46 protein-coding genes and 1 riboswitch (2 of these 47 running past the window's edge) are annotated in these 57,671 nt (G+C 38.6%); of the genes, 6 read left to right on the forward strand and 40 right to left on the reverse strand.

Going from position 1 to position 57,671, the window contains the following annotated elements; genetic code table 11:
- From CGC63_RS14810 to CGC63_RS14835, 6 genes are all read right to left on the reverse strand, one after another.
- On the reverse strand, positions 1-149 hold the 5' end (the start) of the coding sequence (locus tag CGC63_RS14810; protein WP_009246974.1) for a helix-turn-helix domain-containing protein. The gene continues 616 nt to the left of window position 1, outside the view; the window shows 149 of its 765 coding nt (coding positions 1-149); its start codon is at positions 147-149; the stop codon falls past the left edge of the window.
- Positions 97-978 carry a response regulator gene (locus CGC63_RS14815; protein WP_003022043.1) on the reverse strand — a complete coding sequence of 294 codons (882 nt, stop codon included), beginning with the start codon at positions 976-978 and terminating at the stop codon, positions 97-99. The genes CGC63_RS14810 and CGC63_RS14815 overlap by 53 nt, the downstream gene beginning before the upstream one ends.
- Positions 979-996: 18 nt before the next feature.
- Positions 997-3,000: an alginate lyase family protein gene (locus CGC63_RS14820; RefSeq protein WP_003022041.1), complete on the reverse strand. Its 2,004-nt coding sequence runs from the start codon at positions 2,998-3,000 to the stop codon at positions 997-999.
- A complete protein-coding gene (locus CGC63_RS14825) occupies positions 2,993-5,227 on the reverse strand; it encodes a glycoside hydrolase family 95 protein (RefSeq protein ID WP_003022038.1) in 2,235 nt (744 codons plus the stop codon). The genes CGC63_RS14820 and CGC63_RS14825 overlap by 8 nt, the downstream gene beginning before the upstream one ends.
- Positions 5,228-5,421: 194 nt before the next feature.
- Positions 5,422-10,812: a DUF4430 domain-containing protein gene (locus tag CGC63_RS14830; protein ID WP_003022035.1), complete on the reverse strand. Its 5,391-nt coding sequence runs from the start codon at positions 10,810-10,812 to the stop codon at positions 5,422-5,424.
- A 221-nt stretch (positions 10,813-11,033) separates the two neighbouring features.
- A riboswitch (cobalamin riboswitch) is annotated at positions 11,034-11,167 on the reverse strand.
- A gap of 35 nt (positions 11,168-11,202) precedes the next feature.
- Positions 11,203-14,763, reverse strand: a complete 3,561-nt coding sequence (locus CGC63_RS14835; RefSeq protein ID WP_040351229.1) for a polysaccharide lyase 8 family protein — start codon at positions 14,761-14,763, stop codon at positions 11,203-11,205.
- Positions 14,764-15,025: 262 nt separating this feature from the next.
- On the opposite strand from CGC63_RS14835, the gene CGC63_RS14840 reads away from it, so the two are divergent.
- The 4 genes from CGC63_RS14840 to CGC63_RS14855 all read left to right on the forward strand — a co-directional run bounded on the left by CGC63_RS14840 (position 15,026) and on the right by CGC63_RS14855 (position 17,331).
- Positions 15,026-15,589 carry a hypothetical protein gene (locus CGC63_RS14840; protein ID WP_003022030.1) on the forward strand — a complete coding sequence of 188 codons (564 nt, stop codon included), beginning with the start codon at positions 15,026-15,028 and terminating at the stop codon, positions 15,587-15,589.
- Positions 15,577-16,137, forward strand: a complete 561-nt coding sequence (locus tag CGC63_RS14845; protein ID WP_003022027.1) for a hypothetical protein — start codon at positions 15,577-15,579, stop codon at positions 16,135-16,137. Before CGC63_RS14840 ends, CGC63_RS14845 begins: the two co-directional genes overlap by 13 nt.
- 83 nt (positions 16,138-16,220) lie before the next feature.
- On the forward strand, positions 16,221-16,802 hold the full coding sequence (locus CGC63_RS14850; protein WP_003022024.1) for a hypothetical protein: 582 nt from the start codon (positions 16,221-16,223) through the stop codon (positions 16,800-16,802).
- The gene (locus CGC63_RS14855; RefSeq protein WP_003022022.1) at positions 16,783-17,331 is read left to right on the forward strand and encodes a hypothetical protein; all 549 of its coding nucleotides are present in this window, start codon (positions 16,783-16,785) and stop codon (positions 17,329-17,331) included. The genes CGC63_RS14850 and CGC63_RS14855 overlap by 20 nt, the downstream gene beginning before the upstream one ends.
- Before the next feature lie 82 nt (positions 17,332-17,413).
- Here the strand turns inward: CGC63_RS14855 and CGC63_RS14860 are convergent, their stop codons facing one another.
- The gene (locus CGC63_RS14860; protein WP_003022019.1) at positions 17,414-18,166 is read right to left on the reverse strand and encodes a hypothetical protein; all 753 of its coding nucleotides are present in this window, start codon (positions 18,164-18,166) and stop codon (positions 17,414-17,416) included.
- 185 nt (positions 18,167-18,351) lie between these two features.
- Here CGC63_RS14860 and CGC63_RS14865 point away from each other — a divergent pair, with 185 nt between their 5' ends.
- Positions 18,352-18,756, forward strand: coding sequence for a hypothetical protein (locus CGC63_RS14865; RefSeq protein WP_003022014.1), 405 nt, complete (start codon positions 18,352-18,354; stop codon positions 18,754-18,756).
- A gap of 98 nt (positions 18,757-18,854) precedes the next feature.
- Here the strand turns inward: CGC63_RS14865 and CGC63_RS14870 are convergent, their stop codons facing one another.
- Together CGC63_RS14870 and ileS are read right to left on the reverse strand one after the other, a co-directional pair.
- The gene (locus CGC63_RS14870; RefSeq protein WP_003022011.1) at positions 18,855-21,317 is read right to left on the reverse strand and encodes a glycogen/starch/alpha-glucan phosphorylase; all 2,463 of its coding nucleotides are present in this window, start codon (positions 21,315-21,317) and stop codon (positions 18,855-18,857) included.
- Between the two features lie 21 nt (positions 21,318-21,338).
- Complete coding sequence (gene ileS / locus CGC63_RS14875; RefSeq protein WP_003022006.1) at positions 21,339-24,482, reverse strand: isoleucine--tRNA ligase; 3,144 nt, start codon at positions 24,480-24,482, stop codon at positions 21,339-21,341.
- A 447-nt stretch (positions 24,483-24,929) separates the two neighbouring features.
- Between ileS and CGC63_RS14880 the strand changes: the two genes are divergently transcribed.
- Complete coding sequence (locus CGC63_RS14880; protein ID WP_003022003.1) at positions 24,930-26,366, forward strand: D-alanyl-D-alanine carboxypeptidase family protein; 1,437 nt, start codon at positions 24,930-24,932, stop codon at positions 26,364-26,366.
- Between the two features lie 64 nt (positions 26,367-26,430).
- Here the strand turns inward: CGC63_RS14880 and CGC63_RS14885 are convergent, their stop codons facing one another.
- The 31 genes from CGC63_RS14885 to CGC63_RS15035 form a co-directional block, all read right to left on the reverse strand.
- Positions 26,431-27,393, reverse strand: a complete 963-nt coding sequence (locus CGC63_RS14885) for a 3'-5' exonuclease (protein ID WP_003022000.1) — start codon at positions 27,391-27,393, stop codon at positions 26,431-26,433.
- A 152-nt stretch (positions 27,394-27,545) separates the two neighbouring features.
- Entirely contained in the window at positions 27,546-28,241 is a 696-nt protein-coding gene (gene rplA, locus CGC63_RS14890; protein ID WP_003021997.1) for a 50S ribosomal protein L1, read from the reverse strand.
- A gap of 56 nt (positions 28,242-28,297) precedes the next feature.
- Entirely contained in the window at positions 28,298-28,723 is a 426-nt protein-coding gene (gene rplK / locus CGC63_RS14895) for a 50S ribosomal protein L11 (RefSeq protein ID WP_003021994.1), read from the reverse strand.
- A gap of 97 nt (positions 28,724-28,820) precedes the next feature.
- On the reverse strand, positions 28,821-29,342 hold the full coding sequence (nusG, locus tag CGC63_RS14900; protein WP_003021992.1) for a transcription termination/antitermination protein NusG: 522 nt from the start codon (positions 29,340-29,342) through the stop codon (positions 28,821-28,823).
- A gap of 16 nt (positions 29,343-29,358) precedes the next feature.
- Complete coding sequence (gene secE, locus CGC63_RS14905) at positions 29,359-29,562, reverse strand: preprotein translocase subunit SecE (RefSeq protein ID WP_003021990.1); 204 nt, start codon at positions 29,560-29,562, stop codon at positions 29,359-29,361.
- A 20-nt stretch (positions 29,563-29,582) separates the two neighbouring features.
- Positions 29,583-29,732, reverse strand: coding sequence for a 50S ribosomal protein L33 (gene rpmG, locus CGC63_RS14910; RefSeq protein ID WP_003021987.1), 150 nt, complete (start codon positions 29,730-29,732; stop codon positions 29,583-29,585).
- A gap of 236 nt (positions 29,733-29,968) precedes the next feature.
- The gene (locus CGC63_RS14915; RefSeq protein WP_242648461.1) at positions 29,969-30,358 is read right to left on the reverse strand and encodes an ATP-binding cassette domain-containing protein; all 390 of its coding nucleotides are present in this window, start codon (positions 30,356-30,358) and stop codon (positions 29,969-29,971) included.
- A gap of 74 nt (positions 30,359-30,432) precedes the next feature.
- Positions 30,433-30,780 carry an ATP-binding cassette domain-containing protein gene (locus CGC63_RS14920; protein ID WP_009246988.1) on the reverse strand — a complete coding sequence of 116 codons (348 nt, stop codon included), beginning with the start codon at positions 30,778-30,780 and terminating at the stop codon, positions 30,433-30,435.
- Entirely contained in the window at positions 30,699-30,998 is a 300-nt protein-coding gene (locus CGC63_RS15935; RefSeq protein ID WP_081445602.1) for an ATP-binding cassette domain-containing protein, read from the reverse strand. The genes CGC63_RS14920 and CGC63_RS15935 overlap by 82 nt, the downstream gene beginning before the upstream one ends.
- 24 nt (positions 30,999-31,022) lie before the next feature.
- On the reverse strand, positions 31,023-31,880 hold the full coding sequence (locus CGC63_RS14930) for a 3-isopropylmalate dehydrogenase (protein ID WP_003021977.1): 858 nt from the start codon (positions 31,878-31,880) through the stop codon (positions 31,023-31,025).
- Positions 31,881-32,249: 369 nt separating this feature from the next.
- Complete coding sequence (locus CGC63_RS14940; protein ID WP_022239004.1) at positions 32,250-33,056, reverse strand: ATP-binding protein; 807 nt, start codon at positions 33,054-33,056, stop codon at positions 32,250-32,252.
- Positions 32,995-33,276: a hypothetical protein gene (locus tag CGC63_RS15770; protein ID WP_003021963.1), complete on the reverse strand. Its 282-nt coding sequence runs from the start codon at positions 33,274-33,276 to the stop codon at positions 32,995-32,997. The genes CGC63_RS14940 and CGC63_RS15770 overlap by 62 nt, the downstream gene beginning before the upstream one ends.
- 92 nt (positions 33,277-33,368) lie before the next feature.
- Positions 33,369-34,313, reverse strand: coding sequence for a type I phosphomannose isomerase catalytic subunit (locus CGC63_RS14945; RefSeq protein ID WP_003021957.1), 945 nt, complete (start codon positions 34,311-34,313; stop codon positions 33,369-33,371).
- Positions 34,314-34,317: 4 nt separating this feature from the next.
- Complete coding sequence (locus CGC63_RS14950; protein ID WP_003021954.1) at positions 34,318-36,048, reverse strand: phospho-sugar mutase; 1,731 nt, start codon at positions 36,046-36,048, stop codon at positions 34,318-34,320.
- 13 nt (positions 36,049-36,061) lie between these two features.
- Positions 36,062-38,308, reverse strand: coding sequence for a glycoside hydrolase family 3 N-terminal domain-containing protein (locus CGC63_RS14955; RefSeq protein ID WP_003021951.1), 2,247 nt, complete (start codon positions 38,306-38,308; stop codon positions 36,062-36,064).
- Complete coding sequence (locus CGC63_RS14960) at positions 38,308-41,397, reverse strand: alpha-mannosidase (RefSeq protein ID WP_003021948.1); 3,090 nt, start codon at positions 41,395-41,397, stop codon at positions 38,308-38,310. The genes CGC63_RS14955 and CGC63_RS14960 overlap by 1 nt, the downstream gene beginning before the upstream one ends.
- 196 nt (positions 41,398-41,593) lie before the next feature.
- Positions 41,594-42,580 carry a glycoside hydrolase family 130 protein gene (locus CGC63_RS14965; protein ID WP_003021946.1) on the reverse strand — a complete coding sequence of 329 codons (987 nt, stop codon included), beginning with the start codon at positions 42,578-42,580 and terminating at the stop codon, positions 41,594-41,596.
- 74 nt (positions 42,581-42,654) lie between these two features.
- Entirely contained in the window at positions 42,655-44,106 is a 1,452-nt protein-coding gene (locus CGC63_RS14970) for an ABC transporter substrate-binding protein (protein ID WP_003021944.1), read from the reverse strand.
- Between the two features lie 85 nt (positions 44,107-44,191).
- Entirely contained in the window at positions 44,192-45,124 is a 933-nt protein-coding gene (locus CGC63_RS14975; protein ID WP_003021941.1) for a carbohydrate ABC transporter permease, read from the reverse strand.
- Between the two features lie 11 nt (positions 45,125-45,135).
- Positions 45,136-46,095 (reverse strand): ABC transporter permease, encoded by a 960-nt coding sequence (locus tag CGC63_RS14980; RefSeq protein ID WP_003021939.1) that lies wholly within the window; start codon positions 46,093-46,095, stop codon positions 45,136-45,138.
- A gap of 18 nt (positions 46,096-46,113) precedes the next feature.
- Entirely contained in the window at positions 46,114-47,136 is a 1,023-nt protein-coding gene (locus CGC63_RS14985; RefSeq protein ID WP_003021935.1) for a LacI family DNA-binding transcriptional regulator, read from the reverse strand.
- 196 nt (positions 47,137-47,332) lie between these two features.
- Positions 47,333-48,607, reverse strand: a complete 1,275-nt coding sequence (locus tag CGC63_RS14990) for an MFS transporter (RefSeq protein ID WP_009246997.1) — start codon at positions 48,605-48,607, stop codon at positions 47,333-47,335.
- A gap of 97 nt (positions 48,608-48,704) precedes the next feature.
- Positions 48,705-49,601: an ROK family protein gene (locus CGC63_RS14995; protein ID WP_154965477.1), complete on the reverse strand. Its 897-nt coding sequence runs from the start codon at positions 49,599-49,601 to the stop codon at positions 48,705-48,707.
- Between the two features lie 241 nt (positions 49,602-49,842).
- The gene (locus tag CGC63_RS15000; protein ID WP_003021927.1) at positions 49,843-51,693 is read right to left on the reverse strand and encodes an alpha-amylase family protein; all 1,851 of its coding nucleotides are present in this window, start codon (positions 51,691-51,693) and stop codon (positions 49,843-49,845) included.
- An 11-nt stretch (positions 51,694-51,704) separates the two neighbouring features.
- Complete coding sequence (locus CGC63_RS15005; protein WP_003021924.1) at positions 51,705-52,664, reverse strand: carbohydrate kinase family protein; 960 nt, start codon at positions 52,662-52,664, stop codon at positions 51,705-51,707.
- Positions 52,665-52,691: 27 nt separating this feature from the next.
- Complete coding sequence (locus CGC63_RS15010; protein ID WP_003021921.1) at positions 52,692-54,005, reverse strand: glycoside hydrolase family 32 protein; 1,314 nt, start codon at positions 54,003-54,005, stop codon at positions 52,692-52,694.
- A gap of 12 nt (positions 54,006-54,017) precedes the next feature.
- The gene (locus tag CGC63_RS15015; protein ID WP_003021918.1) at positions 54,018-54,257 is read right to left on the reverse strand and encodes an HPr family phosphocarrier protein; all 240 of its coding nucleotides are present in this window, start codon (positions 54,255-54,257) and stop codon (positions 54,018-54,020) included.
- A gap of 11 nt (positions 54,258-54,268) precedes the next feature.
- The gene (locus tag CGC63_RS15020) at positions 54,269-55,363 is read right to left on the reverse strand and encodes an ABC transporter ATP-binding protein (RefSeq protein WP_003021916.1); all 1,095 of its coding nucleotides are present in this window, start codon (positions 55,361-55,363) and stop codon (positions 54,269-54,271) included.
- Between the two features lie 6 nt (positions 55,364-55,369).
- Positions 55,370-56,221: a carbohydrate ABC transporter permease gene (locus CGC63_RS15025; protein ID WP_003021914.1), complete on the reverse strand. Its 852-nt coding sequence runs from the start codon at positions 56,219-56,221 to the stop codon at positions 55,370-55,372.
- The gene (locus CGC63_RS15030; protein ID WP_003021911.1) at positions 56,193-57,089 is read right to left on the reverse strand and encodes a carbohydrate ABC transporter permease; all 897 of its coding nucleotides are present in this window, start codon (positions 57,087-57,089) and stop codon (positions 56,193-56,195) included. Before CGC63_RS15030 ends, CGC63_RS15025 begins: the two co-directional genes overlap by 29 nt.
- On the reverse strand, positions 57,089-57,671 hold the 3' end of the coding sequence (locus tag CGC63_RS15035; protein WP_003021909.1) for an ABC transporter substrate-binding protein. 740 nt of this gene lie beyond the right edge of the window; only the last 583 of its 1,323 coding nucleotides appear in the window; its start codon lies beyond the right edge, outside the window; the stop codon is at positions 57,089-57,091. The genes CGC63_RS15030 and CGC63_RS15035 overlap by 1 nt, the downstream gene beginning before the upstream one ends.

Below are 57,671 nucleotides of genomic sequence, written 5' to 3' on the forward strand. Positions count from 1 at the left end.
ATCAGTTTTTCCTTTTCCTGCTTTAAGATATATTCCATAATCTTTGCATCGTCAAAGGAAATGGTATAATAATCAAAATCTGCTTCTCGAATTTCATCATAATACATAATCAAATCTTTTTTTCTCTTTAAAAATTTTCTGACTGACACAGCACTTTGCCTGCTCATAGCACTGGGGCAGCATCTGATAATCCACACAAAAGCTGCTGATGCCCACGGACAAGCAAATCCCCGTACTTTCTTTTACATATTGCAGTAATTTCTCTGTTTTTTCCCGTAAGGTTTCCTCTTTTTCATCAGGCGGAAGCATTAAAATTCCTGTCAGCCTTTCCTCGTAGTTCAAAAAGAATTTTCCTGAAATGTCATCTAAATGTTGATATTCCCGCAAAGCCTTTAACACCTGCACCGTCAGATGATAATTGACATTCCTATCATTTTTCTGACTGTCTTCCAGATAAAAGAACATAACGCTGAAACGACATTCTCCTTCAAAAAGCTGCTCCATTTCATCTTCGTTGTAGCCGTATCCTTTGATTAAGGCATTACATCTTTTCTGCTCTCTTAACTGTCTGGCTTCTTCGTCAGAAAGTCGGCGCTCTACATCCTCATCCAGCTTCTTTTTCATTTTACGGAATACTTCCTCAAATTCATCAATACCCGTAGGTTTTAATAAGTATTCACTTACTCCGTTCTGAATTGCAGTCTGAAGATATTCAAAATCATTGTAACCGCTTAAAATTACAATTCTGATATGGGGATATTCTTTATTCAGCCGCTTCATTAGCTCAAGCCCGTCCATCTTCGGCATACGGATATCGGAAAGCACCAAGTCCGGACATTCCACAGCGATGGCTTCCAGAGCTTCTTCTCCGTTTGAACAAACTCTGCTTATCTGAAAGCCCCACTCTTCCCACGGCAGGCTGTTTGCAATACCCTGTGCGATTGCCTGCTCATCTTCTACTATCATTAGTCTGTACATATTTTCACCCTCTGTATATTATGCGAAACTAATGGTATCTCCTTTATCTGCACAGATTAACAGCCTTCCTATTCCCAGACACTCCTCCACCTGAAGTAAATCCTGCGGCCCTGTCAAATCACGGTATCGGAATATCAACTGATATTCGTGATTATCTGTGCGGATATACAAGCCCTGCGCCTGTTTCTCATCCAGCATACAATCCCGTACAGGATTATAAACCTGCTGCATACACACCTCTGCCTTCTGCTTCTGTCTGCCTGCCAGCACCGCAAGCATGGCTGTTGTTCCTTCTCCCTTTCTATCTGCCCAGATACTTTCGTTTTTCTCACACAGATTGTAATGGCGGGAAAGCTTGCTCTCAACCTTTTTAACGGATGTGTCTTTCTGAGGAAATACCAGTTCCATTTTTGCTTTCTCTCCATTATATACAATTCTGTTGTCTTCGTAAACAAGCTGTCCCTGATTATTGAAGTGGAAAATTCTGCTATATGTATGTGTTTCTCCTGTATACGCCATATCTGCAACCACATAAACCCCCGGTTCTAATACGACTATTTTTCTATTCAGAAGCACCTGCGCTCCCCCTTGCAGATATCCTGTATGTGCACCCTCCAATACCAGATATCCGTTCTTTTCCTTTGGTGCAAATCGAAGCTCAGGCACAGCGTTTTGGCTGCCCCATGCGTCTGTATATTCCATAAAGTCCTGTCCGTCTACTAAAATCGTGTTGTGTGCATAAGCGCTTTTCAGCCAAATCCTGTTTTCTTCGTGATAAGTATACTGATATCTTCCTGCATCCACCAGTACGTCCTCGCCTTCGCTGACCACATCAAGATGCAGCTTGTCATTATGTCCGTGTCCTCCGCCCAGGCAGCCGTTTCGGAAGTGAAGATATTCTCCGTCACGCTCCCAACTGCTTCGCACATAATAATTTCCACTTTCCTCCAGCATAAAATTCTTCTGCTTCGGCGTCTGTCCATTGATGTTGTCGTAAATATCTGCTCCTTTTTGACGTAAATCCCAGATACTCTCATAGTCCGGATATTCTCCTGCACAGCCCTTTAAAGCCTCTGCCTCCTGACAGCCTTCCTTTGCCAGAATAATAGCAGAAGCAGCCAGCATATCCTCCAGACAAGTTTCGTCACTGTCTCCGGTAAGAGGCTGACAGCCATCCGGTTTTTTCCATGCCACATTTGCCATTGCCATACGGCGGGTAACTTCTAAAAGCTTTTCGGGAATTTCCCTTTCCCATACCTGTAAAATATGAACGCTCTCTAAAAAGCAGTGCAGAACTTCATTGTGATACATACAGGACTGCTCCCAATGTACGCCGTCTGAAAATACCTGAATTTGCCCTTCCTGCTCCAGACGCTTTAAAGCCGTTTCCACATATTCCTCCTGATTAAGCGCCAGACCGATAAACAGCAAACCGTGGTTTTCAATAACACCCCAGTTGCTGGAAATCTGAAAGCCCCTTCTGGCATGAAGAAGATATTCTCCATGTTCCTCTAAGCTTTTTGTAAACATTTCCATAAAAGCGTCATCAATCAGCGGACTGTTTTCAAAATATAAGATGCTCTTTGTCCAGTTTTCCCCACGAATACCTGCCTCAATTTCTCTCCATGTAACCTTTTTACTCTCCTCTGTCAGAGGTACGCCTGTAATCCAGTCTGTTATCATATCTACAAAGGCTTTGGCATACTTTTCCTCTCCTGTCATGGCATAAGCCTGTCCCAGACAGATAAAATAACGATGACGGTTCATCTGATAAATAAACTCCGGATCATCTGTGGGCATATACGTCCAGTTAATGGGATATGTAAACGTCTCCTTTTCGTAGGTACGCTCCATGTCCCAGGGTAAGTCAAAAATAAACTCTAAGCGCACAGCCTCATCTGCAATACGCATAATCTGGTCGGTGTTTTCCGAGCGATATTCTCTCGCCGCCTTTGCACACCATTCCAACTCGCCCTTTTGATATCTGTTTTTCTGTCTTTCAAAATATTCTTTTTTATTCATAATTTTCCACTCCTTCTAGCTCTAATCTGCTGTTTTCTAAAAGAGTAACGCTCCTTCGTATCCCACAATAACGCAGCTCTATGGTTTGAGTTTTCCCCGAAGAAAGAGAAATTTTTGTAAGTTTTCCACATTTCCATGCGAAATCCACCTTCAGCCTTCCTTCCAGACACAGACCTGTCACCATCCCTGTCTCCATTCCCTCAGGAATAATCCGAAGAAGCTCTACCACATCACCCCTTCGGGATGCCAATGCTTCCAATACTGCCTTTGCCATTCCGAAATTTCCGTCAATCTGAAACGGGGGATGAATATCCCACAGGTTTTCATCCACACTGTTTGCAAGAAATTGTCTCATCTGCTCATCAAATTTTTTCTTGTCCTTTAAGCGGGCATAAAAGCACATAATCCACGCTTTACTCCAGCCCGTATGACCGCCTCCGTGCTCCAAACGATATTCCAGAGTTCTTTTCGCCGCCTCGAAAAGCGCAGGCGTATCCTCTGAAATTTCTCTTCCCGGATGCAGCCCATATAAATGAGAAATATGACGGTGTCCCTTTTCTACTTCCTCGTATTCCTCCTGCCATTCCAAAATCCTGCCAGACTTCCCAATCTTGGTAGGCGGCAAATGTTCTAATATCTCCTGCGCCATTTTTTCTGTCTCATATTCCGGCGAACCTGTATTATATCTTCTGCATCCTTCCAGATAATTCTCCGCAAGCTCACGAATAATCTGATGGTCCATGGCAACGCCCATAGCCACACTGGCTTCCTGACCATCTAAAAGGCGATAGGTATTTTCCGGTGATACCGTAGGGCCGCTTATCCACATTTTATCAGATTTCCGATAAAGATAGTCATAGAAAAATAAAATACATTCTTTCATAACAGGCAGCACACGCTCCCTGATTTCCTTCGGATTTTCCTCAAACTCACTGTGATGATAAAGCTGGTTTGCCATCCATGCGCCACCCATAGGCCAGAGAAATGCAGGAAGCCACAACCCTGTAATGTCCGTGTCTCCCCACAAATTTGTATTGTGATGCGCTACAAAACCTCTGCAAGCATACACTTTCTTGGCTGTTTTTCGTCCATTTGGAAGCATCTTTTCTATCAAGTTGAAGAACGACTCATAGCATACGCCCAGTCCTGCTCTATCTGCCATCCAGTAATTCATCTGGAGGTTAATATTGATGGTATATCCGCTTTCCCACGGAGGAGTAAAGCTGCCGTTCCATATCCCCTGAAGATTTGCAGGCAGCGCACAGCCATAGGAGCTACTGATAAGAAGATATCTTGCGTAGGAAAACATAAGCCAAATTAAATAGCCCTGAACCTTTGGTTCTTCACAGCGTTTTAAAAGCTCATCCGCCGGAATTTGAGCCAGCTCCTCTGCCCCTTCTATCTCCAGTCTCATATTATTATAGAGTCTTCCGTATTCCTCAATATGCGCCTTCTTAATCTCCTCAAATCCCACTTTTGCCGCAGCTTTTAAAAGTCTGCTGCACTTGTCCAAACATTCTTTGCTCTCGTAATCTGTACGCACACAAAAGAAAATTTCCACATAAGAGGCTCTTTCTACAAGAAGATATCCACCTTCTACACAGACTCTTCCATCTGTTTTCCCCACTCTGCACCTTACATCATAACACACTCCGTCTCCGCTGTGTCCGTTTAAAGAAATTTCTCTGTCCTCTACTTCGGCATTTTCTTCAAACGGTCTGCGGTTTAATCCCAAGGAAAAGCTCATGCCCTGTTCTTTGTCTGTTTCCATCCGCAGAGCAGTGACCTGATACTTAACAGAAGAAAAAATCTCTCTTACTGTCTTGCAGTTGTCAAAGCAGATTTTCACTCCTGCTTCTCCTTTTTCTAAGTCAATTCCTCTAAAATACTCCTTTACTTTTCCAAAAGGCTCAAAATTAAGAACTGCCTCTGCCGCCGGATGATAAGGATTGGTATATCTGGGATTTCCCACAAACCATCTGCTGCATAAGGTCTGTGCCTTGCTTGCTTCTCCTTTTTCTAAAAGTTCTCTCACCTTTTCCAGCTTTTCCTTGCCTGCTTCTACGGCTCGCTCTCTTTTTCCTCCGTACCACAGACTTTCTTCATTTAAAACAATCCGTTCCTGCTGTACACCGCCCAAAAGCACTGCTCCTTGTTGTCCGTTTCCCACAGGAAGCCCCTGTTCCCAGCTTTTTGCCTCGTGCGTTAAATAAAAACCTTTTCCCATTTCTGTCTCCTATTTTTTATAAAAGCTTATACTATCCCTTATTTTATAACTATTGTAACCCTGCCCTATTTTTAATGATATAGGTAATTTTCAACATTCATGGGTGATACTTGCCTGTGAAATAAAAACTGCCGTAGAAATATAGCTCAGATACAATGACCTGACTGTATTTTCTACGACAGTTTCTTATTCCTTTATTTTATATTTTTCTTTCTTCTGTACAAAGCTGTTATTGTTCCTAAGGATATAACACCAATGCACATCCAAAGCATGAGCTGTGCCTCATCCCCTGTTTTTACGCCACCGTTTGAGCCATTGCTCTGATTTCCGCTCTGATTATTTCCCTGTGAATTTGAAGGTGTATCTACCACTACTCCAAATCCTCCCAGACTTTTTACAGAAACAGATACCATATCGTCTGCACTCTTACCATTCAGTTTTTCTACTTTTCCGTCTATGTAATGCAATACAGTAAGCTGCTGTCCGTTATATTTTTCTCCTACCGGAATAGACAGCACTGCTTCCTTAGGAAGCTCTAAGTTCTTTCCATTCTGTCGGATAACAACATCATATAAACGGAATACAGATTTTGCAGAAGGAATTTCCTTTCTCATTGCTTTCACTGCTTCACTGTCTTTATCAAGAGGTGTTACCAAAAGCTCCATATCCTGCTCAAGACCTTTTCCTTTTAAAGAAACTCCATACTTTTTATTTACCAATGTAATTTCTTTCTGCTCATCCGGATTTGGATTTGGCTCAGGATTTGGTTCCGGTTGTGGCTCAGGCTGTGAAGTCTTTTTCTGCTCTATGGTAAGAAGATACGTTTTGATGTCTTCTCCTCTTACTGTTTTTTTAGAAACAATTTCAATTTTTGTTCCGTCTTCCACAGGAATAGCCTGTCCGCTTTCATAAACCTTATCTGCTGACTTTATTACTGTTTCCGCATAGCGATTATAAGATTTCGGATTTAATGTAATTTCTTTTACCTTTTCTCCCACTGAAAGCGTATATTCATAAGTATCTCTTGCATATTCCGGTGACAATTTACCGTCTGTAATTCCCAGTGTAGATAATTCGGCATTTTCTGTTACGTCTTTTCCCAGATTTTCCGTATATTCTACTGTAATTACGTCCTTATCTTTTAACTTGCCGTTTTCTACTGTAAAATCCGCAAAACCGGTTTTTGTAAATTCGTCATTTAAAGTACCTACCCAGCCGCTGCCCGGTCCACGGTCAAATTCGCCAAGTCCGTCAATTTCTTCAATATATTCTCCGTTTCGAATAGAAATACTAAAGCCATTTTCCTTGCAGGCACGTTCAATTACGCTCATCATAGAGTCCGTCTGATAAATCGTTGCCTGTGTCTGAAGCATCATACCCTTTATTTCGTTTTCTTCCAGAAGGGACAACATTTTTTCTTCCTTCTTTAAGCCGTCCATAATCGTTAAAGTAACTTTACCGACTTCTTCACCCAGCGTTTTTAATTCCTCAATGCGTTCAATAGCTTTCTGTAACTTCTCTGCATTATGTACAAGCTGCTGTTCATCTTCTGTAAGGCTTTCATACAACGCCTGAATGGAAAGCACAACTTCTGCATCTTCCACTGTTAAATCTTTCATTGCCGGAAGGTTTTCAATAAGCTGAATAACTTCTTCTACTTCTGTTTTTTGATTTTCTTCTGTTAAATCCCAATAAGTCTTTTCTCCTGCTTTTACCTGTGTATAAGCTGTAAATGCCTGAAATACCTGAACACTGGACATTTCATTTAACTTTTTATTACTTTTATCATGGCAGAAACCATTTCCTTTTTCTGTTTCACAATAATAGTTGTCCATAAGACAGGTAATCATATTACTATAAGGAGTTCCAAAATCGGAATTTAAAGAATCAATACCTAAACTCGTCAAAGTAAGCAGTACCTGCGCTGTACTTTCAGATGTTCCAAAGTCATAAGCGTCAGACATGGAATTCTTCAAATATTCTAATCCTGCTTCCACTGCCTGATGAACTTTTACATTTATATTTCTGTACGGAGCCAGCGCCTGCAAGCACATAGCTGTCATATCCACACTGACCGTCTGATTATCCACAAGTCCGAAACCGCCGTTTTCTTCATTCTGGAATTTCAAAAGTGCAGTTATGATACTCTCTCTGTTCCATTTTGCATCTGTGGGAATTTCCATTCCTTTTGCATCCGTTACCAGCAGCGCCCATGCCAGCTCATTTGCACCCATATCTAAGCTCGGATGATTATAAATCATTTCTACCAGATTTACACCGTCTACATCCGTAATGTCTTTGTTCATAATTAACAAGGACAATGCCACACGCTCCATATCTGTGGGTTTCTGCTTTTTACTCCATTTTTTCACTGTGTCTGCCACAGACTGATAATAAGCATCTAATTTTTCCTGTGAAATGGTTTCTCCTGCACGCAGACGTGCATACACAATCCAGTCGTTATTGTTATACTGATAATTTTCTTCCGGATATTTGGATGCAAAATGCTCTTTTGCCCCCTGTAATCCTTTGTTTACCAACGCATCAATATCTACCTGTGGTGTTTCCCCGCCTGACACAGTAACGGTGAATTTTATAGGCTCTACTTTATTTGTCTTATCTATCGGGGTTCCCGTTACCGTTACAGTACCTTCTTTTAAAGACTGCACATAATACTTGTCGCTGGTAATAAAAGAGCCTTTATCCGGCGCATTATCCCATTCCGGATTTCCTTTTTTCCAATATCCCTGTTCTTTACGGACAATCTTTACAATTCCAGCTTTATCATAAGACCATTCCAGCTGTGGATCGGTAACACTCCAGCCATCCTTGGAAAGCTCTCCCTCAAAGGTTAAGTTAAGGAGCTGTTCTGTGAAGTTTTCCATCTGGAGGTTGCTTTCATCTATGGTTATTTTTGTTAATGGATTTTTATACTTATAAGTAACCTCTGAAGTTCCGCTTACTACGCTTGTTTTCTTTGTCTCAGGATTTGTCTGTTCGATTTTTGCCGTATAAGTGACTGTACCCGCTTTATATGGCACATATCCCTTCACCATACTGTCTACATAGTCGGCAACAGACGGATTGCTGCTGGTTACTGTCCAGTTACCCGCATAGCTGGCATTTTCCGGTGATACAATCACACCGCTGTAATCCGGCAAAAACGCATAATTGTCAGGATCATTGGCATTTCTGGAATGAATTTCTTTTTCTCCCGAAATAGCCGGCTTCACACTTTCAACAGGTACATAGGAAGAAGTTGCTTCTACCTCTGCTTTTATTTCGGGGTTTGCCTTTGCGGTCACTGTCATAGATGCTGTTCCCGGCTTGTTGAACTTAAATTCGCTGGATGAGTTTAAGTTATAAATCAATTTTCCATCACTTGGCGCATAAGTAAAACGAGAACTATGTACCGGAATAAATTCTTCGCTTCCCTGATATTTTGCCTGTACCTGAATATTTTTCCATTCGGAACCTTCTACTTTTATTTTACCGTTAGTTACATCCTCTCCATCAATAAAAAGCTTAATTTGTTCAATTATCTGTGATTTTGCAATTACTTTTACCCAAGCAACTGTTTCTGTGGATGCATCTGCTTTTCTTTCTGTTGCTGATACAATGGCAGAACCCTCTGCATCTACTCGAAGTTCACCTCGATCTGCCCCTATTGATAAGGCCCTGTCCGGCTTTACATCTGTTATGTTCCATGACACTGTACTCGTAGTCGGTAATTCTTTTAAGTGAAATGTTCCTGCCAGATTAAAAGCACCTACCTCATCCGGTGATACATATAAAGTCTGATTTTCAATTGTCTCTGTTACACCATCTGCAAAAGCAAACTCTATTTCATATTTATTTTCCGGAAAATTTGGTTTGTTGGGATTATATTCCTGATTCTCCCCAAAATAAGGATATCCTGTACTATTTTGTCCCCATGCGATGCCAAACTCACCCTTATTCTTGTTTAAAAGCTCTACAAATTCCTTCGTCTTCATATCATCTTCTGACTTTGCAGAAGAATTTATTAATGCTTCTGCCGGAAATTGTACTGGATTTTTCCCACTGTCAGACCAATAGGAATTGATTAAGTTACCTCCTTTATATTCTTTAAATAAAACAGCTATTTTCCCTTCGCTAATAGAATAACTATTAATCAATCTGCCGCCTGTAAGACGTTTTGCAAATCCACAGGCTCCATCGCCTTTCACGTCTGTATAACAGTTAATAATTGCACCTTTTAAATCATATCCTGCCGGCCCGCTTTCTGCCCATGAAGCTAAAGTACCGGTAAAATGTGTATTTTGTAAAATCCCTTGTTCTCCAACACTCTGAAACAACCATGTAGTATCTTCAAAAGTAACCGTATGTCCATTTCCATCAAAGGTAGCGTTAAATTCAAAAAACGCCTTATATTTTTTGTCTAATGTAATATCATTATCAAGAACATAGTAAACGTCTGTCTTTTCAGCGTCTATTTTCTCCAAATCTGCCTGCTTTTTAATATGAACAACCTGGTTTTCATCTTTTGGCGGAGCAACCGGTTCTGTTACTTTTTTCTTTTCTAATTGTTCTTTTGCCGCATTTAAGGCTTTCAAAGCTTCCTCAATTTCTGTCTGCTTTACATCTGATTTCTGCAAAACTTGTTCTGCTACATCTAATGCTTCAGAAAATGCTTTCCAACTTTTTTCAGTATATCTGTCCTGCTCCAGTCGCTTTCCTTCATTTACAGCATTTTGGAGAGCTGTTTTATCTATCTGTTCAGGTTCTGGATTTCCTCCACTCTGTCTTAAAACAGGTAACCCTTGATTACTTCCATCTGATGGAGAAGTCCATGTAAATCCTGTGTCCGGAATATCTTTATTTAATAATTGCGCTGCAGACTTTAATTCCTCTAATGTTTTTTTGAAACTATTTCCGTCTTCAGGCTTTTTTCCCCAAGATACAGGTCCCGAAGCTGACGAAGCTTTATCTGTCGCATAATAACTGTTAGATAAAATACTTTCTTCCGTTTCTCGAATTCCAACAAGTCCGCCTGCCATCATAGCGTCAATACTTCCACCAAAGTACGTATTTTTAACTGCTCCTGAGCGGAAAGTTCCTACAAGACCTCCTACTTCTCCTGCCCACCCAGTTAATTTTATTTTAGCCGTAGAATAGCAGTTCTGAATGGTTCCGCTTAAAGTAATCGCCATACTTCCAAAAGTTTTGTCACTTACAATAACATTTTCACTGGTTACTCCAAGGTTCTGAATCGTTCCTGTCACTTCATTTGCCAGAGGCTTATCTGCAAGAGTAATGGTGTGACCATTTCCATCTAAAGTTCCTGCAATGCGTTCAAAAGTTTGACCTTCTGTAAACACAATATCCTCTGTCAACGTATAAGTTGTTCCCGCTTCAATAACTGTGGGAATTTCCGTTTCAGAAATTTCAGCTTCCTGCCCCGTCCCACTTAAAATTTCTCCTGCTTCTACAACCGGAGTCTCCATGTCGCCTGTGGCATGTACCGATACAGGCATTCCGGTAATAAGCAATGCCATTACCAGAAGCAGACTGAGAACACGGTTTGCATTTCTTCTTTTTTTCATTTTCTTTCTCCTTTACATATTTTTTCTTACAGAGCATTTTTTATGAGACAGTCGCATAAAAGAGGATTTCAAAATATTTATACATTTTTAGTTTTCCCTTAATGTAACAAACTCACAAAAAAAGGTCTCTTTACACACCGGTAAAGAAACCTTATCTATCTTCACTATGAAATTTTATCCTGCACATCTTTTTCTACACAAATAAAACTCCCTCAACCCGGAAATCTATTTCTCTGATGGCAGATTTTCTGACTTAGCCGAAAAGCATTACAGTAGAGGTGACTGTATCGGATTTGCACCGATTTCCCTTTTAACCTTGGAGCAAGCTCCAACGACCATCATGGATATGCAGTTTATACTCCTTTATAGTACACAATTCAAAAAAGAATATCAAGCCTTTTTCTTCCTTTTTAATACAACAAACAGCGTTCCTCCGACTACAAACATCACAGACAGCATTACAAGCGGTGTTTCATCTCCTGTTTTAACCTTATCCACACCTGAAGAAACTGCCTTATCCAATACCGTACCAAAGCTGTTTAAAGACTCTACTTCTACGGATACAAATCCGTCTTTTACCTTTCCTTTTAATTTTTTTACATTTTCATTGTCACAGGAAAGTACCACAACTTCTTTGCCGTTATATTTTTCCGATACAGGAAGCTGAAGCTCTGCCTTATGAGGAAGGGCAATTTCTTTTCCGTCTTTTAAAAGCTGAATTTCAATAGGATTGTCAAGCTGCTGTTTCTTGGAAATTTCCTTTTCCATAAGCTTCACATCTGCATGTTTTTTATCCAGCTTCTCCACAGATAACTGCATATCTGATGTCAGACCTTCTCCCGTTAATTTGACACCATGCTCTTTATTTACCAGCATATCAGTTTCCTGAATTTCCGGTGTACTTGGTTCTTCCGGATTTTCCGGCTTCTGAGGTGTCTCCGGTTCTTCCGGCTGCGGTGTTACAGGCGGCACAAGCTGAAGCTCTGCCATGGAAGCTGCTCCGTTTGTTCCTGCCATAGCAAAAGTCAAAACTGCTCCGTTTTCTGTTTTTTCACAAGTAACGTTTTCATCCAACTGAATACAGTCTGCTATTTCTTCTTCAAGTGTAAGCTGAACATTTCCTTTATTCTTCATTGTGGGGTCGGAAACAGAAACTTTCACTGTTCCCTGTTCTGTTTCCTGAAGCATAACAGACGCAGCCTTATCACTTGTTATTCCGTCTATACTTCCTCCCTGCTCCTGCCAGAAGTTTATGCCTGTGATTTTTAATGTCTCATGGCGCACTGCCTGAACCTCACTGCTGTTCTCCAGTATGGTTACCTTAGGCGCTTGTGCGTAATTTTCTGTTTCTTCTGCACTTGTTTCGGGAAGCAATACATAACTGTAAGATGCGTTTTCTGGGTTCTGTCCGTGGTCTACCCACATTTCCAGATAATTTTCTGTGCTTTCTCCCTCAAAAGTTCCTACGTCTTTCCAACTGCCTGTGGTCTGACCTCGACGAACCTGAATTTCTGTATTTTCTTCAGGGAAATAATATCCTGTTCCCACAGACTGATTGCCTTCTAAATGTGCCCAATTTACCTGCTCAAAGCTTGTGCCTGATATGTCTGCTGTACGTTCCACCAACTCTTTTACATTCGCTTCTTTCACAGGTATTTCTGTTTTTTCTCCATTGACAAGAAGCTGATTGCTTCCGTCTTTTCTTAACTTCTTATTCTCAATGGTAGTTTCCACCGGAAGTTCCATGTTTTTATTTGTAATTCCTGCTCCAAGGCAGACAATTTCGTCATCAAACATAAACCATGACTTCTTGCCTTTTAAATCCGGCGCATAAGAAACCGGTGCGTCTCCTGCAATTCCCTGCGTTTCTCCTGAAAATGACATACCGCTGACGCCATAATTTCCTATGGAAGTTCCTCCTACCCAGCTCTCCTTAGAGCAGAAGTCTCCGCCCTGTGCAAAACCTGAGCCATCCGGTTTCCCTGTCCCAATATTTACAGGAACTACCGTTGTTCCCGGCAGTCTTAACGGATTTACTGTATTCCAATAATTCTCCGTATACTGCTTGTCCTCATCATAAATATAAGTCATCCCATTATTCTGATGCCATCCAAAACGATTTTCATCATTCATAATTTCCGTGTTCTGAATACGTTCCGAATACATAGACAATGCAAAAAGATAGTCTTCTGTTCTGTGAACTGCACGGTCCATAAGGGGGTAAGATTTATGTATCGGTGCTACATTGCTTTGGATAGAAGTGTCTTCCAAAATTTCTTTGGCTTTCTTTTTAATTGCCATATTTTCCGCACCAACAAAACTGTCAATAAATCCTTCATCTTCTTCCAGCCAAGCTTTCAGAGCAGAAAGCGTTGTCTCTTTTGCCTCTTGGCTAAAGGAGTCTACAATTTGCAGAATAATCATCATTGCCTCACGTCCTGCTGCCTGATTGCTGCTTGCCGGTCTGGATACAGAACGCCCTTTCAGACAATCCAGCATCATTCCCTGATACATGCCGTTTCCAAAGCCTTCCACAATATAGCTTTCCAGATTGTCCTGAACCTGTTCCGGATATTTCCAAGGTGTTCCAGCAAGGAGAGACGGAATTTTAGCGCCGCCCTTCATAAACTCAATCCCATAAGCGCCTAAATACGGCACTTTTATATGGTCGAGATAAGAACCGTCCGGATAAAAACCGCTGTTGTATCCATTCGCTGCAATTTGAGCGCTGTCTTCTACATTTTGAATAACAAAGGTCTGGGAAGATGCCAGCATCCCCAAATACACCAGCTCATTATCTTCTCTCAATGCTCCCAGTCCCACTGCCGTTGTGGAACAGTCAATAATATTCGCTCCCTGCGCCTCACGATATCCCTGCCCATGGGTGCTTGCCGTATTGATAACGCCTTCATGGAACGGATCAGGCTGGAAAAAGTAAAGTGTTTCTGTGTACGCCATAACCTGTTCTTCTGTCAGTCCGTCATAAATCAATATTAAAGCAGGAATTAAATCCTTGGGAATACCAATTTCCCATGTCCACCAGTTATCCGTCTGGCTTTTTGCCGTATAACAAGAGCCGCACAGGAAATCTAAAATATTGGTAATATCCTTTAGCATATCCTGATTTTGATAGAGAGCTCCGCCTTCTGCTGCGTAAGCTTTACACATAGAAAGCACCTTTTTAAAAGAAACACGAAATTCCACTGCATCGTCTTCATAAGGAATATTCTTATTGCCTTTTGCTCCCTCATCCTCTGCCCAAGGAATACCGCCACATTCTTCCTGTCCCTTATAAACATAAGCGTTCCAAAGCGCTTCTGCCTCCTGATTGATTTCTTCTAAGACTTCCGCTCCGCCTTCTTCTGATACTAAATCTTTGCCAATTAAAGACTCTTTCCATGCCTGACGAATTTTTCCGTAATCTTCTGCCGTTGCAGAGGGCAGTTTTGAAGGAGACTGATATAAAATTTCTACCTTCCACTGTGCTGTTTTTCCTTGGTCATCCTGTGCCACCACTACGACATTGCCTTTATTCTCTCCTGTAATCACTGCGTTTCCGTTTTCATCCGCTTCAACCTTCAATAAATGTTCCGCACTTGCATCTCCTGCCTTACGTGTTCCGTCTGTTTCCCCCTCCTTTAACTCTCTCTTAATTTTAGAATATCCCGCATTTCGTAAGAAAGTCCCGTCTTTCTTTAAAAATTTTGCACTCCATGTAACATTCTCGGAGAAGCTTTCCGGTTTGTCCAACTGCAAGCTTTCACCTCTGACAATAGAAATCTCCTGATTTTCTGTTGGCACGGCTGTTTCCAAAACCTCACTACCCTGTTCTTTACTCACTGCAACAGTATTTACAGGCTCTGCCAAGACTCCCGTCACATTTCCCACACTCATAGCTGCAATTAACATTGCGCTTATGTACTTTTGATTTTTTCTTTTACCTGTCTTCATACTTCCTCCTTCTTTCAAAAGTTCTCCATTCTTATTCCTATAAGTTACCATTCCTCCTTTGCTTTATAAATACAATATTTGAATTTTTCTGTTACTATTTATAGATATTCTATTTTTTAGTATTATTTTTTCAATATTCTGTTATTTTCTTTTACTTTTTCATCCGATATAAATACCAAAATAATATTCATTTGCCATTTGAATTTCCAAATAATGTTTGTTATGATGTAATTATTGATAATATTATTAGACAGGTGAGACTATGAATACAGAAAATTTCCCTTTTGATACAAAACTTTTCCTTTCGGAACTCAAAAAGGAGGATTTCCTACTCCTTTTTAAGCATTATGTAAAAAAACATATTCCAGAGTTTAAAACAATAAAATACCGATGTTTTATTATCGGCAATATTCTCAACTTTATATTATCTACTGTACTCTATATCGCTTTTGATATTAACTGGATGAAATGGTTTCTTATCACTTTTATCATAGTCTGCGTTTATGCACTACTATGTGTTGTGATACATTCCACTTTATACTTCGATTTATATTGGGAAGACCAAAATACCTTAAGAAAAAAAGGCTACTATATCCATTCTTTACAGTTCACTGAAGAAAAAATCATTATAGAGCACTATAAAAATTTCGAACCGGTAATTTCTACATATAATTATCAGGATATAAACACACTGGATATAAGTCCTTATGGTATTATTATAAAAAATTCTGTAATTATATATGTATCATATTGTGCATTCCCAGATTATAAAGTTTTTAAAAATTTTTGTAATTGGTATAGGAGAAAATATTTATGCAAGAAATAAACGCGGAGATTTGTTTTGAATTTAAAAAATACCGCCGTCTGATTATATGGTGGTATAAGCGCCAAAAAAAGGTCTGGGATGCCCGTATCAAAGTATTCATAGGATTTATTTTTACCATAGGAACTTTTATAGCATATTGGTATATGGGTTCACGTGATGTTTTATTAGAAAACACTGCAGGCGTTCTTCTTATTCTCACACTTGCATTTCTCATCATAGTTGAGACATATTCCATACTAATCGGAATTCCATATAAACCTGCAAAAGTATACTGGAAAGTTTTAAGATGGAAAAAAGACATGGGCACGTATATAAAAAGTATTTCTTTTTTTCCAGATTGCATGAATATAGAATATAGTCTTCTAAATATTCCTTTTCAGGAAACTATTTTATATAATCAGCCGGTAGATATCAAAGTATCTCCTTTTGGCATCATTATTGAAATGGAAGGTGAACACAATTTAATCTTCTTACCTAAAGAACTTTTCTCAAATACAGAGCAATACACGAATTGTAAAAAATATATTGAGCAAAATTTTGACTGTTAAGCTGGAGCTTAATCTCTAAGCGTACATATCATATATAGATTTTTGTAGATTATACAACTAAATTTAACAAAAGGAAACGAAATATGGAAAAGCAATACGAATTTGAAGTTAAAGAAAACCTAAATGAATACCTAAAAATATTTTGGGAACATTATAAAAATCATCAAATATTTCTTCGGAAGAAGATAATATTTGCACTAATTTCCTTGGTTGCGTTTATTCTTTTTCTCTTTATAACCTATATAGATTTTGGAAAAATAATCTTTTCAGATAGTATATTCTTGTTAGAAATTGTCATTTTATTTTGTTGCATTGGATACGTTGTTCCATCCTTAGCTGTTTTTCTCGAAATAAAGCAAATATATCAGCAATATTGGACAGCCCGTAAAATTTTATATAAAACCGGTACATACACACAGAACATTTGCTTTTTACCAAATGGATTAAAAATATCAGGATATAGAAAAGAAAAACCAGTAGCTCAACATATAGATTATACAGACGTGGCACAAATACGCTTTTATAGAAATGGAATAATCATACAACCACAGAAATCTCAGGATTACATTTACATTACAAAAAAACAACTGAAAGAAAAAAGTGCTCTTAACGTAATTAAAAATTGGTACAAGGAGTATACAAAGAATGGTAAAAATCAACTATAACTATGATAAAAAAGAGTTTACCCAATTATTCAGAAAATGGTATAAACGAACCTTAAAAGGAAATTGTATAAGAATATATTTTTTATTGCTCTTTTTAATATTAGGATATATTACTTACAAAGCCGGAAATGAATTACTTTATACATCTCAGGGAAAAATACAAAAATCTATTTTGATAGTAATGAGCATTCCCTATTTAATTGTATTTCTACTGTTTTTATTATTTCTATTTTATAATTACATCGTCGCTTACAGATGCTGGAAAAGAACAAATTTTATGAAAGAAATTTTAGGTACTTACATAGAGTCAATATCCTTTTATGATACTTATGTTGTATTCGAAGAAACTGTTTTGCATGAAAAAATCCAAAAAAACTTCAATTATTCCGACATCCAAAAGATAACTATCTGTAAAAACGGTATAATTTTCTTCTTAGAAAAAGCTCCTCTTTTTATCTGCCAAAAGAGCTTTTCTGTTCAAGAAGAATATGACATTGTATGTAAATGGATAAAAGACAGAACAGCTTAATTATACTAATAAAGGCTATTGCTTTAAACATTATTCAAGAATATTTACTTAATGCAACAGCCTTTCTAAGTTATATATCTTTCTACAAATCATCAAAAATAAAAGAAAGTGCATAATATGTGTTTTCTTTTAAATAATATGTAACCGTTACCGTAGAATTCACACTTGCTTCCTCCGGTATTGAAGTCTCTGTTGTATCAAATACCAAGCTTTCTCCGCTATAATCACCTTCACGAACATGGATTTTCATGGTTTTGTCAGTAATTTCCTCTATTTCTCCAGAAGAAACATATACAATAATTTCCTTCTCATCGTTATCAGTAGAAATTTTTGTTACAATATTTTTTCCATTTTCCTCATAATAAGTAATCAAAACCGTTATTCCTGTTTTAATTCTGCATTCCCTGTCTTCTGAATAACCTGATGTCGGAATAACTTCTTTTTCTGCATTTGTAATATCAAATTTTACTCCATGGTCAAGACCTTCTTCCGAATAATTTCTTCCTTCAGGATTTTCTAAATCCACAGTAATTGTATTTCCTTCCACATCTAAGACATAGCCTTCTACTGTTTTCTCCTGTCTAACAGCATCTTCTTCCCCTTGGTTTTCCGCATGACTTTCTTCATCATTTTGTTCCATAGAATTGGCAGCAGGCTCGTTTTCTGTTTCATGTTCCACAGAATTCCCCTGTAACACTTCCTCGTTTAATTTTTCTTTTTCAATCGTATTCTTATTACTCTGAATTGTTTCTTCTGTTTTTGCAGGTGTACAGCCTCCCAGTAAAGAAGTCATCATCAGCAAATTTAATGCCAGCAGTAATGATTTTTTCACCATTTTATCCCCCTCATTTTTATAACAATTTTATCATAATTATAATACCACGTACGCTAAAAAGGAAGCACTTACAAAAATATTTGTTTTTCCATTCATAACTCTATTTACAACCTTGCACCTTTCTGTAAACATGAGATATAATTGCCTTAACTTTTAGCAAGCGCTATGCACAGAAAGAGGAAATTATGCGAAAAAATCTAAAGAAATTATTTACATTCATTGTTTATGCTTTTTTTATCATTGGTATTCACTACTATGTAGAAGTTGGAAGTATTTTACCAGCTATGACACTTTATTTTATTTATGTATTAGGTGGATGCAGTATAATCAATTTTTTTGCCGGAAGAATTTTTCAAAAACTGAATGGCATTAAAACATTCTTAGGAAGAATTTTTTATGCTCTTTTAGTCTGTTTTGTAGTGTTTTTTGCATGCTACCTTTTATATAATCATTTCGGTCACACATGGCACCTTAGTACAGCATTTCGTTCAGACACATATATCATAGTTTCATTATCAACATTGGGATTTTTCTTAGGTGAACTATATCAATACAAGAAAGAAAAGAAAAATACCTTAACAGCCTCTTAAATTTTGCAGAAAAAATTTCGGAGCTGTCGCTTTAAACATTCTTCCGAAATATCTATATGCTTAAAGCAACCGCTCCTCATATTCAAAATTCTTATTTATTATTTCCCAATTACAACCTTATCCAGATGCCAAATCTCATCTACATACTGCTGAATAGTTCTGTCAGATGTAAATTTACCTGCACAAGCAGTATTCAAGAGCGCCATCTTCGCCCATCTTTCTTCGTCTCTATAAGCTTCCTCTACTTTTTCCTGTGCTGCTGCATAAGATTTGAAATCAGCCAGAATAAAGTAAGTATCTGCCTTGTCACTGCTGTTTGTGTTCAACAGAGAGTCATAGATTTCTCTGAACATATTGAAATCTCCGTTAGAATATGTTCCGTTAATGAGCTGCATCAGCACGTTTCTGATATCAGGGTCATTATTGAAATACTGCATTGGGTCATAACCGCCGTTATTTTCGTAGTTAATAACTTCATCAGAAGATAAACCGAAGATAAAGGCATTTTCTGCTCCTACTTCTTCCACGATTTCCACGTTTGCACCGTCCATGGTGCCGATTGTAGGCGCACCGTTAAGCATGAATTTCATGTTTCCTGTTCCGGAAGCTTCTTTACTTGCAGTGGAAATCTGCTCAGATACATCTGCTGCCGCAAAAATCATTTCCGCATTGGATACACGATAGTTTTCAATAAATACAACTTTAATTTTACCATTGATGGATTTATCATTGTTAATCACATCTGCTACTGCGTTAATCAGCTTAATGGTCTGTTTTGCACGTCTGTAACCTGCTGCTGCCTTTGCTCCAAAGATGAAAGTTCTTGGATAGAACGGCATTTCCGGATGTTCTTTAATCTTGTTATACAGATACATAACGTGCAGAATATTCATTAACTGACGTTTGTATTCATGCAGACGTTTTACCTGAACATCGAAGATAGAATTTGGATTTACTTCAATTCCGTTATGCTCCAGAATATATTTTGCCAGACGTACCTTATTCTGGTATTTAATATTCATGAATTCCTGCTGTGCTTTTTTATCATCTGCATATACTTTCAGTTTGGAAAGCTGTGATAAATCAGTAATCCATCCAGCTCCGATATGCTCTGTCACCCAGGATGCCAGCAGTGGGTTTCCGTGTAACAGGAAACGTCTCTGAGTAATACCGTTTGTTTTGTTGTTAAATTTATCAGGATACATTTCATAGAAATCTTTTAATTCCTGTTTTTTCAGGATTTCCGTATGCAGTCTGGCAACACCGTTTACAGAATGACCTCCGGCAATAGCCAGGTGAGCCATTTTTACCTGTCCGTCATAAATAATTGCCATTTTGCGGATTTTTTCCTGATTTCCCGGATATTTCTGCTGGATTTCCAGTAAAAATCTGCGGTTAATTTCTTCGATAATCTGATAAATTCTCGGAAGCAGTCTGGAGAACAGCTCAATCGGCCATTTTTCCAATGCTTCTGACATAATGGTATGGTTTGTATAAGCACAAGTCTGTGTTGTAATATTCCATGCGTCTTCCCATTCTAAGTTTTCTTCATCCACTAAAATACGCATAAGCTCTGCTACTGTCATAGTCGGATGAGTATCGTTTAACTGGAAAGCCACTTTCTTTGGTAAATCATGCAAATCGCTGTGTGTCTTCTTAAACTTCTCGATTGCTTCCTGGATACTTGCAGAAATAAAGAAATACTGCTGTTTTAAACGCAGCTCTTTTCCCGCATAATGATTATCGTTTGGATAAAGAACTTCTACAATGTTCTTTGCAAGGTTTTCCTGCTCTACTGCTTTATGATATTCGCCTTTATCAAATAAATCCAGACGGAAGTCATTGATTGCTTCTGCATCCCAGATGCGCAGTGTGTTTACAACATTATTGTTATATCCTACGATTGGCATATCATAAGGTACTGCCAGTACAGACTGGTAACCTTCCTGAATAAAATGATTTCTGCCTGTTGCAGGGTCGTATTCCACTTTTACGTAACCACCGAATTTTACTTCTTTGGCATATTCCGGACGGCGAAGCTCAAACGGATATCCGTTTTTCAGCCAGTTATCAGGCACTTCTACCTGATATCCGTCTTCAATTTTCTGTTTAAACAATCCGTAATGATAACGAATACCACAGCCATAAGCACAGTATCCCAATGTTGTCAGAGAGTCTAAGAAGCAGGCAGCCAGTCTTCCCAAGCCACCGTTTCCAAGAGCCGGGTCCGGCTCCTGGTCTTCAATTACATTTAAGTCAAATCCAAGCTCGTCCAAAGCTTCTTTTACTTCATCATAAGCACATAAATTGATTAAGTTATTTCCAAGGGCTCTGCCCATGAGAAACTCCATGGACAGGTAATAAACAATCTTCGGGTCGTCCTTCTCATACTGTTTCTGTGTCAAGAGCCAGTTGTCAATAATTACGTCCTTTACAGCAAGAGAAACCGCCTGAAAAACTTGTTCCTGGGTTGCTTCTTCTATTGTTTTTCTGTAAAGCATTTTTACATTTTCTTTAACGCTTTTTTTGAATTCCTCTTTTTTAAAATGATTGTCTAACATTCCCTTTTTCCTCCCCAACTCTTATGAAAGCTTTTCTACACCTAATTTTACATTTTCGGAGTTAATCTTCCATTCTTTTGTATAACCACTCAGTTCATTATATACCACATTTTCTGCAAGAACCTCTGATTTGATTTCTTTTTCGTGCACACGGAAAATTCCTTCAATCACCTGATTGTCTGCAAGAGAAATCTGGATTTTGTCCATAACCTCAAATCCTGCTTCCTTACGCATAGTCTGGATTTTGCTGATAATTTCACGAACAAATCCCTCTTCAATAAGCTCCGGTGTAAGGTTTGTATCCAGTACAACAGTTACGTCATTATCTGCTTCGGAAACATATCCTTCCATCTGTGCCATATCAATTAAAAGGTCATCTTCTGTGAGAACGATTTCTTGTCCGTTTACTTCAAAAGTAAGAGCGCCTTTTTCTTTTAATTCATCCATTGCTTTGTTTCCGTCAAGCTTAGAAAGTGTTTCTTTAATACCGCCTAAGAATTTTCCGTACTTCGGTCCAACTGTCTTAAGCTGTGGTTTAAAACTATAAGATGTAAATTCTCTTACATCGTCTGTGAATACCACTTCCTTCACATTCAGCTCGTCTGCAATGATTTCTTTATAGAATTCAGATAATTCAAACGGAGCTTTTACGAACATCTTGCCGATTGGCTGACGGTTCTTAATGTTTGCTGTATTTCTGCAAGCACGTCCCATAACAACCGCTTTCAGCAGATTATCCATGTTCTGCTCTAATTCTTTATCAATCCACTCTTCTTTTACTTCCGGGAAGTCGCACAAATGAATACTTTCCGGTGCATTTTTATCAAGGCTTCTTACTAAGTTCTGATAAATGTCTTCTGTCATGAACGGAACCATTGGCGCTGCCGCTTTGGAAATTGTCACCAATGCTGTGTACAGAGTCATGTAAGCGTTAATCTTATCCTGCTCCATGCCCTTTGCCCAGAAACGTTCACGGCTTCTTCTTACATACCAGTTACTCATATCGTCTACAAATTCCTGAAGCGCTCTTGCTGTTTCCGGAATTCTGTAATTTTCCAGATTTTCATCTACGGCTTTCACTACGGTATTTAATTTTGACAGCAGCCATTTATCCATTACAGGGAGTTTATCGTATTCTAATGTATATTTTGTTGCATCAAATTCATCAATATTTGCATACAGCACAAAGAATGCATAAGTATTCCACAGTGTACCCATGAATTTACGCTGTCCTTCCTGTACGGCCTTTCCATGGAAACGGTTTGGCAGCCATGGCGCACTGTTTACATAGAAATACCAGCGAATTGCATCTGCACCGTATTTTTCCAATGCTTCAAACGGGTCTACGGCATTGCCTTTGGATTTACTCATCTTCTGTCCGTTTTCATCCTGTACGTGTCCCAAAACAATAACGTTTTTATATGGCGCTTTATTAAATAACAGAGTGGACTCTGCCAGAAGGGAATAGAACCATCCACGAGTCTGGTCTACTGCCTCTGAAATAAAGTCAGCCGGGAACTGCTGTTCAAATAAGTCTTTATTTTCAAATGGATAATGATGCTGTGCAAATGGCATTGCTCCGGAGTCAAACCAGCAGTCAATTACTTCCGGTACTCTGTGCATTGGTTTTCCACATTTCGGGCAGGTAATTGTGATTTCGTCAATGTATGGTCTGTGCAGCTCAACTGTCTTAGCAGCTTCATTTCCGCTCATTTCATAGAGCTCCTGTCTGCTGCCAATAGAATGCTGATGTCCGCATTCACATTCCCATACGTTCAACGGTGTTCCCCAATAACGGTTACGGCTGATACCCCAGTCCTGAACATTTTCCAGCCAGTCTCCGAAACGGCCTTTTCCAATGCTTTCCGGTATCCAGTTGATGGTATTGTTGTTGCGGATTAAATCGTCTTTTACCTCTGTCATTTTAATGAACCAGGACTCTCTTGCATAATAAATCAAAGGAGTATCACATCTCCAGCAGTGTGGATAGCTGTGCTCAAACTTCGGCGCAGAGAATAATAATCCTCTTTCATCTAAGTCTTTTAATACCTCAGGGTCTGCTTTTTTGCAGAAGGTTCCTGCCCATTTTGTTTCTGCTGTCATTTCACCTTTTTCGTCTACAAGCTGAAGGAACGGCAAATCGTATTTTCTTCCTACTTTACTGTCGTCTTCACCAAATGCAGGTGCAATATGAACAACTCCTGTACCGTCTGTTAAAGTTACATAGCTGTCGCATACTACATAATGCGCTTTTTTATTCAGCTTCTTAAAATTATATAATGGTTCGTATTCCTTATATTCCAAATCTTTTCCAACATAAGTTTCCAAAACCTCATAAGCAGGTGTTCCTTCTTCTCTCTCTAAAGAGCCAAGAACCGTATCAAGAAGCGCTTCTGCCATATAATAAGTATAACCGTCTGCTGCTTTTACTTTCACATACTGCTCATCAGGATTTACACAAAGGGCAACGTTAGACGGAAGTGTCCAAGGTGTTGTGGTCCATGCCAGAATATAAGCGTCTTCCCCTACTACTTTAAAACGTGCAACAGCGGAACGTTCTTTTACGTCCTTATAGCCTTGTGCCACTTCCTGTGCAGATAAAGGAGTTCCGCAGCGTGGACAGTAAGGAACAATCTTAAATCCTTTATAAAGAAGTCCTTTGTTCCAGATTTCTTTTAATGCCCACCATTCAGACTCAATATAGTTGTCATCATAAGTAACGTAAGGATTATCCATATCAGCCCAAAAACCTACAGTTGAGGAAAAATCTTCCCACATTCCTTTATATTTCCAAACGCTTTCCTTACATTTATCAATAAACGGAATTAAGCCGTATTCTTCAATCTGTTCTTTTCCGTCAAGACCTAACAGCTTTTCTACTTCCAGCTCTACCGGAAGTCCATGTGTGTCCCAACCGGCTTTACGTGGAACCATTTTCCCTTTCATTGTACGGTATCTTGGTATCATATCTTTGATAACACGGGTAAGTACGTGTCCGATATGCGGTTTGCCGTTTGCAGTAGGAGGGCCGTCATAGAAGGTATAGGTTTCTCCCTCTTTTTTCTGTTCCATACTCTTTTTGAAAATATCGTTATCTTTCCAGAATTTTTCGATATTTTTCTCACGTTCTACAAAGTTTAAATCCGTAGTAACTTTCTGATACATTGATATTTCTCCTCTCTTGAATTTCTTTGCATGTATGAAAAGAGTTTTTAGTTCATAGGACTAAAAAACTCCCGCCCTGTAACAGGACGAGAGTAAAATTCACTTCGTTATACCACCTCTTACAACATACAAAGCATTATGACTTTTATATGCGCTCCCTTTAACGGAGGAAACCCGGCATCTCCTACTTTATTCAGATAGCAACTCCGGAGTGATTTTCTTTCACCTCTACTAATATCAGGCTTCCACCATCCCTGACTCGCTGAAACTTTCGACAATCAAATACTCTCTCCATCACAGTTTTTCACATAGATTTATTATACTTAGTATCCTCCGAATTTGTCAAGGGCTAGGCGAAATTTTCCCTTTCTCCAAATTTATTGATATAATTTTACAAATCGCTTATAATGTACAGTAGTTTATGTAATAAAAAAGTGAGGATTTTTTATGAAAAAGAGGGGATTACCTTTGTTCTGTGCCCTTTTAACCAGTGTAGTACTCACTGTAGGAAACGGAACAACTATTGTCATGGCAACGGAAGCCACACCGGAAGCTTCTGTGGTATCGCCAGAAACACCGGAAGAACCGCCTGTTCCAGAAAGCTACGAATGGGAAATTCAATCAAACAATATTCCCGGCTGGCCAGAAGGACCTAAAGTCATGGCAGAAACAGCCATTGTCATGGATATGGATACAGAGGAGATACTCTATGCAAAAGGAATTGATGAAAAACGTGCTCCTGCCAGTACAACAAAAATTCTGACAGCAATGCTGGCAATCGAAAAAGTACCTTTTGAAACTCAAATTACCTTTACAGATGAAGTAAATAACATCGAAGCAGGAAGTACCCACATCGGTATTAAACCCGGAGAGACACTGACCATGAAAGACTGTGCTTATGCAATTTTACTTGCATCTGCCAATGAAGTTTCCTCTGGTGTTGCAGAATATATCGGCACTACGGTTCCTGCTTTTGTAGACATGATGAATCAACGTGCAAAAGAGTTGGGATGTACCAATACCCATTTTGTCAACGCAAATGGTTTATACGATGAAAACCATTATACAACAGCCAGAGATTTGGCAATCATTGCAAAAGCCGCTTTTCAAAATGAAACTTTTCGGGAAGTTGTAAAAACACCTTATTATATCGTTCCAAAAACAAATATTACAGATGAAGAAAGATGGCTGAATAATCACCATAAAATGATTTTGCAAGGCTCTGAATATTATGAGGGATGTCTTGGCGGTAAAACAGGATATACAGAAAAAGCAGGAAATACACTGGTTACCTACGCAGAAAGAAATGGTCGAAAACTGGTCTGTGCTTTATTGGCTGACGTCAATGTTGTTGCCCAATACACTGACACCAAAGCTCTTTTAGATTATGGTTTTAACAGCTTCCAGCGTCTTGACACTACTGCTGTTTCTCTCTCTCCTGCAAAATCAGATAAACTGGGGAAACAATTGGAAGAAAAAGGGCTTTTATCCACAGCTTTAGAAACCACTTCTATTAGTGTTCCCAAAGAACTAACAGAAGAATTAACCTATAAAACTACTTTAGAAAACAATATGCTTAATATTGATTATTATTATGGAAAACAACAGATTGGAAGCTCATCTATGCAGGCTTCCGATGAAATCTTAAAGGTTTCTCAAGAACTATCTCCAAAAGAAGTAACAAAAACAGATGCATCTGTTTCTCCCAATCCTACAAAAGACAGTAATACTTCCGAAAAAGACAATATCCTTCCATCCTGGAAATACATTGCATTGTTTTTATTGATAACAGGTATTCTTTTCTATATTGTTGTTCTAATTGTAAATATAAAACGAAGTATTAAAAGACGTAAACGCAAAAAAGCAAGAGAACGCAGAGATTAAATTTCATATAGGATACTTTTTATGAAATAAAATAGGGATACGCATACAAACTTCATGCGTATCCCTATTTTTTCTTCTTTTCCTGATGCCTTTTCATACGACGCTTCTTTCTTAAAGCTTCCCTTTTCTCACGAATTTCTGATGCTTCTGCTTCATCAATTCGCTTTAAAGTTTTTACTACATAATATTTACCTTCATCTGTTTTCTTAATTCTTGCTTTTCCTTTAAAATAGCCATGCTCCGGACAATATGCAAGGCACAAATGCGATTTTGGATTAACGGAAAACCAGCGAATTTTCTTTTTGGCTGTCCGTTTGCAAAGAAAACACTGCGTTTTCGTAACTTCCTTATCCATCATTGCTTCTTCCTTCGAAGAAAATTCTCTGGATATAAATTTAGAATAATCCTTAAATACCGTATAAATTTCACTATCCTTATTTTTAGGATTTTGATAACAATCAATAGAATAATTTCTTTTCATGAAATTTTCCGGTATTTTTTTCAATATTTCTGCTGTATAATGCGCATCATTTAATGCCTGATGAAAAGTATCTCCTTTATCCATCTTCAAAAAGTCAATGGCATACTCTAAGGAACGAGTTGTTTTTTCATTCTCGTAAATCAATCCAAATAATTTTTGCACATCGTAGTAAAAAACAGGTCCTTTCAGCAAAAAAAGCATTCTGTAATATTTCAAATTCCGCTGCAATTCCACCAAATCCGCCGAACCCCATGTGCAAAATTTTACGTCTGTCCCGCACCACTCCAGAAATTTCTTTACAGCAGCTTTAAAAGGAATACCTTCCTCCAATCTATTTGAAGTAATTCCCAAAATTTCCTTCGTACGAAAATGCAGACGGTGGTAAACTACAGGTTTTATAATCTCCTGAAAAGAATCCACTATATTTCTGTTCTCATCCAGCTTTACTGCACCAATTTCAATAATCTCAAAAGGCAATTTTTTATTTTCTTTTTCTTTTCCGTAAGGGCATTGATTCCATTCTAAGTCAAAAACAATATAATTCATATCAGTACCTCTCCTTGCCAGTCATTGGCTTAGCAAAACAATTCTAGCAAAATATTATTTACAAGTCAATGTTCGAACAAAAACCTTCCCTGAATATAAAAAGAAGCTGTCCACTAATTCTCTAGTGTAACAGCCTCTTATTTGTTCATCTATTACTGAGCTAATTTAACTGGGTTAACCTTTACGCTTGGTCCCATTGTGGAAGCCAGAGTTACGCTCTTTAAGAACACACCCTTTAATGCGCTTGGTCTAGCTTTGTTAATAGCTCCCATAAGCGTCTGGAAGTTGTCCGCTAACTGCTCCTCTGTGAAAGAAGCTTTTCCGATTGGCACGTGAATGATGTTTGTTTTATCAAGACGATATTCAATCTTACCAGCTTTGATATCCTGAACAGCTTTTGTAACGTCCATTGTTACTGTACCGGCTTTTGGGTTTGGCATTAAGCCTTTAGGTCCGAGAACACGTCCTAAACGACCAACAACACCCATCATGTCCGGAGTTGCAACAACAACATCAAAATCTAACCATCCTTCGTTCTGGATCTTTGGAATTAAGTCCTCAGCTCCTACGAAATCTGCACCAGCTGCTAATGCTTCGTCAGCTTTTGCATTCTTAGCGAATACTAAAACACGAACAGTTTTTCCTGTTCCGTGAGGCAGTACAACTGCACCACGAATCTGCTGTTCAGCATGACGTCCATCACAGCCTGTTCTGATATGAGCTTCGATTGTTTCGTCAAATTTAGCTACGGCTGTTTTCTTTACTAAAGAAATTGCCTCTGCTGGATCATATAAATTTGTACGGTCAACTGCTTTTGCAGCCTCTGCGTATTTCTTTCCGCGTTTCATATAAATAACCTCCTAGTGGTAATTGCGGGAATGTCCCTCCCACGTTTGTTGATAGTTTAATCTTCTACTTGAATACCCATACTTCTTGCAGTACCAGCAATCATGCTCATAGCTGCTTCTAAGGATGCTGCATTTAAGTCTGGCATTTTCATTTCTGCAATTTCCTGGATTTTAGCTTTAGAAATTGTAGCAACTTTTGTTTTATTTGGAACGCCTGAACCAGATTTGATGTTACAAGCTTTCTTTAATAAAACAGCAGCCGGCGGAGTTTTTGTGATGAAGCTGAAGCTTCTGTCCGCATATACTGTAATAACAACAGGGATGATTAAGTCTCCCTTATCTGCTGTTCTTGCGTTAAATTCTTTTGTAAACTGAACAATGTTTACACCGTGCTGACCTAAAGCAGGACCAACTGGTGGAGCTGGTGTTGCCTTTCCAGCAGGAATCTGTAATTTAATATAACCTGTTACTTTCTTTGCCATTTTCGGCACCTCCTATAATGTGGTAATTGCGGGAATGTCCCTCCCACGAGCCATGTGACATTATGACCCTTGCGTCCTGTTATTTCTCTTGTCTGTCTTATGAAAGACTCTTTACTTCTGCGAAACTTAAATCTACTGGTGTTTCGCGACCAAACAGCTCAACATTAATTGTCACAATCTGTTTTGCTTCATTAATACTCTGAACAACGCCCACAGTATCTTTCCAAACACCGCCTGTGACAACGACACTGTCGCCTTCTGTGAAGTCAATCTCAACATCTCCTGTAAAGGAAATACCAAGTGCTTCAATTTCTCCCTCTGTAAGAGGAACCGGCTTAGACCCCGGACCAACAAATCCTGTAACACCACGTGTGTTTCTCACGACATACCATGTGTCGTCGTTCATTACCATGTGAATCAGAACATAGCCTGGGAACATCTTTTTCTGAACCTGTTTTTTCTCACCGTTCTTCAGCTCTACTACGTCCTGCATGGGTACTCGGACTTCTAAAATCTGATCCTCCAGGTGTCTGTTTTCAATTGTCTTATCAATGTTGGCCTTTACTTTGTTTTCATACCCTGAATAGGTATGAACAACATACCAATTTGCTTCTGACATCTTATTCACCTTGTCCTTACTTAATTAATAAGTTAAGCAGCTGCAAAATTCCGCTGTCAATAACAGCAATCAGCACTCCGACAACAGCAGTGATAGATACTACTGCAACCGTCTGTTTTACCAGAGTCTGCTTATCAGGCCAGATTACTTTCTTAAACTCTGCCTGAAGTCCTTTCCATCTGTTCTTTTTTGGAGCTTTCTGCTTTTTTTCTGCTTCCATAATTCACCTCTTAAACCTTATTATTTGGTTTCTTTGTGCAATGTATGAGTCTTACAGAATTTGCAGTATTTTTTTGTCTCCAAACGTTCTGGGTGATTTTTCTTTTCTTTTGTCATGTTGTAATTACGCTGTTTACATTCTGTACATGCCAATGTGATTTTTACGCGCACGACTTCTCCACCTCCATGTGTCTTTTATCGCTGGCAGCTTCACGTAACCGCCATTTTGCAACGTCTTGTTACCGCAACAAAGGTTCTTTTTTACCACAATTTCGCTTTTTGTGAAACTAAAATTAGGCATAAAAAAAAGACCTACTTCCACTGTTGCTGTTAAAGCGTATCATAGCACGCCGTCTTTGTCAAGTTTTTTTACGAATTTTCCCTTTCTAAAATAAGCCCTGCCTCTGTCATCCTGTATACCTTATCACATACCTCATCAATATATTTCCTGTCATGCGAAATGCTAATAACAGCTCCTCATAATTTTGCGGCATATATTCTGCATGAATATCCTTTCTCTGTAACAACTCCTCTGATATTTTCTTTAACAGTGTTGTCTTTCCGCTTCCGTTGCTGCCAATGATGCAGATTTTCTCTTCCCCCCGAATGCGAAGAAAAATATTCTGTGCCAAAATTCTGCTGCCGTCCGGCGTCCATAATTTATCAAGAGAATATTCTATCACCGTTTTCCCTGCCGGAATTTCCGAATTTTCATCACCCAGCTTAAAATAAATTGCGTCCTCCGTCTCAGGCATTTCCGTCATATTTTCGTCTTCCCTTTGAAATCTTTTCTCCATGGATTTCACCGCGTGCATTTTCTTTTTCTCGCTGCGTTCGTTTATCGCCTCTTTTTTCTGTTTTTCAAAACCTTTTAAACGTTGTCCACATATTCTCTGTAAGGAACGCGCATCACTGTATAGCGGCACTTTGTCTTACGGGCAATTTGCTCTATATGGATAATCATATTTGCCGTATTTTCAATGAGTGTTTCATCATGAGAAATATATAGCACAATCCCCTTCCATGAAAGAATAACCTCCTCCAACAGCTTTAACGTATCAACATCCATATCATTGGAAGGTTCATCCAGCAGCAATACTGTGGGCTCTTCCATAAAAATCCGCATAAACGCTGCCTTCATCTTTTCTCCGCCGGACAAGCTCCCCATCTTCTGGTCACTGTAAAAAAATTCCTCTTCAACACGAAACTGCTTCGCCATTGCCGAAAGCCCCTTGTGCATATACGTTCACCCGTGCACTCTGTATACGCCTCTGCCATATCCGGCTCATAAATCCATTTTATGAGCGTGGACTTTCCATTGCCTTCCTCTCCGATTATGACTGCCTTATCCCCCGAATTTAAGGTCAAATGAAAATCTTCTAAAATAACTCTCAAATCTTTACGATGTGTAATGGTCAAATTCTTTATCTGTAACATATGCTTCTATAATATTCAATCCTCTTATAACCCAAATTCCCGAAAGAGTTGCTCCTGATACTCCTCATCAGACGCTGCCTTCAAAATATCCTCTATTCTTCCAAGAGCAGAAAGCTTTAAAGTAAGTTCATTCACACGTTCTTTTCCCTGCTTTATGCCAATCTCTTTCCCAATCTCTTGACCTTCATTTTTCTTCGCTTCCAATTCATCCTTCATTAATTCTTCTAATGCCTTACACATCCTTCTCGCCTCCTCGAATTTTTCCTCGTTTGCCCGCACAATAATGTCCATTACGGACTCATACAGTGTATTTTTCTTATGTTTTTTATAATCTTCGATTAATTCTTCTGCATCTTTCGTACTTTTAAGCTGATTGGTCAAATTCCTAAGCCACAGACTTTCTTTCTTAGAAAGCTCACTCGTAACGATAATCTGAATAGGAAGTGTATCACCAATCACATAATAAATCCCTGCATACATTCTTTTAATTTGTAGTTTTCTTTCCGCAACGATATGCCGAAAAAGCTCCCTTGGATAATTCTGACACACAAAGGAAATCGTCAATTCTTCCAATAAAATCGAGTTTACCGGCATCCTGTCTGCCTTATAAAAATACGTATACGCATATCCTTTGTAAAAGTCATCAATACACAGATAGTCATCTGGACTTTTGTATTCTACGATATTATACCTTCTAAATATCTTTCCTATATTTTTCTTTAGTGCCTGTGTTTCCTTCTTCTTAATCAACACATCAATCATCATCGGCTTTGTTCCGAGCACGTATTCTGATTTGAATTCAAGATATTTTGCCTCCTCCCCAAATTCAATCTGAATGCCTGCAAAAAATGCCGGATGCCACTGTAATAGCTTTTCTGTCATAAAAACCTCCTTTTCCGTTTTTTTTAGGAGGTCCCTGCTTGGGAAGCTCCTGCCTTTGTTATTGTGGATAAAAGCATGAATTTCCCGAATACAGAATTGCTGTTAGATGAACAGGGATGTCAGAATTTCCTGTTCTTAGAAATTAAAAAGAAAATAATGCTTTTTATTATTTTATCACAGACTGAGTTTAATAGAAACCATTTTTATAAAAATGAAAGGAATTGTTTAAATTTTATACACTCTATATACATATTTGAATAAGGCTTTCCAATATTTTGCAAATAATACAAACTAGTCAAGGACTGTTTCAGGTACAAGAAAAGCGTCTAACGAATTTCTGTTCCATTAAACGCTTTTCACAAATTGAATTTATAAAGTATACTTGGTTCCACGCCCGTTCCCAATAACTTTAATATATTCTTTCTCCTTTAAGCTATCCATTAATCTTAAAGTTTTTGATTTCGTATATCCCACCATTTTTGCAATCTTACTGCTTGACAGCCGTCCCTCATTTTCTAAAATATTTATAATTTTTCCTTCATCCTCCGTCACATTATAATGATTATTGATTATAGGCAATGTCACACTTATTACATTATCTGTAATCTCAAATTTAGGCTTTATTTTTGCATCTTTATAAGCAAATAAAATACGCTTTACTCCGGTTTCAAACATTTCTACATAATTCATTCTAAAAAACACGTTTCCTAATATAGGATTTCTCAAACAGGAAATATCACCATTTACATACTCGTCTGCCGTTATTCCTTTCGGTAACCCACCGGGAGATTTTATTTCTATTCTGTCTCGAAACATCAATATACGGATATGAGAATTTATGCTCCAATCCCGATGTATTAAAGAATTTGCAATCGCTTCACGGTAAGCGTTCTCAGGTATTAAGTCTATTTTTTTTCGTTCAATTCCGGATATTTCTTCATATTGATAATATCTTTTAATCATACTGACTGCTGCATCGTATTGTTTTAGTACCGATGTTTTTTCGATTGTTTCTCTATCCATAATTTCATTTATCGAATTTCCAAACTGGGCCATATCAATTCCATAGAAATCGTTTTCATCAGAAAGCAATGCTGCTGCATTATTATATTTTTTATCTTTCGTAAACAACCCAAGGGTACGCAAAATATCTTCCGATACAGCCGTTATACCCAATTTTTTCCATTAACTTACTATTCAATTCCTTAAATGCTAAGTCCGCCCTTCCGCAAGGCAGCTCTTCAAAATATAAATTACTTCCTTGCAAAACAAGCTCTTTCAGTTCTGCCTGGTCTGCTTCTATTGATGCTGTATCACTTCTTCTGTATGCACTAACTGTTTTTAAAAAGGTATTTGTAATCGTGGATTTAAACTCTAAATTTTTATTTTCCTTCATTTTACTTTCCACCTTTATACGATTTTAGTTATCGTATCATATCAACGCAAAAATGCAACGTAAAAATTTACGTTGCATTTTTCGTTTCATTTTTATCCCACTGTTGTAATTAACACTTCACATTCTCCGCTGATTTCATATTCACCGCTTCCTGCTGACATAAAGAAGCTATCTCCCTTTCTGTAAGGAATAGTTTCTCCTCCGCAAGAGATTGTACCTTCGCCTTCCATAATTAAGATACTTGCAAAGGACTCTTCGCCCACAGAACCTTTCATGCTGCTCATAAGCTTTCCGTCCATATTCAGGCAATCTACTGTGAAATAGTCGCAGCTTGCAATATGAGGATAGCATGTATTTTTTCTGGAAATCGGAACACGGTTTGTTACTTCTACTGCTTTATCAATGTGTAACTCTCTCTTCTTTCCGTCTTTTCCCACACGTCCAAAGTCATATACTCTGTAAGTTACATTGGAGTTCTGCTGAATTTCCGCAATAACAATTCCTTTTCCGATTGCATGGATGGTTCCTGCTTCAATAAACAGCACGTCACCCTTGTGTACCGGAACAGCATTTAAAACCTCCAGCAAAGTATCTGTTTTAATTCTTTCTTCGAATTCTTCTTTGCTGACTTCTTTTTTAAATCCGTAATAAAGGAAAGCACCTTCTTCACAATCCATAATGTACCACATTTCTGTCTTTCCATACTGTCCTTCATTTTTCAGAGCGTATTCATTATCAGGATGTACCTGAATGGAAAGATTATCCTTCGCATCAATAAATTTAGCCAGAATAGGAAATTCTTCAAATTTCTGACAGTTATTTCCCAGTACTTTTTTTCCTTCTAAGTCAATGTATTCCTGCAATGTTTTGCCTGCATAAGAACCATTTACAATATAAGAAGGTCCGTCCGGATGGCAGGAAAGTTCCCAGCTTTCTGCCAGAATATCACCATCAAATTCTTTGTTATATTTCTCTACCAGACGATGTCCGCCCCATAAATAGTCTTTATAACTTGGACGTAATTTTAATAATGCCATTTTCTTATTCCTCCTCTGCCAACGCTCTGACTCCGCACATCAATGTATTCATTTTTGCTTCCGCATCTTCGCTGTCTGTTCCTCTTACGCCTACATAGAATTTAATCTTCGGCTCTGTTCCTGACGGGCGCACACAACACCATGCGTCATTTTCCAGCTCAAAGTACAGTACATTGGATTTTGGAAGTCCTGTGCCTTTTTCTTCTCCTGTTTTTGGATTTTTTACAATACCCAGCTCATAGTCACGTAATGCCAGAACCTCAGAACCGCCCAGCTGCGCCGGAACTTCTTTACGGATTTTTTCCATAATAGCAGCAATCTGTTTTGCTCCGTTCTGACCTTTTAAGGTAATTGTGCATAAATCTTCTTTATAGAAACCGTAAGTTTCAAAGAGGTTGTTCATCTGCTCACAAAGAGTAATGCCTTTGTCCATATAGTAAGCTGCTGCTTCACATAAAGCCATAACAGCTACAACAGCGTCTTTATCTCTGGCATGAGTACCTTCCAGACAGCCGTAGCTTTCTTCATATCCGAACAGAAATTCATTAGAATGTTCCTGCTCAAAGAACTTAATCTGCTCGCCGATATACTTAAATCCGGTAAGTGTTTCAATGAGTTTTACATTGTAAGCTTTTGCAATTCTCTTTGCCATTTTTCCGGATACGATAGTAGTAACTACTGCTCCGTTTTCAGGCAGAATACCCAGCTCTTTTTTCTGAGAAAGAAGGTATTCCAGAATGAGCATGCCGGACATATTTCCTGTAAAGCTCTTGTATTCTCCGTCTGACGGGTCTTTTGCGTAGATACCTAAACGGTCAGCATCCGGGTCAGTAGCCAGAATTAAATCTGCATCTTTTTCTTTTGCAAGCTCCAAGGCTAATGCAAATGCTTTCTTGTCTTCCGGATTTGGATACGGAACTGTTGGGAAGTTTCCGTCAGGAAGCTCCTGTTCTTTTACCACATATACGTTTTCAAATCCCAGCTCTTTTAAAATACGGCGTACAGGAAGATTACCTGTTCCGTGTAAAGGAGTGTATACAATTTTCAGCTTGTCTGCCTGACGTTTGATTGCTTCCGGACGCAATACCAGTTTCTTCAAAGCTTCAATATAGCGATCATCCATATCAGCGCCAATGATTTCACAAAGTCCTGCTTCCATAGCTTCCTCACGGTTCATGGTTTTTACTTCATCGTAAGATTCAATGGCATTTACTTCTGCAATAATATCTTTATCACGAGGCGCTGTAATCTGAGCACCGTCTTCCCAGTATACTTTATATCCATTATACTCTGCCGGATTGTGGCTTGCTGTAACAACTACACCTGCTGTACAGCCAAGTTCTCTAAGTGCAAAGGACAGCATTGGTGTGGGGCGAAGTTCAGGGAAAATATATGCCTTGATGCCGTTTGCAGCCATACAAAGAGCTGTTTCCCATGCAAATTCTGTGGATTTATTTCTGGAGTCATAAGCAATGGCAATTCCTTTTTCCTGTGCATTTTCTTTCAGGATATAATTTGCCAGTCCCTGTGTCGCCTTTCTTACGGTGTAGCGGTTCATTCTGTTTGTACCTGCTCCGATAATTCCTCGAAGACCTCCGGTTCCAAATTCCAGATTTTTATAAAATCTTTCTTCTATTTCTTCTTCATTATCAGAAATACTTTTTAATTCTGCTTTTGTGTCCTCATCAAAATAAGGGGATGTACACCAAAAATTATAGTTTTCTCTAATATCCATATCTCTTTTCTCCTTAAAAAAGATTTATTGTTTCACTTCCCACAGTCTGTCCCATTTCTTCTAAAATGAGTTTTACTCTGCCCGGCTCAACCTTAAATTCCATTTCAAAATTCCAAACGGCAAATGCCTCAGCAGGTAATAAAATGCTGACTCTTTTGCTTTCTCCCTTTTTCAGCCAGACTTTTTTAAAGCCCTTCAGCTCTTTTGCACGGCGTACCACGCTTCCCTGCTCTCCTGCAATGTATACAAGAGGCACTGCATAGCCATCATATTCCCCCACATTTTTAATGGTCATTTCTGCCTGAATACCGTTTTTATGAAGCTCGTCCAAAGCTACCTCTGTGTTTCCAAAGGATACGTCTTCATATACAAATTCCGTATAACTCTTTCCATATCCGAATGTATATGCTGCTCCATCCGGTATATTATAATAATGCATACTGCGATAAGAATTTTTATAATTATAGTAAACCGGAAGCTGACCGCTGCATCTTGGCAGAGATACCGGAAGTCTTCCTGAAGGATTTACGTCTCCGAATAAAATTTCTGCAATGGCCTTTCCACCTTGCATGCCGGGATAAAATGCATACAGAACAGCATCTGATTTTTCTGCTATCGTGTCAAGAGCATAAGCTCTTCCACCAATAATTACAGTAATCACCTTAGAACCTGTAGCAAATATTTTTTCTGCCAATTCTCTCTGTTCAATAGGAAGAGAAAGTTCTGACGTATCAACACCTTCTCCACAATCCATAGAAACACCATGCTCAGAAATTGCAGCTCCGTTCGCATCAAAAGAAACTTCTCCAAAGCGACTGGAAGAACCACCTAATACCAAGATTGTAATATCAGATTGTTCTGCAAGCTTCACCGCCTCTGTCTGTTCTTCCTGCGTACCCTCAAAAACACCACAGCCTCTGGCATAGACTACATTATCTCCGAAATAAGAACGTACACCATCTAATACAGTGCTGCACTTCTCTCTTTTCACCTGTGGACTATAATCGCCCAACTGATTATAAACTGCATCAGCATTTGGTCCGATTACTGCAATTTTCCTTTGCTCTTTTGAAAGAGGTAAAATCTGATTTCTGTTTTCCAGAAGGACAACGGACTCTCTGGCAATGTCTAAGGCTTGCGGATACTTTTCATAAGAATAATCTTCCAATTTCTGATTTTCATCTAAAAGAGGGTGTTTAAAAATTCCTCTTTTAATTTTTAATTCTAATACCCTAAGAACTGCTCTGTCAATATCTTCTTCTGTAATGTAGCCATTTTCAAGAGCCTCTTCCAAACGTCCATAAGCTTCATCCCACAGTCCAATATCCACACCTGCACGCAAAGCGGCAGCTGCCGAGTGAACACAATCACCTGTTACAACATTCAACTGGTCAATAGCACAGCCGTCTGCCATTACTACTCCCTCAAAGCCCATTTCATCTCTTAAAATATCTGTTAAAAGATGGCGGTTTGCATGGCAAAATACTCCATCAATTTCATTATAAGCTGCCATAACACCGTCAACTCCCGCATCAGCACAGGCTTTCATTGCCGGAAGATGGATTTCCCGAAGTTCTCTCTCTCCGATTCTTGCTGCACTTGCATTGATACCTCCGGTACATTCACCCTGTGCGGCAAAATGTTTTGCTACTACGGAAACACCCTCATCTTGAACTGCTTTTACAATCTGTTCTGCCATTTTTGAGCAGAGATATGGGTCTTCTGAAAAACATTCTTCACTACGTCCCCAACGTGGATCTCTCACCACATCAAGCAGAGAAATCAATGCCAAATCTACTCCCATCTCACGAAGCTGTTTACCACAAACACTATAAGCAGAATGAATCAATTCTGTATTAAATGTTGCTCCCATATTCAGATTTACGGGAAGAAGATAGCTGTCAAGGGCTTGATGCCCATGAGGACATTCTGTGCTTAATAATGCGGGAATACGCAGTCTGGAATGTTCCAGAACGTATTCCTGCATCTTGTTGTATGCCTTTACGGCGTTTTCGCCGTAAAGACCATTTTCATAATTCTTCTGAGACCAGGGGTCTGCACGATAGAGACCGTACAAAGTTCCAAGCCCTCCGTACTTCTCTACTTCATCTTCAAACTCCTGACTAAAGGAGATTTCTTCCCCGTTTCTCTCATAGATACCAAAACCATAAAGTTTTTGATTTAACTGTCCAATTTTTTCCTGCAGAGTCATTTTGTCAAGTAATTCTTTTGCCTCGGCACTGTAGGTATTTTTTTTCATTATTTTAACCTCACCCTATAGGTCTTAATTTCATAAGGTTTCACAGATACAGTAAAGCTGTTGCCGCAAGCCTCGATATCAACCTCTTTTTCTTCCATAAGATTACATTCTTCTACACTTTCCAGCATTCCTTCAGCAAAAGTCAGAGTTGCTTTTGTCAGGCTGTTTTCACAGTCATAAAGTCTGACAATCATGCCATCTCCATTTTCTGCCGGTTTTACTGTCTCTATAATAATATTATCTTTGTCTGTAGAAATAAAGGATTTTCCTGAATTCTTCAATTCTCCTGCTGCTGCATAGACCGGCTGATTAAGTTTGTACGCTTCCTGAACAGTTCCTGCTGCACACCACACTTCTTTGTGAGGATATAAAGCATAAGTAAATACGTGTTCTTCCTGATCTGCAGTCTTATTTGGCTCAATACCTGATTTAATCAGTGTAAGAGCAATATTGCTGTCTTTTGCAGAGTAACCGTATTTACAGTCATTCAACAGGCTGACGCCATAGTGACCTTCAGAAATATCCATCCATTTCTGTCCGCAGCTTTCAAATCTTGCTTCATCCCAGCTTGTATTTCCATGAATTTTTCTCTTCAGATTACCAAACTGTACTTCAAAAGTCGCCTCATCTGAGTGAATATTTACAGGGAAGTGAACCTTCAGTAAATGCTGATGTTCTTTCCAGTCTACCCATGTAGAGAAATCAATTCTTCTGCTGTCTGCATAGAAATGAATTTTCTGTTTAATAACAGAATTGCTGATTGTACGCTGAATTTCCAAAGTAGCACGTACAGGTCCTTCCTCTGTCCACTGAATTTTATCTGCTTTTTCAGCATCCCAGTATTTTTCGGAATAGTACATATCAATGTCCCAGCAATCATAGTGCATTGGCTTGTCTTCATACATACGAAGGAGATTTCCCTTTTCTCCGGCTTTTAATACTTCGCGGTCACACTCTTTGTCATAAATAGAAGTAAACAGACCGTTTTCATCAATAGAAATACGATAAAACGGAGTTTCTATTCCATTTTCTGTAATCTGAATTCTGGAAGCTTCTTCCTTAACAGTATCTAAAAGCTGTAAAGTTTTTCCGCCTTTTGCAGGAATATCTGTAATATATGCAACTGCTCCCTGGGCTGTTTCCTGTACCGGATAAATCTTACCGCTTTCATCAGTCAATGCTGCTGCATGGCAATCGCCTAAGCTTACAACATCATTTCTATCAAATCCTAATGTATTAAATACACTGATTTTATCCTGTCCGCCATCCATAAGCAGATTTAATTTTTCTGCAATCATTTCTGCCAGACGACTTTCAATTTCTGCATATTCTTTCTTAGTTACTTCGTATACTTCTGCAATAGAAGAACCTGGTAAAATATCATGGAACTGGTTCAAAAGAACTGTTCTCCAGATTTTATCCATTTCTTCTTTTTCACTTGTTCCTGTAAGCACTTCTAATAATTCTGCATCCATTAAAAGCTGCTCACATCTGCGGTTAGAGCGTTTATTTCTTCCCATAGAAGTATAAGTTCCTCTGTGGTATTCGAAATAAAGTTCACCTTCCCATACAGGCAAGCTCTTATTTCCTTCCACACGCTCCTCAAGCTCTTCAAAATAATTTCCGGCGAACTCCTGACGTACCTTTGGAATGCCACGAATACCTTTCTCCATACGTTTAGAAGTTTCCAACATTTCTCTTGTAGGACCGCCGCCACCATCGCCATATCCAAATGCGATAAGAATATCATTGTTAATATCCTTGTTCTGATAGCGATGCCATCCGCCCAGAATAGCGTCTGGATGCAACATACCATTATAAGTTGTAAAGAAATCAGCTTCACTCTGTCCCACACCCAATGTTGTAATCAGATGAGTGAAAATTTCACTTCCATCAATTCCTCTCCACATCATTGTGTCGTAAGGAACTTTATTAATCTGATTCCATGCTAACTTTGTAGTCATGAAGTATTTAATACCGCTCTTCTTCATAATCTGAGGAAGTGCTCCTGAATATCCAAATACATCTGGAAGCCATAAAATACGGCTGTCAATGCCAAATTCATCTTTAAAGAACTTCTTTCCGTAAAGGAACTGACGCACCAGTGACTCGCCGCTTGTAAGATTACAATCAGCTTCTACCCACATTCCGCCTTCCGGTTCCCATCTGCCTTCTTTTACACGCTCTTTAATTTTTTCATAGGTTTCCGGATATCTTTCCTTCAGAAACTGATACAGCGCCGGCTGGCTGGACATAAATTTATATTCCGGATATTCCTCCATATATTTCAATACAGTAGAGAAACTTCTTGCAACCTTTTCTCTTGTCTGCGCCACAGTCCAAAGCCATGCCACGTCAATGTGTGTATGTCCGATACAAGAAGCAATAACATCCTCGTATCCACTCATATCTTCATATAATGCTTTTTGAATATAGTTATGAGCTTCTTCTATAGACTGATAAAATTCTTCAGAATAAGGAGTACGTAAATCCAAGAGATTAACTGTATTATTCAGGATTGTACGCAAATCCTTTCTCACTTTATCGTCTTCCTGCATTCTGGAAAATCCCTGAAGTGGAACAACAATATCATAATAAATCTCATTAATTGTTTCATCTACTTCTACTGTTTCCATTGTAAAGGTCAGTTCAGCGAACATAACACCTGTGTATCCCTGTAAATCAATAGTATAGGTTTCACCCTCTTTTGCACATCTTTCCAACATTACTGTCTGATGATTCAAATCCATTCCCTGTGTCATCTGTCCGTTTACAAACAACAAAAATTGTGGATTTTTTGCGTAATCCCAATGGTCTACCTGTGTTGCCACCTTGAGATAAAGAGTTTTTCCATCCATACTCTTCGGAACAGTATATTCTGCTCTGAACCAATAATGTTCATCCGGTCCATACCAATGCATAGTCTTGCTGTCAAACTCTTCCCATGGTTCTGCTGACTGATCTGCTTCATAAGGGTAAAAATATAATCCCTTCTTATAAACAACTCCCTTTACCGGCTCTTTCTTTACAAAAGCTAATTCTTTTAATTCATTGCATATTACAGAAATTCTATCTTCAATAAATCTCATGCTATCGCATCACTCCTTATATACCTATTTTATTTCTTCTTAGAGATTACAAGCTCAAAGCCAGCGCAGACTGAGCGTAAAATATATCGATATCTGCAAGCTACACTTTGATACAATCGTATAAGTGAAAATGCTCCCAGATGCATCTAATGCACCTGGAAGCACTTTCCTGTTGTGAAACTATCCAACAGGTTCATTAAAAAGCATTTTCTTTAATATATTTTAACATATCATCAACAGTTGTAAAGGCAAGACCTGTAACTGTATCTGCACAACCATAATAAATGGCAATTCTTCCTGTATCAGCATCTGTAAGAGTTGCACATGGGAATACCACGTTCGGTACATCTCCTACACATTCATATAATTCATAAGGTCCTAATACATAAGCTTTAGAACGTGCAATTACTTTCCATGGCTCATTTAAGTCTAAAAGTGCTGCACCCATACGGTATACAAATCCGTTACATGTATTGATAACACCATGGTAAATCAATAACCATCCTTCATCTGTCTCAATCGGAACAGGTCCCGGGCCAATCTTTGTAGACTGCCATGCAGAGATATCGCCTTTTTCTGTAGACATTACATGTCTGTGGTGTCCCCAGTATTCCAAATCAGGGCTCTGGCTGCAGAAAATATCACCGAATGGTGTATGGCCTGTATCACTTGGTCTGCTCAGCATCATATAATTTCCATTGATTTTTCTTGGGAAAAGCACACCATTTCTGTTATATGGCAAAAATGCGTTTTCTAACTGATGGAAAGTCTTGAAATCAAAAGTATACGCTACACCGATTGTTGGACCATGATATCCGTTACACCATGTGATGTAGTATCTGTCTTCGATAAAGCAAACACGTGGGTCATAACGATACTCTCTCTTTGTAACCTCAGAGTCACCTTCAAAAGTAATTGGTTCATGGTTAATTTCCCAGTGGATACCATCTTTTGAAAATCCTGCAAAGATATCCATACTTACACATTTGCTGTCACATCTGAACACACCTGCAAATCCATCTTCAAAAGGTACAACAGCGCTGTTAAAAATACTGTTGGAGCTTGGGATATCATTGCGGTTAATGATTGGATTCTGTGTATATCTCCAAATAGGCATATTATAATTTTCAGGCTTTTCCTGCCATGGAATATTTTTTAATGAATTTCCAATAATCTTTGACATTTGTCCTCCTCGTCAGAACAGGGGCATCCTCCATTTTTTAGAAAATGCCCCCACTCATTATGTTTTAGCTAATTTTATTTTGCAGCGTCAATCTGTTTCTGTGCTTCTGCACGAATTGTTTCCCAACCTGCTGTTTCCAGTTCCTTTTCGATTGTTTTAATCAGTTCTCTTGGATCCTGAGCGCCTGTGAAGAATTCTGAATAGTATTTTTCGTATACGGCACGGCAGTTTGCAAGTTCTGTTTCAATCTTAGATGTATCAAGGTTAAATCCAAGTAATACAGATGGTGTTGCATTTTCATTTAATTCTTTAACTTCATCCCACTGGTTGAATGTTTCAATTGCCTGCTGAGTTACATTAAAGAATGTACCCTGTGTATAACCAGCCATTCCCCAGTCTGTAGTCAGTCTGTTTACTTTTCCATCATCTGTGTATTCGAAGTCAGAACCTTCTACACCATAATAGAATAAGTCACGTACTTTAGAATCTGTGTTAACTAAGTTTAATAACTGTAAAGCTTTTTCTGGATTTTTACATCCTGAGTAAATACCATTGATAGAACCACGTACTGTTGTGTTAGAAACTACAGTATCACCATATTTTACTGCTACACAGTTGTTGATACCATTGTTTGGTCCCCATGTAGTAGTTGCAGCTCCACTCCATCCCTGTGCTGTAAAGAATGTTCTGTATTTGTTAGAGTCATCAGCTGTTGGTGCATCACCATTAATAAGTCCTTCTTTGTACATTTTGTGAATGATATCAAGGTTTGCTAAAACGTCTTCATCTGCTAATGGGTTTACAACTGTCTTAGATTCATCTGTGTATTTAACACCTAATACAGGTAAACTTGCACTTAAGTCATCAAATCCAAGGTTAACAAGGAAGTTTGCACCGTTTTTAGACATGTAGTATGGTGCTGTTCCTTCGCCTTCTTTAATTGTTTTTAATGCATCATACAGAGAATTGAAGTCAGTGATTGCATTAACATCAATGCTGTATTTATCTGCCATATCCTGATCCCAAACAAAGTATTCTGTAAGGGAACTATCTTTGTAAGATGGAACACCATAAATTTTTCCATCAACTTTCATTGCTGTCCAGTAATCTTCTGGAATCATTTCATACAGTCCTGCTGCTTCTTTTGGTAACATTTCTGTTAAGTCCATTAAAGAACCATTTGCGATTTCTGCATTGTAACGTGTCTGGTCTGTAAAGAGAATATCGAAATATTCACCGGAGTTTGTGATAACACTTCTTCTGTTATCCCAGTCACCCCATGGAACGATTTCCATTTCTACATTTACACCGATTTTTTCTTCCAGGTATGGATTAATCTGTTTCAGCCATTCGTCGTAATTCTTAGGCATACCATTTCCTACCTGAATCCATTTTAATGTTACAACATCACTTGAGCTTTCACCTTTTTTAGCTTCTTCCTTTTTGCCATCTGAACCGCAGCCTGCTAACAGCCCCATACTCATTGCAGCTACAAGTCCTAATGCAACAACTTGTCTTTTTTTCATTGTAAAATATCCTCCTTTTAGAATTTTTAATTTTTAATTTCACCGGAAGCCGGATATTGCTTCCGGAAAATATCGTCTCATTATATCAGCCTTTTACAGCTCCTACTGTAAGACCTGAAATAAAGTATTTCTGGAAGAACGGATAGCAGCATGCGATTGGAACGATAATAATCACTGCCATTGCCATTCTCGCACCTTCTTTTGGCATAGAGTTTATATACTCAGTCATACTAACTCCAAGCGCCGGATTGCTTAACATAGCCTGCATATTTCTTTCGAAGTGATCCAACAATGCCTGTAAAGAATACAGAGATGAATCAGTAATATACAGAGATGACTGGAACCAGTCATTCCAATAACCAAATGTAAGGAACAAAGCGATTGTTGCCAACAGCGGTTTTGACAGTGGCAAAGCAATCTTTCCGAAAATCTGGAACTGTGTAGCGCCATCAATCTGGGCGGACTCAATAACAGACTCCGGTATATTCGTTCTAAAAAATGTCTTACAAATGACTACGTTAAATGAAGATACACACAGCGGAAGTATCAATGCCCACATCGTATCCTTCAAATGCATGAACTGTGTATTTACCACGTAAGATGAAATCATACCACCATTGAAAACCATAGGAATGAAAACCAACATAGTAAAGAAGTTGTTCAGCTTATAACTACGTCTGGAAATGACATATCCCATTAAAGTTGTTAAAGCAACACCTAATACAGTACCGACTGCTGTTACGATTACAGAAACTCCGAGAGCATCAACAATCATAGAAATTTCACGCCCTAAGAATTTATAAGCATCCAGTGAAAATACTTCCGGAATAAAACGATAACCGTTCTGTGCAATAGACTCTTCTGATGAAACGGAAATCATGAAAACAAAAAATACCGGAATAATACAAACCAATGCCAATAGGATGAATATAATGTTAAAAATTGCGTTAGTGCCTCCGGAAATTCTATTCAATTTTGAAGACTCCGCAAGATCTAAATCTTTTTTATTTTTCGCCATTTTCACACCTCCTATATAATTGCACTGTCTTCGTCTAATTTTCGCACAATCGCATTAGCAACTAAAATTGTAATACAACATGCTACTGACTGGAAGAAGGTTACTGCTGAAGTCATACCAATCGGTGTTGAGGACTGCAGCATGTTAAATACCTGTGTATCGATTGTTGCTGTCGTATTAAAGATAGAACCGGTTGCTCCCTGAGATAACTGGAAGAACAATCCAAAGTCTGAATAAAAGACTTTACCTACATTCAAAATAAACATCATAATAATAACATTTTTCAAGCAAGGCAATGTAATGTATCGTACCTGCTGACGTTTATTTGCACCGTCCATAACAGCCGCTTCATATAAGGTAGTATCAATTCCTGAAATACTGGATAAATAAATAACCATGTTATATCCTGTACTTTTCCACAGATACATAAAGATTAAAATAGCTGGCCAAACGCTTGCTTTCATGTACCACTGAACCGGTTCATGCCCTCCGTCACGAAGCATTGTATTAATCAAACCATTGTCCTGATTTAAAAAGGCATCCAGGAAATAAGATGCTACTACCCATGACATAAAGTATGGGAAGAACATCAATGTCTGGTATACTTTAGAAGCTCTTTTATTGTGCAGCAAACTGATCATAATCGCAAATCCAACGGAAAGAATCATTCCGATTACAATAAATGCCAGGTTATAAAGAATTGTGTTTCTTAAAATAACAAATAAGTCATTGGACTTTATTAAGAATTCGAAGTTTTTAAAACCTGACCAGTCACTGTGGAAAACATTGTAAATGAAGCTTTCTCCCGCAGTCACTCTGTAATTCTTAAATGCAATAATCAAACCAAACATCGGCAGAAAACAGAATAATATGTACCAGACTGCTGTCGGAAGCGCCAGAATGGTCAGCTCCGTATCGTTTTTTGTCCAACGATTTCTTTTTCTGAGTTTTTTTTCTTTCTTCAACTCCATTCCTCCTTATCTTTTAGTTTATGATTTCTGTTCCTCTCTTTTTATATTACGAACAGACTCCCGGTATATAATATTGCCGGGAACTCGGAATACACCTCCGCCCTTTTTCGCAGGGTTGCTCATGTGCTTTATCATACGCCGTGCTGCAAGTTTACCGATTTCTTCGATGTCAACTGCCACTGTAGTAAGCGGCGGACTGCAAACCTGTGCATAAATGGAATTATCAAATCCTGCCACAGAAATATCCTCCGGTATATGATAACCTTTTGCTGTTAATTCCTTAACCAACTGAAATGCCGTTTCATCACAGTTGCATACAAATGCAGTAGGCATTTCTTTCGGAAGTTCTAAAGGTATTGCCTCTCCTTCCTGACTGCGGTCCGGAATATTCCATACATCTTGGGGAGTAATATTATTTTCCAGCATACTCCTTACGTATCCCAGATAACGGTCTGTGATACTTGTAGTAGCTCCCACCGTTCCTACAAATCCAATCTCTGTATGTCCCTGATGTATCAGATAATTGGTAATTTCATAACAGCTGTAAATATTTTCTGTCACAACCGAGTCTGATTTATGAGTTTCATCATAGACATCCACATAGATTTTCGGAAGATTAACGGCATCTAATTGCTTTTTCACTTCCCAATCCAGTATTCCTAGAAATATCAGGCCATCAAATATTCCCGATGACTTAATAGTCTGCAAATCTCCTGCAAGACTATGTCGATTAGGTGATATCATCATGCTGGTACAGGAAGCTTTCTGAAGTTCACTAATAATTTTTTCATACATTGCCATGTAGAACTTGCCTTCGTCTCCGGAATTAAAACGATCGCTCATAATAATTCCGACTTTTTTCGTCTTCCTGTTTCCATAATTGGGAAGAACATATCCTGATTTCTCTGCCAAATCAGCGATTTTTTTCTTGAGAGCCTCGCCGACTCCTTCCTTGCCATTTAAGGCTTTGGAAACAGTAACTTTACTTACGCCCAGCTCATCTGCTATATCCTGCATAGAAACCGATTTCTTCTCAGCCATAACATCCCCCTTTTCCCTAACATTTCTATAATGAATTTATCACTTTTTGACGTATTCGTCAATATACTTTAGCCTTTTCATATATAATGCACACTTTCGCAAAATAGTTTTTGTATATAATTACTAGTTTTATGAGAGTTACTTTTAACTTTACAACCTTTCCAATTACCTAACATCAGTTCACAAGACTGTAAACTTACTTAATATGCGGCAATTTCCGACCGTTAATAAAGAGATTGATAAGCCCTCCCACACCGGATATTAAGAATAAAACAGAAATACTCTTATATCCCAAAGACTGTTCGAAAACCGACTGTAAAGATGCACTGCATGCAGTTGTTAAGCAGCCCGCAACACTGATAATGGCTGCTGTAACTCCCAAATATAAAGTTTTCCCTGTGGCAGGGCTGGCAGAATACTGCAAATTTGTATTGGCAATTACCGTTCCTGAGTTACATGCCGTGGTAACAGTCATTAAAATAGGAGCAATAAATGGAGCACTTTCAGGGGTGACAAATGCCCATGACACCGTACACAAAAAGCCAATGGATGCGGAACGGTGAATGGTCCAATCCCACATGTGCTTGTCTGAAAACCGTCCCCACAGATAGCTTCCTGCCATTCCTGCTATTGCCGCCACAATTCCCGCACTTGCCAGAAACGTATGGCTCAGTCCCAGTACCCGAAGCTGGTATACAATTAAAAACGGCGTTGCAATACCGCCGGCAACACTGGAAAAAATATTATATAAAAGTAGCGGACGATAGCTCTTATCCTTCACAGGCTGAAGTACGTCTGATAACTGTACTCCTACGGTCTCCTCTACGGGACGCTCACATATATTTAATAAAAGCACTGCATCTAAAAGAGCCAATACCAGACATACAAGTCCTACGGTCTGATAACCTTGACTGTCGTTTCCTAAAGCCATAAGCTTATCCAGATGACGACTAAGTAAAAAAGTCACAATACTATTTACCCCAACTGCCAGAATATCCTTCTTTGCCATATATACCCCTCGTTCTTTTACGTCCACAAGGCTTATGGTCCACTGCTGAAGCCCCGGCGTTACAATACCGGCGCTTGCAAAGGCAATAATATACAGAGCAACTGCCGTTCCTACTCGAAAATTTGCACCTGATAAAAGTAATGGAAGCAAAAACATTGCCGCTACTGAAAAACGATAAATCACACATAAAATCCACATGATTGGTTTTCGATAACGAAACCTTTCAAATAAAAACGGAGAAAAAAACTGTAAAATACAGCCTAGCTGCGGAATTAAAGCAATGGAGGCACACGCAGCAACTGATGCCCCCAGATAGCCAAGATACCCCGTCATAATATTGTTTGTTGCGACTGCATAAATAATTGATGCAACTGCACCTTCTATCATAATACCGCGGGCTCCAATCAAAAGTTCACGTTCTGTGGGATTTTGATTAGGAATAAATTTCTGTCTCAAATTCATATTCATCTCTTTATCTATATACCTCTCAAAATCATCAGATATTGCTGCAGATGTGCCTCCATCTGCAAATATTATAAAATTTTTTATCTTAGATCTTTTATCCTCTTGTCATTTTCACAAACAGTCCTTGCATAGCTTTTTCGGAAGTTTCTGTTTGCACATGAATTTTAATATTTCTCTTTTCACATTCTTCTGCAAATTCTTTACCAAAATAAGTAAAGCTCTTTGAAATCTGTCCACCGAAAATAATTGCATCAGGATGGAAATCTTCGATAACAGGAAGAATTGCAGCTATAATGTCATCTCCAAATTTCTTCCATGCTTTCAGAGCTGTTTCATCACCTTTCTGACATAAATCATAAAGTTCTTTTCCGCTCTTAGGCTCTCCAAATACTTCCTTACAAATTCGTTCCAGTCCTCTTACTGAAATATAGTCATCAATAATAGAGTCTTTATATGGAAGCCAATACAACCATCCACACTCCGGTACTCCCTCTCCTGATTTCTGAGGAACTTTATCCTTTAAAAATGCTGTTCCTGTACCTGTCCCTATACAAAGACATACGATTTTTGATTCATCCTGCATTTCTCCGAACCATGCTTCTCCAACTGCAAATGCCTCAATGTCGTGCAAATAACCAAATTTAGCATTTTCAATTTCAGGAATTCTTTTTTTCATTTCAGGTTCTAAGGCTCTTCCGTAAATGCTGTCATATTTATTCAATCCCTGAATTTGACAAATTCCCTTTTCATAATCAAAAGGTCCCGGAAATGCCATGCCAACTCCTATTATTTCTGCCTGCGGATTTGTGTTCATTAACTCTCTCAAAATAAAAGCAAAATTATCCAGAATAACATCTGCGCTTTCTCTGGATTTTGATGGGTAAGAAGAAATATCTGTTTTTCTGTTGCCTTCCTCATCAAACACAGCGCCTTTAATCTGTGTTCCTCCTACATCAAGAAGTAAATACACTTTTTCTGTATAATTTGTCATAGCCATTTTTCCTTTCCATACGATTTATTTCTACATTTGTAGTAACCACAACGTTATGCCCTTTATATTATCAAATTTTTTTTCATTTGCAAGTTTTTTCTTGATTTTTTATATTTCCCAGTAAAAACCCATTTTCTTTCATTCGCATCCCACTATTATTTAATTAAGAACCATAAACAAAAACCGCTGAAATCCTTAAAAAATAAGGTTTTCAGCGGTTTTCATAGTATCTCATCCAAAATCAAACTTGATACAACCAACAAAAACTGCCCGCAGGAACTAAAACGGCTTTCGCTTCTTTTTGTTCACCTGACATTACATCTGTATAAAGGCCATCTTCTTGAATCCATGCTGTTTTTTCTTCCTGGGAAAAATTAAATAACGCAATCAATTTTTCTTCATCTTGGCTTCTTTTAATTCCAAGTATGGCATTGTCATAGGTTTCCAACATTTCTATATCTGCCTGTGCATCAAAAACTTTATGTTCTGCTCGAAATGTTTCCAATTCTTTTAAAGCGTTAAAAATCTGATGTTGACTTGTACCCTCTTCACATATTTTTTTCTGCAAATCCCATTGAAATTTTCCACGATGCAAATATCTGGAATCTTCACATTTCATCGGGTCATCATGATAGCTATAATCATTCAACTGTCCGATTTCATCTCCACAATACAATACCGGAATTCCGGATTGTACAAGCAAATACGCATGTAGCATAATCACCCATCCGGCTGCTTTCCTAATTTCCTCTTCGTCCTGTTCATACAGAGCCTTTTCCAAACCACAAAGGGAAGCCGTTGTTCCGCATAATCTGGCATCTTTACTGATTGGATCTGAGTTATATAATTCTCCGCGCCCTACAGCCTCTGGGTACTTTCCGGTCAGATAATCGTTCAAATATTGCTTATGTGGAATTTCACGAATCGAAAAATTCTCTAACCACTCATAATCCAATCCCCATCCTATGTCATCATGACAACGAAGATAATTCAAAAATACATAGTCTTTTGGTAAGTGACTGATAATCTCCATCTGCCTTTTCAACAACCTGACATCCTTCGTTGCCACTGTATGCCAAGTCGTTGCCATGGTTGTAACATTATACAACAGATGACATTCCGGCTTTTCTATGGTGCCGAAGTATGGCACTACTTTTGAAGGTTCCATAACAATCTCTCCAAGCAAAAGCACACCCGGACATACAATTTCCGTCACAATTCTCATAATTCGGACAATGCTGTGAACCTGTGGAAGGTTGCGACAGCTCGTTCCTAACTGTTTCCAAATATATGGTACGGCATCCAATCGTAAAATATCAATTCCTCGATTAGCAAGATACAGCATATTGTCAATCATCTCGTTTAGGACAACCGGATTCCAGTAGTTCAGATCCCATTGATATGGATAGAAGGTTGTCATGACATGTTTCCCCATATCAGGAAGCCATGTAAAATTCCCCGGAGCCGTTGTAGGAAATACCTGTGGAACTGTCTTTTCAAATTCTGCCGGAAGCTCATAATTATCGTAAAAGTAATAACGGTCCATATATTCCCGTTCACCTTGTCTGGCACGTTTTGCCCACTCATGATCTTCAGATGTATGATTCATCACAAAATCAAGGCAGACGCAGATGTTTCGCCTATGACATGCTCCGGTCAAGTTCTCCAAATCTTTCATTGTCCCAAGTTGCGGCTGCACACTCCGAAAATCTGCTACCGCATATCCACCATCACTTCGCCCTTCCGGGGAAGCAAGGAGAGGCATTAAATGCAGATAATTCACATGACATGATTCAATATAATCCAACCGTTTTTTAACTCCATTGAGGTTCTCTGCAAACGCATCTGTATAGAGCATCATGCCCAGCAAGTCACTCTTTTTATACCAATCTGTATTCTTCGCACGTGACTCATCTAACTTTTTCAAATTCGGTTTTCGTACATGATATGCCTCTTGCATCCGATATAATAAATTCTCAAACTGATCGCTGCGTTCTGGATACAACTCCATATAAAGCCATTTTAATTCGTCATAATACAGTTCCAGGCGTTTCTCATAACGCTGTTCTGCCTGTGATTTTTTTGCTTTCATTCTTCTATTCCTTATCTGCTTTTTTCTTCTACAAATCTGCGGATTTCCTGTTCTTTTGGCATGGAGCGAATAGCTCCTTTCTTCAATGTAATCAAAGCCGCTCCTGCATTGGCAAATGTAAGCATCTCTTCCAGCTCTTTCTCGGATAGATGCTGAAGGTCATGCTCCAACAGGTATCCCAAAGAACAGCCGCAAAATGTATCTCCTGCTCCGGTTGTCTCAATTGCCTGCACGCAAAAACCTTTTTTCTCTACTCGCATTTCTTTATAATAGGCACAGCTTCCATCTTTCCCTTTTGTAAGAAGAATTAGTGGAATTTGATATTTTTCCTGAAGAATGGCAATTCCTTCATCATAATCCTCTTTTCCGGTTACAAATTGGATCTCATTATCCGAAATTTTCAAAATATCGCATTGCCGGAAACCATATTCCATCTGCTCTTTTGCAAGCTCCAAAGACTCCCACAGAGGCTCTCGCAAATTCGGATCAAAAGAAATGAGTGCACCTGCCTCTTTCGCAATGGAAACTGCTTTTTTTGTAGCATTTCTCGCACCTTCATGTGTCATGGACAACGTACCAAAATGAAATATTTTTGTATCTTTTATAACTTCCGGATTGATTTCCTCTTCACTAAGCATCATATCTGCGCCAGGATTTCGATAGAATGAAAACTCTCTATCTCCATCTGCCAATGTATGTACAAATGCAAGCGTTGTTCGTACCTCTTCATCCATAATCAGATTTTTTGAATCAATCCCCACTTCGTCTAATGTCTGTTTCAACAAGTTTCCAAACATATCCTGTCCAACTTTTCCAATAAATGCGGTCTTTTTTCCCATCTGTTTCAGCATAGCAAGCACATTGCATGGTGCTCCCCCTGGATTTACTTCCAAAAGCTGATTTCCCTGTTCACTTTTTCCGCTTTCTGTAAAATCAATCAAAAGCTCTCCAAGCGCTACTACATCATACATTTTCTTTCTCCTTGTGCAGTCATTTATCTATTCTAAAGTTTCTATTGCTACGGATACATTTCCCTGTACCTTAATTTCATTTCCAAGCTGATATACAGCATTTGATATTACTGCCTCTCCCTCATTTACAAACACTTCTATCAGATTTTGGTCCACATAAACTTCCAGATTAAATCCATCTGCTAATTCCGGTGTTGCAAACTCTGTACGAAACTGGGGAAATGCCGTATACAACGTACTTCTGTCTGTGCAGATTTTTTTACCCTGACGGAAGATACGATATCCTCCAACATTAACTTCCTCTCCGTCCTGCAGAGAAAATCGTAATCGATATCCTGCGTCTGAAGCTTCTTTTGGTGAATCAATCTTTTTTGTATATACATTTTGGATATTTGGATGCACACGGAAATAGATTTTTCCGTTCTTCACTTCTACTACACGTGGAATACTCATCATTCCCTGCCATTTTCCATCTACCGGCTGTGGCATACGAAGCCATGCCATCAAAATTCTTCTTCCCTGTGCATCTACTGTACTCTGCGGTGCATAGAGATCCAAGCCATAATCCAGAAATTGATAAGTATCCGGAAGTTCCATGCGGCAATTTTTTTTATCAAAAGACACCTGCATACAAATGGCTTGATTTTCATCTGCCTTGCCATCCTTCAAAATCCCCATCGGAGAAAAGATGATAATCTGTTTGCCATTTACTTCAAAGTAATCCGGACATTCCCACATCCAGCCAAATTCTTCTCCTTTAGAAACAGAGTTTACATAATCCCAATGTTCCTTGTCTGTACTTTTGAAAAACAGCAATCTTCCTTTTCTGTCTTCTATTGTACTTCCAAGCACCATATACCAGCCGTCCTCTTCTTTCCAGACTTTTGGATCTCTTGTGTGTCTTGCATCTCCGATTTGCGAATTTTGAATAACTGGAATTACTGTTTTCTTATCTTTTATGTTGTCAAACTGCATTCCATCCTCTGAAGTAATCATCATTTGTGCAGATACAAACTGTTCATCTAAACAAAGATTAATATCCTCGGGATTTTCCACCGTATAATTCACACCGGTATAATACAGATACAATTTTCCATCTTCTTCCACTGCACTTCCTGAAAAACATCCGCTTCTGTCATCAGTTTTACTTGGAAACAGCGCAATTCCGAGATTTTCCCAATGTACTAAATCCTTACTGATTACGTGGTTCCAATGCATTCTTCCCCATCTGGCATTATATGGGAAGCACTGATAAAATAAATGGTATGCACCTTGATAATAAATAAAACCATTCGGGTCATTCATCCAATTGTTATTCGGTTTTACGTGTATTTTCTGCATAGAATTCCTCCATTACTCTTCTACTGCAAACGGTTGTAAAAGAGCTGCCGCTTTTTCTGCATCTTCTCCGTCTGCATGAATTCGAACCATAACAGGTTCTGATAAATTGATACTAAAAATCCCCATAATCGACTTTGCATCAATCACATAACGTCCTGATGCAATGTCCACATCACAATCCAGCTTACAAACTGTATTCACAAAATTTTTTACGCCTTCTATTGTCCCTAAAAAGATATTCATTGTCTTCATATTTGTACCCCCTACATATAATTCATTTCTGTATCCTTATCAAAGAAATGCATCTTCGATGGTACAAATACAAACTCAATTTCATCACCCACCTGGCTGATTTCATATTTGGATACTCTTGCTACTGCCTGGCATCCTCCAAACTGGAAATACAGATTGTTTTCATTTCCCATAACTTCTGTATCTGTAATAATTGCCTTCTGACGACTTTCTTTATAAAGCTCCAGATTTGCCGCATCCATCTTCAAATCTTCACCACGAATTCCAAGAATCATATCTCCTTCTTTTCCGGCAAGTTTCTTCACAACACTTTCTGATAGTGCAAATGTACTGCCGTCTGCGAATGTAATATTGTTTCCTGTAACTGTCACATCAAAAAAGTTCATCTGTGGAGAACCAATAAATCCTGCTACAAACTTATTTACCGGATGATCATAAAGCTCCATTGGCTTTCCTACTTGCTGAATCACACCATCCTTCATAATAACAATGCGGTCTGCCATGGTCATCGCTTCCACCTGGTCATGTGTTACATAAATTGTTGTTGCACCAAGCTCTCGATGAAGCTTACTAATCTCCGTTCTCATGCTGACACGAAGCTTTGCATCCAAGTTAGATAATGGTTCATCCATAAGAAATACTTTCTGGTTTTTTACGATTGCTCTTCCTAACGCTACCCTCTGGCGCTGTCCACCGGACAAATTTTTCGGTTTACGATTTCGATATTCCTGTAATCCTAAAATATCAATTGCCCAATCTACCTTTTTCTTAATCTGGTCTGCCGGCATTTTCATGTTCTTCAGACCATAACCGATATTTTTCTCTACGGTCATGTGAGGATATAAAGCATAGTTCTGAAATACCATTGCAATTCCTCTATCTCTCGGAGCTACTTCATTTACTTTTTTCCCGTCAATATAAAGCTCTCCTTCTGTAATCTCCTCAAAACCTGCAATCATACGAAGCGTTGTAGATTTACCACAACCTGATGGTCCTACGAATGCAATAAATTCTTTCTCATTAATCTCTAAGTTAAAATCATCTACTGATTTTTTCTCTGCACCTGCATATTTTTTTCCAATATTCTTAAATTCAATAAAAGCCATAATATATTAACCCTCCTTAGAACCTGTTGAAGTTACACCTTCTACAATCTGTTTTGAGAACAGAGCGTAAATGATCATAACCGGAATCGTAATCAAAGTGATGACAGCAAGCACCTGTCCCATGGTTGTATTATCATTGGATGTGATGGAGTTCAAACCAATCTGTGCCGTCAGAAGATCACTGGATGTAAATACAAGTGAAGGCCAGAGATAATCGTTCCATACACCTAAAAATGTAAACACGCTGACTGTTGCAACCACAGTCTTAGACATCGGTAACACCATAGTAAAAAAGTATTTAACCGGTCCACAAAAATCAAGCTGAGCTGCTTCATATACATCATCCGGCAGGCTTACAAACACCTGTCTGAATAAGAAAATATTAAACGGATTTACAATCATCGGTAAAATATAACCAATTACGGTATTTAAAAGCCCTGCCTTGGCAATAATCAGGAAATGAATGGTGATAACCGTTTCTGTCGGTACAATCAGCAACATCATAATAACCAAAAGCCATTGTTCTCTAAATGGAAAATTCACCTTTGCAAGTGCATATCCTGCCAAACCATTCACAATAATTCCAAGTACAATGAGAACTGCCGCATATAGCAGAGTGTTCAGCATATATCTTAAAAAATTCGTATCCGTAAGAATTGTAATATAGTTTTCAAAATAATTTCCGTTTAATGCCGGCGGAATAAAAGCCGCCAGTGAATTCATATCTGCTGTAATTGCTGCATCCGGTTTAAAGGAATTTGCAATCATCCAAATAACCGGAAATAAGAAAAACACAGATAACACCAAAAGAAATATAATCAAAATCCAATTAACTGTTTTTTGCTTTCTTGTCAACATGTTTTTTCTCCTTTCCTTTTGTCAGCACATTCTGGATAATGGTTAAAATAACCACAAATACCGTAAATACAATTGCCATTGTAGACGCAAGTCCCATCTCCCAGTTCATGGTACCTGTCTCATAAATATCATAAACAAGGGTATATGTGGAATGATCCGGTCCACCGCCTGTCATAACCATTGGCTGTACAAGCATACGGAATGCTCCGATTGTTACCGTGATGAATACGAATACACAAAGTGGTTTCAATTCCGGAAGTGTAATATCTTTGAATTTCTGCCATGCGCTTGCATGATCCAACTCCGCTGCTTCGTAAAGTGCCGGATTGATATTTTGAAGTCCTCCAAGGAAAATAATCATCTGATATCCTACACCCTGCCATACACTCATTACTGCAATAGACGGAAGTGCCTGTTTTGCACTATATATAAACGGTTGTGCCTGAATTCCGATTTGTGACAGCATCGTATTTAAAATTCCCTCCGGACTATAAATGTCCATCCATAATGTTGATACAACTGCCAGTGACATAACAACAGGTATAAAAAATGCTACTTTAAAATATTTTTTACAATGGGTCACCTTATTAATTCCAAGTGCAAGAAGCAGAGCACCAATACACTGGAATGGAACAATAATCAGTACAAATTTTACCGTGTTGAAGAATGCTTTCAAAAAGAGTTCATCTTTGAATATATTTGCATAGTTCTTCAACCCAACAAAGCTTGTCATATCTGGATTCAAAGCAAAATAATCAGTAAAACTAAAAATAAATGTCAGCGCCATTGGTAAAAAAAGGAATAAAGTAAGTAATATCAGCGCTGGTCCAAAAAACGCCATTCCTAAAATTGATTCTTTTTTCTTCATTATTTTTTCTTATAACGTTCCAGTTTCGCGTTAATCCTTTCTACAGATTTATCCATTTGTGTCTGGGTATCTTTTCCTCCCAAAGCAACACTTTCGAGAAGTTGTTGGAAAGAAGTACTTACCTGCGGATAAACAGGTGTCTTCGGTCTCGGGTGTCCATATTTACTCAATTGCTCATAAAGTGCATTATAGTTTTCATCCTCCTGGAAAATCGCAATCTGCTCAAATGCTTCATAAGTTGAAGGAAGTGACTTTGCAGTTTCCCACATATTCACACCGCTTTCTACACCGCTCATCCATTTTACAAGCTCAGTAGCTCCCTCAATTTTTTCTGTTGTAGCGGATGCTGCAAATGCCCAGGAACCTGTCGGTGTATATCGTTCTCCGTTCCACTCATCTCCTACAACATAAGGAGCAACTCCTAAATTCAAATCCGGATAACTTTCATACACAGTATTTACTTCCCATGCACCATCAAATTTAAAAGCTGCTCTTCCACTTTCAAATAAGAATTCAATTGGTGCTTCTGACATATACTCTTTTTCCACAATCTGTCGGAAATAATTCATCGTCTCTGCATTT

The sequence above is a fragment of the Blautia hansenii DSM 20583 genome (assembly GCF_002222595.2).
GTDB classification, from domain to species: Bacteria; Bacillota; Clostridia; order Lachnospirales; family Lachnospiraceae; genus Blautia; species Blautia hansenii.

What these genes read in the sequence shown, in the direction of transcription:
- CGC63_RS14915 (WP_242648461.1), bottom strand. Translation starts at nt 30,358, where the DNA reads ATGGAGAAAAGATTTCAAAGGGAAGACGAAAATATGACGGAAATGCCT.
- CGC63_RS14945 (WP_003021957.1), bottom strand. Translation starts at nt 34,313, where the DNA reads ATGGCATTATTAAAATTACGTCCAAGTTATAAAGACTATTTATGGGGC.
- CGC63_RS14950 (WP_003021954.1), bottom strand. Translation starts at nt 36,048, where the DNA reads ATGGATATTAGAGAAAACTATAATTTTTGGTGTACATCCCCTTATTTT.
- CGC63_RS14920 (WP_009246988.1), bottom strand. Translation starts at nt 30,780, where the DNA reads ATGGCGAAGCAGTTTCGTGTTGAAGAGGAATTTTTTTACAGTGACCAG.
- rplK (WP_003021994.1), bottom strand. Translation starts at nt 28,723, where the DNA reads ATGGCAAAGAAAGTAACAGGTTATATTAAATTACAGATTCCTGCTGGA.
- CGC63_RS14880 (WP_003022003.1), top strand. Translation starts at nt 24,930, where the DNA reads ATGAAAAAGAGGGGATTACCTTTGTTCTGTGCCCTTTTAACCAGTGTA.
- CGC63_RS14965 (WP_003021946.1), bottom strand. Translation starts at nt 42,580, where the DNA reads ATGTCAAAGATTATTGGAAATTCATTAAAAAATATTCCATGGCAGGAA.
- CGC63_RS14930 (WP_003021977.1), bottom strand. Translation starts at nt 31,880, where the DNA reads ATGACAGAAAAGCTATTACAGTGGCATCCGGCATTTTTTGCAGGCATT.
- CGC63_RS15020 (WP_003021916.1), bottom strand. Translation starts at nt 55,363, where the DNA reads ATGGCTTTTATTGAATTTAAGAATATTGGAAAAAAATATGCAGGTGCA.
- CGC63_RS14865 (WP_003022014.1), top strand. Translation starts at nt 18,352, where the DNA reads ATGCGAAAAAATCTAAAGAAATTATTTACATTCATTGTTTATGCTTTT.
- CGC63_RS14855 (WP_003022022.1), top strand. Translation starts at nt 16,783, where the DNA reads ATGGTAAAAATCAACTATAACTATGATAAAAAAGAGTTTACCCAATTA.
- CGC63_RS14955 (WP_003021951.1), bottom strand. Translation starts at nt 38,308, where the DNA reads ATGAAAAAAAATACCTACAGTGCCGAGGCAAAAGAATTACTTGACAAA.
- CGC63_RS15010 (WP_003021921.1), bottom strand. Translation starts at nt 54,005, where the DNA reads ATGCAGAAAATACACGTAAAACCGAATAACAATTGGATGAATGACCCG.
- CGC63_RS14830 (WP_003022035.1), bottom strand. Translation starts at nt 10,812, where the DNA reads ATGAAAAAAAGAAGAAATGCAAACCGTGTTCTCAGTCTGCTTCTGGTA.
- CGC63_RS14990 (WP_009246997.1), bottom strand. Translation starts at nt 48,607, where the DNA reads ATGAATTTGAGACAGAAATTTATTCCTAATCAAAATCCCACAGAACGT.
- CGC63_RS14985 (WP_003021935.1), bottom strand. Translation starts at nt 47,136, where the DNA reads ATGGCTGAGAAGAAATCGGTTTCTATGCAGGATATAGCAGATGAGCTG.
- CGC63_RS15025 (WP_003021914.1), bottom strand. Translation starts at nt 56,221, where the DNA reads ATGTTGACAAGAAAGCAAAAAACAGTTAATTGGATTTTGATTATATTT.
- CGC63_RS14995 (WP_154965477.1), bottom strand. Translation starts at nt 49,601, where the DNA reads ATGACAAATTATACAGAAAAAGTGTATTTACTTCTTGATGTAGGAGGA.
- CGC63_RS14820 (WP_003022041.1), bottom strand. Translation starts at nt 3,000, where the DNA reads ATGAATAAAAAAGAATATTTTGAAAGACAGAAAAACAGATATCAAAAG.
- CGC63_RS15935 (WP_081445602.1), bottom strand. Translation starts at nt 30,998, where the DNA reads ATGTTACAGATAAAGAATTTGACCATTACACATCGTAAAGATTTGAGA.
- CGC63_RS14815 (WP_003022043.1), bottom strand. Translation starts at nt 978, where the DNA reads ATGTACAGACTAATGATAGTAGAAGATGAGCAGGCAATCGCACAGGGT.
- CGC63_RS14975 (WP_003021941.1), bottom strand. Translation starts at nt 45,124, where the DNA reads ATGGCGAAAAATAAAAAAGATTTAGATCTTGCGGAGTCTTCAAAATTG.
- CGC63_RS14885 (WP_003022000.1), bottom strand. Translation starts at nt 27,393, where the DNA reads ATGAATTATATTGTTTTTGACTTAGAATGGAATCAATGCCCTTACGGA.
- ileS (WP_003022006.1), bottom strand. Translation starts at nt 24,482, where the DNA reads ATGTATCAGAAAGTTACTACGGATTTAAACTTTGTAGAACGTGAGAAA.
- rplA (WP_003021997.1), bottom strand. Translation starts at nt 28,241, where the DNA reads ATGAAACGCGGAAAGAAATACGCAGAGGCTGCAAAAGCAGTTGACCGT.
- CGC63_RS14970 (WP_003021944.1), bottom strand. Translation starts at nt 44,106, where the DNA reads ATGAAAAAAAGACAAGTTGTTGCATTAGGACTTGTAGCTGCAATGAGT.
- CGC63_RS14840 (WP_003022030.1), top strand. Translation starts at nt 15,026, where the DNA reads ATGAATACAGAAAATTTCCCTTTTGATACAAAACTTTTCCTTTCGGAA.
- CGC63_RS14960 (WP_003021948.1), bottom strand. Translation starts at nt 41,397, where the DNA reads ATGAGATTTATTGAAGATAGAATTTCTGTAATATGCAATGAATTAAAA.
- CGC63_RS15000 (WP_003021927.1), bottom strand. Translation starts at nt 51,693, where the DNA reads ATGAAAGCAAAAAAATCACAGGCAGAACAGCGTTATGAGAAACGCCTG.
- CGC63_RS15770 (WP_003021963.1), bottom strand. Translation starts at nt 33,276, where the DNA reads ATGAAGGAAAATAAAAATTTAGAGTTTAAATCCACGATTACAAATACC.
- nusG (WP_003021992.1), bottom strand. Translation starts at nt 29,342, where the DNA reads ATGTCAGAAGCAAATTGGTATGTTGTTCATACCTATTCAGGGTATGAA.
- CGC63_RS14850 (WP_003022024.1), top strand. Translation starts at nt 16,221, where the DNA reads ATGGAAAAGCAATACGAATTTGAAGTTAAAGAAAACCTAAATGAATAC.
- CGC63_RS15030 (WP_003021911.1), bottom strand. Translation starts at nt 57,089, where the DNA reads ATGAAGAAAAAAGAATCAATTTTAGGAATGGCGTTTTTTGGACCAGCG.
- CGC63_RS15005 (WP_003021924.1), bottom strand. Translation starts at nt 52,664, where the DNA reads ATGTATGATGTAGTAGCGCTTGGAGAGCTTTTGATTGATTTTACAGAA.
- CGC63_RS14980 (WP_003021939.1), bottom strand. Translation starts at nt 46,095, where the DNA reads ATGGAGTTGAAGAAAGAAAAAAAACTCAGAAAAAGAAATCGTTGGACA.
- CGC63_RS15015 (WP_003021918.1), bottom strand. Translation starts at nt 54,257, where the DNA reads ATGAAGACAATGAATATCTTTTTAGGGACAATAGAAGGCGTAAAAAAT.
- CGC63_RS14845 (WP_003022027.1), top strand. Translation starts at nt 15,577, where the DNA reads ATGCAAGAAATAAACGCGGAGATTTGTTTTGAATTTAAAAAATACCGC.
- secE (WP_003021990.1), bottom strand. Translation starts at nt 29,562, where the DNA reads ATGGAAGCAGAAAAAAAGCAGAAAGCTCCAAAAAAGAACAGATGGAAA.
- CGC63_RS14860 (WP_003022019.1), bottom strand. Translation starts at nt 18,166, where the DNA reads ATGGTGAAAAAATCATTACTGCTGGCATTAAATTTGCTGATGATGACT.
- CGC63_RS14825 (WP_003022038.1), bottom strand. Translation starts at nt 5,227, where the DNA reads ATGGGAAAAGGTTTTTATTTAACGCACGAGGCAAAAAGCTGGGAACAG.
- CGC63_RS14870 (WP_003022011.1), bottom strand. Translation starts at nt 21,317, where the DNA reads ATGTTAGACAATCATTTTAAAAAAGAGGAATTCAAAAAAAGCGTTAAA.
- CGC63_RS14835 (WP_040351229.1), bottom strand. Translation starts at nt 14,763, where the DNA reads ATGAAGACAGGTAAAAGAAAAAATCAAAAGTACATAAGCGCAATGTTA.